The organism is Deinococcus humi (assembly GCF_014201875.1).
Taxonomy (GTDB): domain Bacteria; phylum Deinococcota; class Deinococci; order Deinococcales; family Deinococcaceae; genus Deinococcus; species Deinococcus humi.
Map to the genome: position 1 here is coordinate 111,267 of NZ_JACHFL010000008.1, position 55,151 is coordinate 166,417.

The window sequence follows — 55,151 nt, forward strand, 5'->3', positions numbered from 1 at the left end:
AGAGGGGGCTGCCCCTGAAGACGCCGCCGTGGGGAGCAGCCCCAGCCGCTCGAAATACACCCGGCGGGTCAGAGTAGGGCCATCCTCACCCAGTTGGACCCGGCCCACGTTCCAGTGCTCAAAGAGAATCCTGAGGGCCGCGCCCAGCAAGGCCGACCCGTACCATTCAGGGGGCACGGCGCTCCAGCGCAGGGTGTGACCGTCCCACGCCAGATGCGGGCAAGTCTCATCGCGGGCGGCCCAGAACATGCCGCCCCCGCTCGACTGAGGCTCACCCAGCCCCAGCCGCTGGGCACGGACAATCAGCGGCGGCTCACGGACCTGGATGTCGTACTGCGGGGCTGAGAATGCCTCGGCGTACAGGCTGTAGAGGTGCTGCTGAAGCTGGTGCGCCTGCGCCCGCAGCCGCCCTTCATCGCGCCCACTGAGGCCGCCGGGGGTGGAATCGAGCGCCCGGCGAACCTCCATCAGCTGATTCTCGATGTGGACCAGCCGTTGCCGGGCCGTGGGACGCGGCGGTGGCGGCGGGGGATCGCCCTGGAGGTGCCGCGCCGGGTCCGTGTACTGGCGGCTGCCCCAGCCGGTGACCTCGCGCAGCTGCCCGTCCTCGATAACCCACAGGCGGTTGGCGACCTCGCGGGCGAAGCGGCGGTCGTGGGTCACGATCACCACTGCGCCGCCGTAGGCGTGGACGGCAGCTTCCAGCGCGTCCAGCGCCTCAATATCCAGGTGATTGGTCGGCTCGTCGAGCAGCAGTAGATCGGCGCGCAGGGCACTGACCAGGGCAAGCCCTGCCCGCGCCCGCTCGCCGCCCGACAGTTGGCGAGGCGTCTTGGCCCAGTCGGCTTCCGTGAACCCTGCGCGGCCCAGCAGGGCAGCCGCCTGTTGGCCGAAACGGCGATCGAACTGGGCACGCAGCGGGTCGCCGGGCAGCAGGCCATGCCAGGTCTGGTCCAGGCTCGCGACAGTGACGCCATTTGCCACCCGCAGCACAGGGGCGGGCTCATCCAGGGCGGCCATCGGGTCTGGCTGCTCCTCGCCTGACAGCAGGCGCATCAGGGTGGTCTTGCCCGTGCCGTTCGCGCCCATGAATGCCACGCGGTCTCCCTGACGCAGCTTAAAAGCCACGCCAGAGAACACATTGTGTCCGTCGTAAGTCTTGGCGAGGTGTTCCCCCCAGGCCACCAGCGGGGCGCGGGCACTTCCGGCCAGCAGCCGCATTCGGAGCTGGCGTTCGGGCAGCGGGGCCTCCGTGCTGGGCAGGCGCTCGACGCGGGATTTGACCCCGCGTGAGCGGCGGCCCCAGCGGTCCAGGTTTTCCGCACTGCCCACCAGACGGCGTTGCTCTTGCTGGGAAAGTTTCGCAGCGCGTTCCTGGGTGCGCCGTTCCAGCTCACGCTGCGCCTTCGCCCGCGTGTAGCCGCCGGGATACGGGGTGGCCTCGCCCGCCTCCAGCCACAGGCTGCGCCCAACGGAGGAATCGGCCACCGCGTCCAGGAAGTCGCGGTCATGGCTGGTCAACACCACGCCGCCCTGGAAGGTCCGCAACCAGCCCTCCAGCCACTCGCGCATGCGGATATCCAGGTGGTTGGTGGGCTCGTCCAGCAGCAGCAGGTCCGGTTCGCCGGCCAAGGCCAGGGCCAGGGCCAGTCGGGTACGCTCGCCACCGGACAGCGTGGCGGCCTCGCGGTTCAGGAAGCGGGTCAGGTCCAGCACGCTCAATATGCGGGCCATCCGCGAGGGCCAGGCATGTGCCTCGCTGTCCTCCAGACGGGCGTTCAGCGCGGTCCAGGCCGCCAGCGTCGCCGGATCACCCAGATCGGCCTCCAGGGCCAGCAACTCGGCTTCCAGTTCGCGGTAGGGGTGCGCGGCGTCCACCAGGGCGCGCACCGTCTTCCCCGCCGGGTGCGTGTGGTGCTGCGCCAGCACGCCGACACGCAGGTCTGCCGCGCGCCAGATCGTCCCCTCCTCGGGCAACAGCTCAGCTGTCAGCACGCGCAACAGCGTGGTCTTGCCCGCCCCATTACGGCCCAGCAGCGCCACGCGTTCACCGCTTGAGACACTCAGCGACACATCGTGCAGCACCGCCCGTTCCGCATAGAACACGGTCAGGTTTTCGGCGACGATCAGCGTGGACACGGGGAGGAGGCTAGCGCACTCGCGGCAGAAAAGAATCGGCGAAAAAGCCCAGTCGTGCGGTCCACCATTGATCAGAAGAACGGAGCGTCACTTCTCGCATGAGCCCTATAGAACATGCTGGCCAACGTCCCAGCGATGCCAGCTCCCCGGAAACGGCACTTTTACAGGTGTCCGCAGCGAAATGTTCCCCCTCATGGATCTGGTCTACCCGACAGTAGACAGCGACGAACCCAATGAAGCCGATGGACACGCTGTGCCAGTAGACGAGCACGCTGAGCGGCGAATCCTTCCAAAAGGAAACCGCTGGAGCAACCTAAGTGCTCCAGCGGTTTCACTTTGAAGTTTTTAAAGATGAGGCGCCCTCAACGGTACCGCAATGCCTCCATCACCTCTTCCACCATTTCCAGACTGTCACCACGCCCAGCGGACGTTGCCACATGTGACTCCAGATGGCCGCGCAGCACCACGTCACCTGCGCCGCTCAACGCCCCTTGCACAGCCTTGATCTGCCGCAGCACATCCACGCAGTACACCTCTGGATCGTCCAGCATCCGCACAATGCTGTCGAGATGTCCACGTGCAATGCTCAGCCGGCGGCGGGCGCGTTTGCGGGCGTCCTCCGGCATGCACAGCTTGCCCTCTGCCGTGCAGTGCGGGGCCTCCCCATAGGTCAACCGGCCACCTGCGCGGCGTAGCCCTCCTCAGCCACGGCACTGATCATGGCCCCGGTGTCGGCGTCGCCGTGAACGGTGGCCTTGCCCGCGTCCAGATCCACCTGCACGTCATGCACGCCCGTCACCCCTTTCAGGGCCTTTTCCACCGCTTTAACACAGTGGCCGCAGGTCATTCCGTCAACTTTCAGTTCAGTGGTCATGGTATTTGTCATAAACAGATTTTAGACCCCAGGGGGGGAGGGAGATCAAGACGAGACGAGTTGTACTGTACCGAGGCCCATCAGCACAACTGCATAAGATCGTCACATCTCTTCGCATTAGGTGCCAAAAAAAGCACACGCTTGATTGTCCATCTTCCCACAGCCTAGTACACCCTCCCCAGGGGGAGGTGGGGTTATGCCATTGCAATTCCGCCTGGATGCAGAACGTGCAGAACCGCAGAGATCACGCTGCTTGATGATCTTCAACGCATCCGTTGGCCCGGGTAATTGAGCGAGCGGTAAGGGGCAAGGAGCCATAGATGGCAATCTCCCCTGTCACCGACTTTTGATGCTTCCCCAGCGGTAGAGAGGGAGGCGCGTCCCGCGCCATGCGTGAAGCGAGACCACAGCAAGGCCTAACCCTTCGCCTCCAATTCACAGGCTCTTTTTCCACGCCGCCCACGCTCCGGTGCTCCACAGCGCCCACGCCACCAGCAACGGCTGGAAGAACAGGCGGATCAACCGCTTGCGGTCCGTGTCCAGCCCGAAGGCGTCGGCATGTGTCAGGTACTGCGAGATGTTGCCGGGAAACACCACCACGAAGAACGCAGCCATCAGCCAGCCCAGTGTCACGCGATGTTGAGGCAGCGCCAGAAGGGCCGCGCCCATGCCGACCTCCACTACGCCGGAGGCCAGCACCACGAAATCCTGATTCAGCGGCAGGCTGTCGGGCACCTGGGCCTGGAAATCCTGCCGCAGGAAGGTCAGGTGGCCGATGCCCGCAAAAGCCATAGCTGCGCCCAGCAGCATCCGGGCCAGATTCTGGATGGGAGAAACGGAGGTAGCCATGGCGGACAGTTTGACAGTTACGCCTATACACCACGTCTTCGTCTGTGTGGGGGACAGCGCTGCCCCGTTCCCCGCCCCCGACATACACTCTGGAGATGCTCTTCCTTACCCGCCCAGGACTAGACGTTCGTTTTGCTTTCGCCTATACTTCGTCGGTGTTGTTATGTTGCTAGCAGAAATCATCAGCGTGGGAACGGAGCTGCTGTTCGGCGAGATCGTCGACAGCAACGCTGCCTTCCTGGCGCGCGAACTAGGCGCCCGGGGCGTGATCCTACACCGCAAGACGGTGTTGGGCGACAACTTGGGGCGCGTCAGTGAGGCCGTCAAGGTGGCCCTGTCGCGCGCCGATCTGGTGATTCTGGGCGGCGGGCTGGGACCCACCGACGATGACCTGACCCGCGAATCGATTGCCGACGCGCTGGGTGAGACGCCCGCTGAGGATCCGGCGCTGCTGGCGTGGCTCGAAGGGCTGTACGCCGCCCGTGGGCGCGAGATGCCGCAGATCAACCGCAAACAGACGTGGCTGATTCCCAGCGCCGAGGCTCTGCCCAATCCGGTGGGTACCGCGCCGGGCTGGTTCGTGCGGACGGGCGGCAAGTTTGTCGTGGCGCTGCCGGGCCCACCCCGCGAGATGCAGCGCATGTGGCGCGAGCAGGTGCTGCCGCGACTGCCACTGCCGGATCACGCGCTGGTCTCTACCACCATCCACACCCAGGGCATCGGCGAGAGCAATGTGGCCGAGCTGCTGGCCGGGCTGACCCAGAAGGCCAATCCAAGTGTCGGCACCTACGCCCGCAAGACCGGGGTGGACGTGCGCGTGGCCGCCAGCGCCGGGACTGAAGCGGAGGCACGCGCGCTGCTGGCCCCAGTGTTGGAAACGGTGCGCGCCGCCCTCTCGCGCTGGACCTGGGGTGAGGACGCGCAGACGCTGGCCGGAGCGCTGGGCACGGCGCTCTCGGGCCGCAGCCTGGGCGTGATCGAAGCCGGCAGCGCGGGTGGACTGTGCAGCTTGCTGGCCGACGAGCCGGGCTTTCTGGACGCTGCCGTGACCCAGGACCACGCCCGCCTGATCACCCTGGGCCTGACCCCCGTGACCCTGCGCGACGCCGGGCTGGTCAGCGAGGCGGCCGCGCTGGAACTGGCCGCCGGGGCCCGCGAACACCTAGGCGCGGACGTGGGACTGGCGGTGGTGGTGGGTGTGACGGGCGAGCACGCAGGACAGGCGTACGCCGCCATCGAGAACGAGAAAGGGCGCAAGGCTGTGGGCATCAACTGGCCTGGCGACGCCGCGCAGGTCCGGGAGCGGGCCGCCGTGACCGCTCTGGCGCTGGCGTACCGGGCGTTGCGGGCGGGGGGTGAACTGTCATGAAGGTCCGGAAATCGCAGTCCAAACCGAAGCCCCAGAAGACGGGAGGGTCCGATCTGGACGCCGCGCTGAAGATCAGGTTGGAGGGCGAATTGCCTACCCCTCCCGTTCAGACAGTCAAACCTACGGTTCAGCCCCGTCAGAGCAAGGACGCGAAGCCCGCCGCGCCCCACAGGGCCCAGCCGCAGAAAGCCTCGGCGGACTTCAAGAACCGCCAGGACAACCGTTCCACGCAAGGTCGCCGGGGGACACCCACCTCTGAAGAGCACACCCCCACCACCGGACGTTTCTTCTACGCCCTGAAAGTGCCTGCCAGCATCACCGGGCCGCTCGCCGAGGCGCAGCGCAAACTCAAGAGCAACTGGCGCACCACCACGCGCGAGCAGATGCATGTCACGCTGTGTTACCTGCCGTCCGTGCCGCTGGCCCGCGTGGCCGAACTCAAGGCGCTGGGCGCCCGCCTGACGGAAGATCTGGGACCGATGGACGTCAAGTTGCGCGGGACTGGCTACTTTCCCAACGAGGGCAGTCCACGGGTGTGGTTCGTCAAGGTGGAGGCCGAGGGGCTGGACGAACTGGCGGCCGCGCTGCGCGCTGGAGTCCAGGGGCTGGGCTTGGAGACCGAGGACACGAGCTTTAAGGCCCACATCACCCTGGCCCGGCGGAAAGGCCCCGCGCCGCGCGTGCCGCCGCTGACATTCGATCTGGGCTGGACGGCGGGCGGGGCAACCCTGCAGCGCTCGCACCTCCAGAAGACGGGACCGGTGTACGAGCAGGTCAGCACCTTTCGTTTTCAAGCTGGGAACCAGCCCGCCGCACCACCGGGTACAGGACCTGAAACTTCTCCTCACGGAGCCGACAACCACACAGATCATTCGCCCTCTTCCATAGAGTCGCCAGAGACACAGGAGCCCATATGAGCAAGGACAACCCCAAAGAAATCACCGCCGCCCCTACCGACAACAAGGAGCGCCTGAAAGCTATCGAAACGGCCATGAGCCAGATCGAGAAGGCCTTCGGCAAGGGCAGCATCATGAAGCTGGGTGCCGAGAGCAAGCTCGACGTTCAGGTGGTGTCCACCGGCAGCCTGTCGCTGGACCTCGCGCTGGGCGTGGGGGGGATTCCACGCGGGCGCGTAACCGAGATCTACGGCCCGGAATCCGGCGGGAAGACCACGCTGGCTCTGAGCATCGTCGCGCAGGCGCAGAAGGCGGGCGGGACGTGCGCGTTCATTGACGCTGAACACGCCCTGGACCCGGTGTACGCCCGCGCCCTGGGCGTCAGCACCGATGAATTGCTGGTGTCGCAGCCCGACAACGGCGAACAGGCGCTGGAAATCATGGAACTGCTGGTCCGCAGCGGCGCCATTGACGTGGTGGTGGTGGACAGCGTGGCTGCCCTGACCCCCCGCGCCGAGATTGAGGGCGAGATGGGCGACAGCCTGCCTGGCCTGCAGGCCAGATTGATGAGCCAGGCGCTGCGCAAGCTGACCGCCATCCTGTCCAAGACCGGTACCGCTGCCATCTTCATCAACCAGGTGCGCGAGAAGATCGGCGTGATGTACGGCAATCCCGAGACCACCACCGGGGGCCGCGCGCTCAAGTTCTATTCCAGCGTGCGTCTGGACGTCCGCAAGATCGGTCAGCCCATCAAGGTGGGCAACGACGCCGTGGCAAACACGGTCAAGGTCAAAACCGTCAAGAACAAGGTGGCCGCGCCCTTCAAGGAAGTGGAGCTGGCACTGGTCTACGGCAAGGGCTTCGATCAGCTGTCCGATCTGGTGGGCCTGGCCGCCGACATGGACATCATCAAGAAGGCCGGCAGCTTCTACAGCTACGGTGACGAGCGCATCGGCCAGGGCAAGGAAAAGGCGATTGCCTACATCGCCGAGCGCCCCGCCATGGAGCAGGAGATCCGTGACCGCGTGATGGCGAGCATCAAGAGCGGCGGCGCCTCCGAGAAGATGGCGCCCCCCGTTGAGGACAGAATTACCGCACTGGCAGAATAAGCTAGAGAACGACAAGGATGCCCCGGCCTGATTAAAGCTGGGGCGTCCTTGTTGTGCCCCCTGTCAGCTCTCTGTGGTGAAGGTGACATGAGCCAGGGTTGTTATTAGGCCACCAAGTTCGGTGGGCCTGTCACTGCTGCGCAGAGGCGAGTAACTCCCGTTACCGTTGTGCGCCGCAAGGGCAATCAAGAACCTCTGCCGGATGGAGATGGGCAGAGGTTGAAGTCGTTGAACTGGGCTCAGGCTTTATTCGTACCCAAGCTCCCGGAGTGCTTCGGGGTCCTCACGCCAGCCGTTGATCACGATGACCTCCAGGCCCAGGAAGACTTTGCGGTTGAGGAAAATTTCCAGCTGCTTGCGGGCCGCCTGGCCGATCTCGCGCAGCTGCTTGCCGCCGGCACCTATCACCATGCCTTTATGGGCATTCTTCTCCACGACGATCTCGCCCTCGATGCGTTGCAGGCCATCCTCGCGCTCGGTCCAGCGGTTGACGCGCGTGGCCACCGCATAGGGCAGTTCGTCGCGCAGCTTCTTCATGGCTTCCTCGCGGATGATCTCGGCAGCCCACATCTCGCGGGTCTGGTCGCTGGCGGCGCCGCGTGGGTAGAAGAAGGGGTTTTCGGGCAGCGCGTCCAAAATCTGCTCGCGCAGGGTCGCCACAGCCTCGGGCTGGTTCTGGGCGCTAAGCATGGATTCCTGAGTCTGGGCCGTGCGGCCCTCCAGCAGGGCGCGGTACAGCTTCATGGCCTCTTCCGGGTACTTGGACACGTCCAGCTTGTTGCCGATCAGGAACAGCGGCTTGGGCAGATCGCGCACCTGCCGGGCCACCAGCCCGTCCTCCTCGCCGGGCGGGTGACGGAGGTCCACCACCCACAGAATCGCGTCCACATCACTCAGGGCGCTGTGGACCTCGTGGTTCATGTATTTGCCCAGCGCGTCCTTGGCCTTGTGGAGGCCGGGCGTGTCCACGAAGACGATCTGGTGCGTGTCGGTGGTGAAGATGCCGCGCACGCCGCGCCGGGTGGTCTGCGGGCGTGGGCTGGTGGGGGCGACCTTGGTGTTCAGAAAGGCGTTGAGCAGCGTGCTCTTGCCCACGTTGGGCTTGCCGACAATCGCCACGAAGCCGGAGCGGGTCTGGTCACCGTCCATTTCAGTCCTGGCCCTGTCGGCGTAGGGGGAGGTGGCATCGTGCGAGGAACCCTGCGTTGCGCCGGGCGCGTCCTCGATCGGATCGGGTGGAAAGAAGGAATCAGTCATCGGCCGCATTGTCTCACGCCGAGGCAGGGGCAAAAGGAAGGAGGGCAGCCACGCTAGGCCTCACGCCGGGCCTGCACGCCCGCGATAATCCGCGCGGCGACAGCGCGGGGCAGCATCCGGAACGCCGAAACCTGCATCCTGTTAGCGACACCGGCCACAGCCACGCCCTGCCCGCGCAACATGGCGTCCACCCCAATCCGGGCCACCGTCTCCACGTCCAGCACCGCCAGTCGGGTCAGACCGGACATCAACCGGCTCTCGTTCAGGGTGGCCACGTCCTGAAAACCGGTGTCCACCGGGCCAGGGCACAGCGCCGTGACGCTCAGGCCAGTGCCGCGCAGTTCCTCGTTGACCGCCTCGCTGAAGGAGAGCACGTAGGCCTTGGTTGCGTAGTACACCGCCATCAGCGGGCCAGGAATAAAGCCTGCGGTGCTGGCGACGTTCAGCACCCGGCCCCGCCCGCGCTCCAGCATGGGCGGCAGAAAACGGCGCGTCAGATCGGTCAGGATAGTGACGTTCACGGCGATCATCTCGTTGATCTCGTTGGGGTCCTGTTGGAAAAACTCGCTGAAGCCTCCAAAGCCAGCGTTGTTGACCAGCAGGTCCACCTGAAGGCCGCGCGCCCCGACCTCGTCTTCCAGCCGCTGACCAGCCTCGGGGTGGGACAGATCGGCGGCGATGACGTCAGCACGGACTCCATGCTGACGCGAGAGTTCGTCGGCCAGTGCACGCAACTTGCCCTCACTGCGGGCCACCAGAATCAAGTTGGCGCCGTATGCCGCGAGTTGCCGGGCAATGCCCTTGCCGATGCCGCTGCTGGCTCCAGTGACCAGAGCGGTGGAAGTCCGTTGAGCCGTCATGCGGCGAGTTTAGAGTGCAGGAGTCAGGTAAACCGCGCTCTTAGACAGGGATGCATAGCAGTCACAAAACCAGGTGAAGTATTAAGGTTTGATGAAAGCAACGAACATGACAGTCCGCGCGTACTGTAGGGCATGAGAGGCCCTGTCACTTCCGGCCCTGAAGTCAATCTTCAGGATATGTTCGCACAGAGTACCGCTGTGATCACCCAGCCGAGCGTGGCGACGTTCGAGCGCTATGAGAAACGCGGCAGCATTCAGAGCGCCTTTATCTACGTGATGGTGGCCGCTGTCGTCTCCGCCCTGATCGCCGCCTTATTCTCGTTCTTCCACTCGGACGTGACCTTCTTCGGGCAGCTGTTCTCGCGCCTGATCACTATCCCCGTGCAGTTCCTGATCTTTACCGGTGCCGTCTACCTGATCGGAGGCAGCCTGTTCAAGGGCACCGGCACCTATGCGGAAGTCGCCTACACCTTCGCGCTGTTCTTCGTGCCGCTAAGCATCATCGGAACCATCATCGGGATCATTCCGATTCTGGGCTGGCTGGTGTCCTTCCTGATCAGCCTGGTCATGATCTACTTCGGCTACCTGGCCGTGCAGAGCAGCATGAACCTGCGTGAACAGGTGCCCGCGATTGCCACGCTGGTGCTGGCGGGCATTGCCAATTTCGCGGTGGGGGCGGTGCTGGGCGGCCTGTTCTTGGTGGGCCGGATCGCCTCTGGCGGCTAGCAGCGTTCAGACCAAAAACGGGGTGAGGTCGTGATGACCTCGCCCCGCCGTCTTGAATAGGGCCCTTCTACTGATCGCCGTAGACGTGTACCGCCACGTCCAACTTGCCCTGCCCGCCGCCAAAGTACGTGCCACGCACCGGAGACACGTCGCTGTATTCGCGCCCGTGGCCGATCTTGATGTGCTTCTCCAGAGCCAGGCAGTCGTTGGTGGGATCATAGCCAAGCCAGCCGTAGCCGGGAATCAGGCATTCCACCCAGGCGTGGGTGGCTTCCGCACCACGCATCTCGCCGCCGCTGTACAGGTAGCCGCTGACGTAGCGGGCTGGAATCCCCAGTTGACGGGTGATGCCCAGCATGGCGTGCGTGAAATCCTGGCACACGCCGTGACCGGTCTGCGCAAACTCGGCCAGCGGAGTGCGGACATCGGTGGCACTGGGATCGTACGTGAAGCGGCGGCGCAGGTGGCTGGTCAGGTCTAGCAGAAAGCCGGGCAGGTCGTCGCCAGGGCCAGGGCGGGCCACACCGAACAGCTCCGGCCACTGGCCGCCCGGCACGCGCGGGCTGGGCACCAGAAATTCAATGTTGCGCCCTCGCTCTGGCCGCAGTTCGCTGAAGGGAATCGGGACGGGCAGCGTGACGGCGTGGGTGTCCACGATGGCCTGCGCCTCGATGATCAGGTGGCGGTGATGTTCGTGGACGTGAACGTGGTGGACGATGGCCCCGAAGTAATCCTTGTGCGAGGTGATCTCGGCGTCGGGCGTCACGTTCAGGTGGAACAGCCGCACGCTCTGGCGCGTCTCGTTAGAGGGGTGCAGGCGGACCTGGTTGAAGGAGTCCCAGGCGGGTCTGGGATAGTGGTACTCGGTGGTGTGCCGGATTTCGCAACGCATAAGTGGGGGAACCCTCTAGCGGTTCTGCCGGGCAGTCTGACATGCCCTGGCAGGGCGCGTACAGCGCGGAGCAGACGAATTCGCGGCCAGGATCACCCTCATTCCTGCTCGAAGTAGGCCAAGGTGATCGCCGCGCCCACCCTGTTGAAGTCTTCGAGCAGCGTCTCGATCCCAGGGTTTTCCCGCTCGATGATGTCGGTGACATGGGCGTACTGCAACCGGGCCACCAGCCAGCGCGACAGGCGCAGGATTTCTGGGTAGGCGCCGGGGTGAAAGCGGTCGATCTGCTCTAGCGCGTCGTTCAGGTTCACGGCGCTGTAGCGCACGCTGCGCGGGAAGTAGTCGTCGAGCAACAGGAATTCGGTGACGCGCATGGGCGTGATGCCGGTCTGCACGCGCTTGCGGTAGGCCTCGTTGGCGCTGGCCCCCTTCAGGGTACTGACCCAGCGCTGGTCTTGCAGGGCGCGTCCCGCCGGATCGTTACGGGCGGCCAGGGCGTCTGCGTCCTTGAAGCGGCTTTGCAGCACGCGCAGGGTATTGTCGCCGCGCTCCAGCGTCTGCCCCGCGCGCAGGAAGGACCAACCCTCGTCGCGCGGCAGGGTGGCAAACGCGATGCCGAAGAAGAACTGCGAGGCGTCCCTCGCCGCAGTGCAGTACTCGAACAGGCCGTCACGGTCCAGCACGTCGCCGTTCTCAAAACACAGCGTCAGATACGAGCGGTTGAGCGTCTCCCACATCTCGCTGGGGATGCGGTCACGCAGGCCACGGGCGTTCTCGCGGGCGCGGGCCAGACTGCTGGCAATGCTCGACGGGTTGTCGCGGTCAAAGGCCATCCACGAGCTGACGCTGCGGGCATCCAGGCGACCATACTTGGCACGCAGTTGCGCCTCGCCGCCGGTCAGTTCCAGCAGCGGCGTCCAATATTCACGGGCGCGGCCCGAGACCTCCAGACCCGCGTAATAGTTGACGTTCAGCAATCGGGCAGTATTTTCCGCGCGTTCCATGTAGCGTCCGATCCAGAACAGGTTCTCGGCCAGGCGGGATAAAAGCAGCATCAGTTCTCCCCTTCCAGCTCATTTTTCTCCAGCTCCTGCTGGTACGACTTCTGAGCCTGCGACTGCGAACTGCCGCCAGTTTGCCCCTGCGACTGGCGCTGGGTGTTCTCGTCGGCCTGCGTCTCCTGAGTCTCTCCGGCGGGCGTGACCTCGGGTTCCGGCATGACCTCCAGCACCACGTCGTCGGGCACAGGCAGGTCGATAGGCACCGTACCGAATCCTCCCTGGAACTGCGTCTGGGACTGGCCCTGCAGGTCACCGTGCATGATCTGGCTCAGGCCCTGCGGAGCCACCGGGCCGTCGTGGTCCAGCACCCAGGTGTCCTTGCTGCCGCCCCCCTGCGAGGAATTGACCACCAGGCTACCGCGGCGCAACGCGACACGCGTCAGGCCCCCCGGCACGATGGTGACCTCGTCCTTGCCGCACAGGATGTACGGGCGCAGGTCGATATGCGCGCCCTCGAAGTTGCCGCTGTCCGGGTAGAACGTCGGGTGGCGCGACAGGCCCACCACCGGCTGCCCGATAAAGTCGCGCGGGTTGGCCCTGACCTTGGCCACGAATTCGGCCACTTCCTCCTCGGTCGCCGAGGGGCCGATCAGCATGCCGTAGCCCCCGGCCTCCCCCACCGCCTTGATCACCATACTGGCGGCGTTGGCGACGATGTGTTCCAGATGGTCGGGATCGGTGCCCAGGAAGGTGGGAACGTTGTTCAGGATCGGATCCTCGTTCAGGTAGTACCGGATCATGTCGGGGACGTAGGCATACACGGCCTTGTCGTCGGCAACCCCGGTGCCCACCGCGTTGGCGATGGCGACGCGGCCCTGACGGTAGACCTCGATCAGCCCGGACACGCCCAGCGCGCTGTCGCGGCGGAAGGCCAGTGGATCGATAAAGTCGTCGTCGATGCGGCGGTAGATCACGTCCACCTGCTGGCGTCCCCCGGTGGTCCGCATCCAGACCCGGCCCCCGTCCACGAACAGGTCACGGCCCTCGACGAGTTCCACCCCCATCTGCTGCGCGAGGTAAGCGTGCTCGAAGTAGGCGCTGTTGTACATGCCGGGGGTGAGCACCACCACCGTGCCGTTGTCGCGTGGGCTGACCGACTGCAGGAGCGAGAGCAGCGAGGTGGCGTAATGCTGCACCGAACGCACGCCCTGGCCCTCGAACATCCTGGGGTAGATCCGGCGCATGGCGTCTCGGTTGGACAGCAGGTAGGACACGCCGCTGGGCGAGCGCAGGTTGTCCTCCAGCACCAGATACTCGCCTTTCTCGTCGCGGATCAGGTCTGTGCCGACGATGTGGGTATACAGCTTGCCCGGCGGCATGACCCCGTGGACCTCGCGCCGGAAGTGAGCGGAGGTGTAGACCAGTTCGCTGGGAATGACGCCGTCGTTCAGAATCTGCGCGTCGCCGTAGATGTCGTTCAGAAAGTGGTTCAGTGCCCCCACGCGTTGGGTCAGGCCCGCCTCGACGTGTGCCCACTCGGAGGCCGGGATAATGCGCGGCACCGGATCAAAGGGAAAGGTCCGCTCGGTGCCCTTGGAGTCGCCGTAGACGGTAAAGGTGATGCCCTGGTTGCGGAAGGCCAGATCCAGCATGCCGTGTCGCCGTTGGAATTCGGGAACGCCCAGCAGGTCGATGTACTGCTCCAGACCCTGATAGTGCGGCCGAACCCGCCCGTCCGCCGTGTACATCTCGTCAAAAAAGCTGTCGCCTGGCTCATATTTCACGCGCCCTGCCCCCCTTGTGAATACCCGCAGCATAGCGGGTGGGCACCGAAGAGCAAGGCAGTGTGGCTAGGTAAACCCCTTAGAAACAGGGGGAATATACCGACGCAGACGTGAAATGGGTGCTCCCGGAGATGAGCCAGCGCGCGTCGCCGTCTTACCTGGCCACGGGGGCTGAGATCCCCTGCTCCCCGAAAGCCGCTTCCAGGCGCGGCAGCAGCCTGCCCTCATAGGCGCGGGCGGCGCGCAGCAGGGCATTCTTGACGGCGGTGGCATCGGCGCTGCCGTGACCGATAAAGGCCAGTCCCTTCACGCCGATCAGGATGCTGGCCCCGTAGGTGCTGGGGTCCATGCGCTCGGCCAGGCCGCGGAGCGAACCGCGCGCCAGCAGGCCGCCCAGCCTGCTCTTCAGGCCGCTGTTGAGGGCGTCCTTGATCCAGCCGAACATCACCTTGGCCTCGCCCTCAGCCAGCTTGAGCACCACGTTGCCGGTAAAGCCATCGGTGACGACGATATCGGTGGTGCCCAGGAAGATGTCGCGGCCCTCCACATTGCCGTGGAAATTGATCCCCTGGCCGTGCAGCCCGCGCAGCAGAGCGTGCGCCTCGAGCACCAGCGCGCTGCCCTTGTGATCCTCCTCGCCGATGGATAGCAGGCCCACTGTGGGGTTTTCCTGGTCTTCCAGCACCTTCAGGTATACGGTGGCCAGCCTGGCCCACTGGGCAAAGTAGCTGGCCTTGACGTCCGCGTTGGCTCCCGCGTCCAGCAGCGTGGTCATGCCGCCGCGAGCAGGCAGGTGGGTCAGGATGGCCGGACGCTCGACCCCCCTGATCCGCCCGAAGGTCAGCAGCGCCGAGGCCATCGTCGCGCCGCTGTGGCCCATGCTGACGGCGGCGGCCGCCTGACCCTCCTTGACCAGCCGAGTGCACACGTTGATGCTGGCGCCGGTGCGGCTCCTCACGTCACTGGCATGCTCGTCCATGCCAATCACGTCACTGGCGTCCACAATCTCAATCGGCAGGGCCGCGCTGCCCTGAAACTTGCCCAGCTCGGCGTGCAAGGCGACGCGTTCGCCCACCAGCAGGACGCTGACCCCGGCCCGCGCCGCCCGAACCGCGCCTTCCACGTTTGGCGCCGCGCCGCTGTCCCCGCCCGCCGCATCCAGCGCGATGGGCAGGCTGGCAATGGGGGAACGAGTCTCAGCGCTCATCGTGGTCGGCCAGCGCGGCGGTCAGATAGAAGGGACGGGTTTCGGCCGCCCTGGTTTCCGGTCCGCGCTGCTCGCTGGGCAGGCGGTAGCCGGGGCGCTCGATCTGGGAGCGCAGGTCACCCAGGTCCACGTACAGGTCGGCGGCGTTGCGGAGCTCGTAACTGGTCATCTCGGGAATACTGGCGACGATCACCCGCTTGCCGCGCGCGCGCAGCACCTCCACCGGGCGCTCGAAATCCCCGTCGCCGGTCAGCAGCACGGCGGTGTCGTAAAGCTCTGTGGTGGTCAGCAAGTCGGTGACGATCTCGATGTCCAGGCTGGCGCGGCGGGAGGAATCACCGTGCTCGTCGGTGCTCTCGCGCAGCGGACGGGTGCGGACGGTGTAGCCCATGTAGGTCAGCGCATCGGTGAAGCGGCGCTGCTTATCGTCGGTGGGCATGGGCACCGCGGTGTAATAAAAAGCGTTGTAGAGGGTGCCATGCGCGGCGAAATGGTCCAGAATCTTGCGGTGGTCGAAATTCCAGCCCAGCCGCTTGGCCGCCGCGTAAACATTGGCTCCATCAATAAAAAGTGCAATTCGTGGTGTCTGTTCCATCATCATTTCTCCCGATCCATGGTGTGCTGCCGCCCGGCGCTGTTGCCACCGGATCGTGGCAGGATAGCGGACCTGGAGCGCCGCTCTCAATGAACAACATCCAACCAGCAGGGTTTTCAAGGGACGCGTGGAAGCTGGGGCAGGACGTCCGGGGTATGCAGGGCGTCCCAGACCTCGGCGCGCAGCCGGTCCAGCTGAACGCCGCCGTATTCATCGGGCAGGGTATCGAGATACTTCACGGCCTTGTGAAAGTTGCGGTGGGTCAGGCTGCCGTAGTGCCAGCGCCGGTGCAGGGCCGCCGCCAGCAGAATCAGGGCCTGTAGGAAGGCGCGATCCTGGCCCGCTGCCGTCAGCCACGGCCCCTCCCAGGCCTCGTGGGCGTGCCACCACCGGCCCTGGTTGAACAGGGCCGCACCTTCCTCGAACGCCTGCTGATCGGCGGCTGAGAACATGCCCTACCCTAGCGTGCCTGAACGTGGGCCGCGCCACCACGAATGAATAACGCCTTAGCACCTGCCCATGCCCGACAAATCCATCTTGACGTCAGGAGGCGTATAGTTTTCCTCATGAAGCCTTTGGAACTGACCGACTCTAACTTTAATAACGAAATCGCCAGCGGACTGACCCTGGTGGATTTCTGGGCCCCCTGGTGTGGCCCCTGCCGTATCATCGCCCCCGTGATCGAGGAACTGGCCGGACAGTACGAGGGCCGCGTCAAGATCGGCAAGGTCAACGTGGACGAGAACCCCGTGACCCAGGGCCAGTACCGTGTGATGAGCATTCCCACGCTGATCCTGTTCAAGGACGGCCAGCCGGTGGAGGGCGTGGTGGGCGCGCAGCCCAAGCGGGCCTTTGAAACCCTGCTGGACAAGCACATCGGCACCGCTGGGCAGGCGGCCAGCGGCAACGTCGTCAGCGCCAACTGAAGTCCACATTCAAGCGAAAGCCACCCCAGTTGCGGGTGGCTTTTTCTGGTCCTGGGAATCAGATCAGAACCGGACGACAGCGGGCGGGGTCCAGGCGTGCAGGGCCTCGCTGAGCAGAATCTCGCCGTCCGGCCAGTCGCCGTGTCCGCTGTCCACGTTGAGGTGCCCCGACTCACCCGCAGAGACGGCGGCAGCGCCCCAGGCCTCGGCCAGGAGCTCAGCGCGTTCCGGGGTGCAGTACGGATCGTTCTCGCTATAGACGAGCAGCGCAGGGAAGGGCAGCTCTTCCAGGGGGAGCGGGGCCAGCGCCAGAAGTTCGGGATGCAGCTCGGCCATGCCCGCTTGCTCCGGATCGGCGGGGGCCACCAGCAACGCCCCACGCACCCGGTCCCGGTCCTCCCCGCCGGACAGGCGCGCCCAGTGGGCCACCGTCGCCACCCCTGCCGAGTGCGCCACCAGCACGAGTTCCCCCGGTGTGGCCCCAATGACCTCGTGCAAGCGGGCAGCCCAGACTTCGGGCACCGGGTTTTCTGGATCATCCTGCCGCACGCGCTCGGCACCGAACTTATGCTGCCACAGCGTCTGCCAGTGCTGCGGGCCGCTGTCGCCCAGGCCAGGCACGATGATCAGGGTGGGGGTCATGCGGAAAAGAGTAGCAGGCGCGCAGGAACCTGTGAGCGCCATTTCACAGCCGAAAGCCCAGCGGGTGACCGGGGCTTGCAGAACTGGCGGAGTCGATCATAGGCGCACGGTCAGGCCAGCCCCAGCAACTTCCTAACTGCGAAACGCACGCGGCCCAGATTGGACACGTCGTCGAAGGCGGTCAGCAGCACCTGATCGCCGTGGGGGGTCAGCAGCACCGGGCCGCTGTCCACGTCCAGGACCATCTCCTGCCATGAGTCGCTGTTCATCTGACTCTGCAGGCTGCCGATCACCGCACGGCCAGCAGCCACCAAGCCCACGTCGCCGTTGAGCTGCCCGTCCTCAATGCCCACCTGGGCAATGACCTCTCCCGTGTGGCCAACCAGCAGGGCATGCCGGACCCCGCGCACATCCATCAGCGCGGCGATCACGAGCGGTCCACGCGTGGCAGGCTGTCGACTTCCAGCGCCAGCTTCGCCAGGGCCTGCTGGGCACTGCGGGTGTCGCTGCTGCGGACCAGCGCCGCGCCCATCATCCAGTCGCCCACCGCCAGCGCCACCACCTCAATCCGGTCACTGGTGAAGCCCAGGCGGGTGACCTCGCCGGAGCCCAGGCGGCGGCCCATGCGGTCCAGACTGGTCCGCAGCGAGGCCAGTTCGGCGGCCAGCACCTCGCCGCCGTCGCCATTGGACTCGATGGACAGGCCATCAGGACCGACCAGGGCACTGGCGATCACCCCAGGAATGTTGGTCAGGGCATCAAGTTTCACAGCGTCCCCTCCAGCTTGCGGGCAGCCTCACGACCATACAGGCGGGCCTGACCCAGATTGCTGCGGGCGTCCAGGGCAAGCAGCAGAAAGTAGTCGGTGCGGATGGGCTGCAGGTACACGCTCAGGCGTTCGCCGCGCAGGTACATCTCGCGGGGTTGTCCGGCATTCAGGGTCTGCATGTAGGCGTTTGCGGACGCCTGAAGCAGTCCGGCGTGTTCGGCGATCAGGAGGTTGAGGTCCGTGTCGGTGATGGCGTGGCCCTCGATCAGCAGGCCGTCAAGCCCACCGATGGCCGCGGCCCACGCGCCGTCCACGTCTTTGACCAGTTGGGTGAGGTGAGCAAGCATTCTGCGCCCATGATAGAAATTTTCCCTTTCAAATCATGCACAAGATCCGCCTCAAAAGTGAGAAACGTCAGGTCTGAAGAAGTGGGTCCGTGAGGTATGCCTTCGGTGGGTTCACACGAGTAAGCACATTCGCAACCCCCCAGCCCTGAAAGGACGGGCCGCGGAAAAGTTCAGGTTGCTTGCCAGACAGAGATGCACCGGCGAAGGTCAGTGGCATTCCGGAAACGGGGACGTGAGCAGGGAATGTCTGGGTGCCCGATACGTCTGCAGCAAGGCGAATCACCGTCTTTGCCGACATTTTCGGGTACAATAAGGGCATTGAGGGAAGCCCTTCGGTGGAGCGATTTTCATTACGCATATGACATAATGTGCTAGAATCGTTTCACTCCTGGCAGCCGCGCCAGGCCTCCATCACCCCCTACATTGCCGGGCGGTTTGAACCCGCCCCGACTGGAGCCACATGACTGGAATTCATCCTGTTGACATCACCAGCGAAGTCAAGACCAATTTTATCAATTACGCCATGAACGTGATCGTGGACCGTGCGTTGCCCGACGTGCGCGACGGCCTCAAGCCGGTGCAGCGACGGATCATGTACGCCATGATGCTCGAGGGCCTGTACTCCAACCAGAAGCACGCCAAGTCCGCTTCTGTGGTGGGCGAGGTCATGAAGAAGTACCACCCACACGGCGACTCCAGCATCTATGATGCGATGGTGCGCCTCGGTCAGTGGTGGAACATCCGCTACCCTCTGGTCCATCCACAGGGCAACTTCGGCAGCATTGACGGTGACCCGCCTGCCGCCATGCGCTACACCGAGGCCCGCATGACCAAGGTGGCCGAGGAAGTCTTGGCGGACCTCGAAAAAGAGACGGTGGACAACAAGCCCAACTACGACGAAACCACCGTCGAACCCAGCGTGCTGCCCTCGGCAGTGCCCAATCTGCTGATTAACGGCGCCACCGGCATTGCCGTAGGCATGGCCACCAACATCCCGCCCCACAACCTGACCGAGATCAGCAACGGCCTGCTGGCGATGATCGACAAGCCGGAGATCACCCTGGACGAGATGATGGAACACGTTCAGGGTCCTGACTTCCCCACCGGGGGCCGCATCAGCAAGACGGGCATCCGTGAGGCCTACGCCACTGGACACGCCGGGCTGAAGGTGCGCGGCAAGGCCCGTATCGAGGAAAAGAACGGGCGCAACCAGATCATCATTTCCGAGATTCCGTATCAGGTGAACAAGACCAACCTGATCCAGACCATCTCGGCAATGTACAAGGCGGGCAAGATTCCCGATATTTCCGCCCTGCGCGACGAATCGGACCGCAAGGACCCGGTGCGGATCGTGGTGGAACTCAAGCGCGGCGCGATTCCCACCCTGGTGCTCAATCAGCTTTACAAATACACCCAACTCCAGGGCACGTTCACGGTCATCAACCTGAGCATCGTGAATGGCGAGCCGCGCGTGCTGCCGCTGGTGGACACCATGCGCTACTTCCTGACCCACCGTCAGGACGTGGTGACGCGCCGCACCGCCTACGACCTGAAGAAGGCCGAGGAACGCGCTCACATCCTGGAAGGGCTGCTCAAGGCGCTGGACGACATTGATGAAGTGATTGCCCGCATCCGCGCCAGCAACACCAGCGCCGAGGCGCGTGACGCCCTGATGCAACGCTTCACGCTGTCTGAGATCCAGGCGCAGGCGATTCTGGATATGCGCCTGCAGCGCCTAGTGGGGCTGGAACGCGAGAAGATCCAGGCCGAGTATGACGAGCTGAGCGTGACCATCGCGCGCCTGCGCTCCATCCTGGGTGACGAGAAACTGCTGTGGCGTGAAATCAAGAAGGAAATTCGCGACGTCCGTGACCGTTACGGCGACGAGCGGCGCAGCACCATCTCCATCCTGGAAGACGACATCTCCAAGGAAGACCTGATCGCCGTCGAGGACATGGTGATCACCATGACCAAGGCCGGCTACCTGAAGCGCACCAATCTGACCTCATACCGTGAGCAGAAGCGCGGCGGGCGTGGGTCCTCCGGCGGCAAGCTCCGCGAGGAGGACATCAACACCCGGGTCTTTGTGGGCAGCACGCACGACTTCCTGCTGTTCTTCACCGACCAGGGCCGCGTTTTCCACGAGAAGATCTACGACCTGCCGGAAGCGGGGCGCGACGCCAAGGGCACGCACATCCGCAACCTGCTGCCCGGCCTGCGCGACGACGAGAACATCGCCAGCGTGCTGAGCGTGAAGAGCTTTGAGGAGAGAGGCTGCTTTATCTTCGCCACCCGCAAGGGCGTGGTCAAGAAGACCATGATCACCGACTACGGCAATATTACCTCTGCGGGACTAATCGCCATCAACCTCCAGAGCGACGACGAGTTGATTGGCGTGGGTATTGTGCAGGACGACGATCACGTGGTGCTGGCGACGCGCAACGGCAAGGCCATGCGCTTCCAGAGCGCTGAAGTCCGTGACACCGGACGCGCCACTCAGGGCGTGATTGGCATCCGCCTGCGCGAGGGCGAGGACGACGCGGTGGTCAGCATGGCCCTCGTTCCGGGCGGTGACGACACCAGCGAACTGCTCTCCGTCAGCGAGTGCGGTCTGGGCAAGCGGACCCCGGTGGGCGACTACCCGGCCAAGGGACGCGGCGGCATGGGCGTGATCACGCTGGACGTGACCGATAAGACTGGCCGGCTGGTCACGCTGGCGCGCGTTGCGGGCGACGAGGAGCTGATGGTCCTGACCGAGAAGGGCACAGTCATCCGCACCCGTGTGGAAGAAGTGCGCGTCACCGGACGCAACGCCCAGGGTGTCAAGGTCATCAACATCGGCGACAAGGACAGCGTGATTAGCGCCTTCCCGATCCGCCGCGAGGACGAGGTCTGATTCGACAACCGTTTGACCTTGAGAGTTAACTCCCAATTTACAGAGAAGGAATAGAACAGGCGTCCGGAGCACAGGCTTCGGGCGCTGTCTTCACTACCAGCTCCTGATTATGGTGAGTAAAGATTCGTTCAGGTCACGTAAGTACGCCACCTAGCGGACTTCTTTAATTTCCAAAGAAAAACCGCAGATGAACTGGGAGTGAGAGTTCATAGAGGACTGCGATCGGTGGTTTTGGCGTTCAGAGCGAGTCTTCCAGAGATCAGGTCCACGGCAGTGTTTGTCAGCTAAATGCTGTTTAAAGAAACAAAAGTGTTTACAAAATTGTAGAGATAGGTTACACTGTAAGCACGTCGGGAATGGCCCCGACCTCCCTATCTCCCCAGACCGCCTCAGGAGGCGACCACAATGACCCAGACCCAACTGAACTCCGCTGCCCGCACCTTCGTCGACACTGTGACCTACCGCCCCGGCGCTGTGATCCTGTATCCCGGCAAGAGCGACATGCTGTACCGCGTTGCTAGTGGGCTGGTGCGCGTCCATACCATGGACGATGACGGCAACGGCCTGACCCTGCGCTACGTCAAACCTGGTGAGTACTTCGGCGAGGAAGCTCTGGCCGGCGTGAACCGGGCATACTTCGCAGAGGCGGTGACTGACAGCAGCATTGACGTGATCAACCCCGCCTTGATGAGCGCCGAGGATAACCTGGTCGTGACCACCCATCTGGTCAAGACGCTGGAACGCGCTTACGAGAGCATCTACCGCCTGGTGGGCAAGCGCTTGCGCGCCCGGATCGCTGGCGAGCTGCTGGAGCTGAAGGACACCGCCCTGGCCACCCAGACGGAGAACGGCGAGACCATGATCTACGCCACCCATGACGAACTGGCCGCCGCTGTCGGCAGCGTGCGCGAGACCGTCACCAAGGTGGTGGGCGAGCTGAGCCGCGAGGGCGTGATCAGCGCGGGTTACGGCAAGATCACCCTGAAGAACGAGAAGGCTCTAGCGACTATCGCCGCTGCATAAGCTTTCTAACAGTAGCGCCGCTCCGGAGATCTCCGGAGCGGCGTTTTCTTATTCCTCAGCCGTTGACCCGATGGTCCAGGCGACATAGCACGCGACACCTCGGAGGTGCGCTGGCCCTTCCGATTCTCGAAATAGAAAAGCTCTCTCCGTAGGGAAAGGGCCAGATGTGAGGTCACTGTCAGGCCATCGGCAATTCGATCATCCCCGTTCCGCCCTCTTCGCTCTTCCCCTCCATTCTTGCTGTCACGGCCAGCCCGGTGGGTGTCTGTGCCAGCCCCCCTTCTGCCGTTTCGCGCAGTTCGGCGGGCATCATGCGGCCTACAGAGGCCATGGCCCCCAGGACCTCGTCAGGGGGAATAAACGATTCCAGTTGCGCCAACGCCAGCTGCGCCGCGCTGACGGCATGGACGGCGTAGAAGGCATTTCGGCTGACGCAGGGCACCTCCACGTAGCCGCCCACCGGATCACAGACCAGACCAATGGTGTTCATCAGGGCCATGCTGGCCGCCTGAACGGCGGCGCGGGGCGTGCCTCCCAGCAATTCGACAACAGCGGCAGCAGCCATGGCGGCACTGGAGCCGATCTCGGCCTGACAGCCGCCCGCCGCGCCGGAAATGAACATCCGCTTGCTGATAGCCTTGCCCACGCCAGCGGCCAGAATCATGGGATCGACCAGTCTGTCGTCGGAGATGCCCAGGTGGTCGGCCACGCCCAGGAGCGCGCCGGGAATGGTCCCCGCACTGCCCGCCGTGGGCGCGGCGACAATGCGGCCCATGCGCGCATTCTCCTCGTTGACGGCCATAGCGTAAGCCTGCACGCGACGGATCAGGGGAGCATTCAGGGCGTCCGGCGCTTCCCATAGGCCCTTAGCGTTCCAGCCCACCATGCCGGTGATGCTTTTGGCACTGCTGTTCAGCCCGCGCTCAATGCTGTCGCGCATTTCGCGGATGCGCCGTGCCATCTCATCGCGGATATCCTGCGGCTCCAGCCCGGTCTCCTGACAGTCGCGCTCCAGCACCCAGGCTGAGGCAGGAGCAGGTGCATTCATCAGGGCTTCAAGGGTCGTCATGGCGTCCACCTCCAAGGCGGCAAAAGGCGAGGCGGCGTTGAGAAAAGCGTTCAGGACAGTCTAACGCGCGGGGCGAAGTCCTCTAGGCATCTGCACCACTTTCGTCCGGCCTCCAGAGACAGGTGTGAACAACCGATCCCCACCCGTGAAGCTAGCCCAGACGGGGCCCCCTGATCCGCCAAGAGCGTCTGCGGGCGCCACTAACGATGTCGGCCTCTACCTCTACCCCCAGCGCCGCTCCATCAGGTCCCACTTGGCCTCCCAGATCTGTGCCGGAATGGTGTCCGGATTCAGCAGCCCATGCAGGTCACGTTCGTTCAGCTCAGCGTATTCGCCCACATCCAGATTGCCGAGCCAGTACCCACCCACGCGGTAGCGCATCAGGCGGCCCACCGGGTGGCCGATAGCCTCCAGCATGCGGCGCACCTGACGCTTGCGCCCCTCGCCCAGCGTGATAAATGCGCCGTCAGTCGCAGGCGTGGCGCTAATCGCAGTGGCCAGACCGTCTTCCAGCATCACACCTTTCAGCAGTTGATCCAACTCAGCCTGCGTCGGCGGCGCGTCGCCATGCGTCCATGCGCGGTAGGCCTTTTCGTGGCCGTAGCGCGGGTGGGTTAGGGTCAGCGTGAGGCCGCCGTCGGTGGTCAGCAGCAGCAGCCCCTCGGAATCCCGGTCCAGCCGCCCGATGGGATGCAGGCCGGGAACGTTCGGCATGGCGTCGAGCACGTTCTTCCGCCCGTACTCGTCGCTGGCAGTGGTCACGTAGCCGCGCGGCTTGTACAGGGCGTAGGTGATTTTTTGCACCGCCCCCGTATCCAGCAACTGCCCATCGAGCCGAATGTCGTCGGCATCCGTGACCGTCTGGCCCAGGGAAGCCACCACACCGTTGACCTGAACCCGCCCCGCCCTGATCAGCTCCTCTGCGGCGCGGCGCGAGGCCACCCCGGCGCGGGCCAGCCGCTTTTGCAGTCTCTCGGCGCTCATTGCTCCACCTTAACGGGCGCGCGGAGTCGGGAGGGGGCCGAGAGAATGGCAGCCACCGCCAGCAGCAACAAGATGCCCGACAACACCAGCATCAACGTCTTGACAGCTGGGGGCAGAGCGTCGCTGCGGAGGGCAGCGGGGAGCAGCGCCGCCACGGTCAGCAGGTTGCCCCCCACCAGCCCACCGACTTTGACCCGGTCCGGCCCAAAGCCTGCGGCCACCTGAAAGGCGCCCCAGGCCAGCACCAACCCGCCCGACACACGCGGCAGCCACAACGGTGAAACGCCCAGTGTCCCCGCCAGCGAGGACGGCAGAAAGTACAACAGCAGCCCCAGCGGAATGAACAGCAGGGCGGTCAACCAGAACGAGGCACGCAGCACGCCCGGTAGTGTAAGGGGTCAGGGACGGTGAAGCCGGGGCGCCAGGACTCAAATTTCTCTGTACCAGCATGACGTGTGACAAGCAGGAACTCTTTGCCCAGTCCGATTTCGCGCCATAGACGCATGAGGCGCTCCTGGGCCAGATGAACCGCGAGTGCGACAGAGATTCAACTGGAACGCTGCGACAAGCCCGGGAGCGGCCCATACACCCATCCCTCCGCCGGAACCTGGGAGGGTGTGGAGGGCAAGCCGGACTCCGGCACGGTACCAACCGATGGTCAGCCGATGGCGGCGCAAGAAATGGGCAGCGTAGTCCCACTCATTCCCACGCTCTACCATCTGCCGCATGCCCGTGATTGCCGTCGACAAACCGCTGCATCTGACCTCGCACGACGTGGTGAACCGCGCCCGCCGTGCCCGCAAGACCAAACGGGTGGGCCACACCGGCACCCTGGACCCGCTGGCGACGGGAGTGCTGGTGCTGGCCGTGGACGACAGCACCAAGGTGGTGCAGTTCATGGAGGCTGACAGCAAGGACTACCTGGCCTGGATCAGTCTGGGCGCGGGCACGCCGACGCTGGACGCCGAGGGCCCATTGAACGAAACGGTGGAGGTTACAGCACTGGACGCCAACGAAATCCGGGGCGTGCTGAGCCAATTCACTGGCCCCCAGAAACAGGTTCCCCCCCAGTACAGCGCCATCCAGGTGGGCGGGCAGCGGGCCTACGCGGTGGCACGGGCCGGGGGTGAGCTGGCGTTGCCCGCACGCGACGTGACGATTCACTCGCTGGAGTTGCTAGGTGTTTACCCCTGCGTCCAGGCTGCGCCACGGACCTTTGATCCGCAGGGCTGGAATCCCGCCGAGACGGGGCTGATCTTCACCCTGCCGGAGGCGCTCGGAGAGTTTCCCACCCTGCTCCTGCGCGCCAGTGTAGGCAGCGGCACCTATCTGCGCTCGCTGGCGCGGGATGTGGGCGCAGCCCTGGGTTTGCCTGCCCACCTGTCGGGGCTGGTGCGGACGCGCGTGGGCCGTTACAGCCTCGCCGACGCGGTCCGGCTGGAGGACCTGGAAACGGCTTTCGGCCTGAGTGACCTGGACGCGCTGGACTTTCCACACATTGAGGCCGACGGGCAGCTCGCCCGGGAACTGCGCCAGGGCAAGCGCCCCCAGCGTCCCGAAGTGGGACGGCATGTGGTGACCCTGGGCGGCGAGCTGGTGGCCGTGGTGGACGGTGACGGCGAGCGGTTGAAGGTGGTGCGGGCCTGGGCGTGACAGGGCAGCTTGCCCTCAGCCCTAATGGGCCGGTGCCAGTTCCGCCCGCACCGCTCCGATACCTTCCAATCCGCCCGCAATCCTGACCAGCAACTCGTCTTGCAATGCGGGGGCAATCAATTGAATGCCCACGGGCAAACGCTTGCCGTCCACCTCCTCAAACCCGGCGGGGACGCTCAGGGCAGGCAGGCCCGCAAGATTGACGGCCACAGTGTCCACGTCGGCGGCGTACATGGTCAACGGATCGTCCATCTTCTCGCCCAGGCGGAAGGCTGGAAAAGGGCTGGTGGGTGTGACTAGGACATCGAATTGTCCGAAGGCGGCGCTGAACTCATTGGCAATCAACCTTCGCACGCGAGTGGCCTTGCTGTAATAGGCATCGTAGTAGCCGCTGCTCAGAGCGTAGGTGCCGATCATGATCCGGCGCTGGACTTCGCGCCCAAAGCCGCGCTCACGGGTTCGGGTCATGCTGCCCAGCACGTCGCCGCCCGGTTCCCGGGTGCCATAGACCATGCCGTCGTAGCGGGCCAGGTTGCTGCTGGCCTCGGGCATGGAGATCAGGTAATAGGTGGCGATGGCGTGCTTCAGGGCGGGCAGGCTGACCTCACCCACGCTGGCGCCCGCACCGCGCAGGGCGTCCAGTGTGGTGTTCAGGACGGCGCTGACCCCTGCCGTGTTGCCACCCAGACTTTCCGTGATCACGCCCACACGCAGACCGCGTAGGGCTTCAGGGGTCCCAGCAGCGAAGGCGGGCGGCGCGTCCACGCTGGTGGCGTCGCGCGAGTCATGTCCGGCGATGACGTTCATGATCAGCGCCAGATCGGCGGCGCGGCGGGTCAGGGGGCCAATCTGATCCAGGCTGCTGGCATGGGCCACCAGACCGTAGCGGCTGACCCGCCCGTAGGTGGGTTTCAGGCCGTACACGCCGCACAGCGCAGCCGGCTGACGTACCGAGCCACCCGTATCGCTGCCCAGACTGACGGAGGTCAGGCCCGCCGCCACCACCGCCGCGCTGCCGCTGCTGGTGCCCCCTGTGACCCGCGCCCTGTCCCAGGGATTCAGAGTTGGACCATAAGCGCTGCTCTCGCCAGAGCTGCCCATGGCAAATTCATCCATGTTGGCCTTGCCCACCACCACCGCGCCCGCCGAGAGGAGGCGTTGCACCGCGGTGGCGGTGTACGGACTGACATAGTGTTCCAACATCCGGCTTCCGCAGGTGGTGCGCGTGCCCGTCAGGTTGAGGTTGTCCTTGATGATGACCGGCAACCCGGCCAGAGGAAGAACCTCACCCCCATCCAGACGAGCCTGCACCGCTGCCGCCTGCTCCCCGGCCTGATCGTTCAGGCTGATCAGCGCGTTCAGATCGTTCACCGCCCCGGCGCGGGCACGGGCTGCATCCAGCAGAGTGGCGGGCGTGGTTTCACGGGCCTGTACCGCACGGACGAGTTCGGCGGCAGACGGCGGGTCAGTGGACGGGAGCGACATACCGCGTCAGTGTAGCGGGGGCACGCACGGAAACGGCATCTCCAGCAATGTTGAAATAGTTGGCGCTGGGTTATCAACTGTCTCTGGGCTCCATACTGTGGTCGCTTTGGATCGGTGCAGCGAGACGATGGATCGTCGTCCTCTCGCCTGCTGCAATCCTCACCCACCGATACTCCGCCCCTATGCTGGCGCGTCTGTCCTTTACCTTTACCCACTGTCATAGGTTCCAGAGCAGCATTTGGACCTTTTCTACGTGTCAGTCGATAAATTTGAGGCCACCATCCTGTACACCTGTAGCCTGGCGTCCCCGATCAAAGATGAGATGTTTTATAGAGTTGCGTAAGTGCGGCTGACATATAGTGTGAGCATGCAGGCTGCGGGAGCGCCGAATTGGTCATTTGGCCTGCTGACGGACGTGGGTCGTCAGCGCCAGGGCGGCGTGAATCAGGACGCCGCCCTGGCGCTCAACCTGCCGCATGGCGGCCTGTTCGCGGTGGCCGACGGGATGGGGGGACACGCAGCAGGAGAGCTGGCTGCCAACCTGGCACTGGACGCCCTGAGCCAGCACTATCTGACCCGGCGGTCCCCGCCGCCCATGCGGCTGGCCGAGGCTGTGCAGGACGCCAATGTCGCGGTTTTGCGGCATGCCGTGGGCGAATACGTGGGCATGGGCACCACCCTGATTGCCGCGCTGATCGACCGCGGCGCGCTGCTGATCGCCCATGTGGGCGATTCCCGCGCCTATCTGCTGCGCGACGGCGAACTGTTCCGCCTGACCGAGGACCACTCCTGGGTCAGCGAGCAGGTCCGGCTGGGCCACCTGACCGAGGAAGAGGCCAGGGAGCATCAGTGGCGCAGCGTGGTCAGCAACGCGCTGGGCGGCGAGGAGCGCGTGCGGCTGGAACTGTTCGGCCTGCGGCTCCGGGCCGGAGACCGGGTGCTGCTATGCAGCGACGGGCTGAGCAGCGTGATCAAGGACATAGAGCTGCTGAAACTGCTGGCCCGCCCCCTGGACCCGGATGCCACGGCCCGCTGCCTGGTCGACGCCGCCAACGACGCGGGCGGTCCGGACAACATTACGGTCCTGGTGATCGATGTCCATCAGGACCTGAAGCTACCCGCCTACGATCTGCCCTCCGCCCAACACGGAGGGCCAGATTACGTGGACGTGCTGCTCGGCACGCAGCGGGGCAGCAGCTTGATCACCTACCTGCTGCTGCTGATCGCCTACCTCACGCTGCTGGGCGTCATGCTGATGCCCGCCCATCGTCCGGCACTGGGTGTCCTCGGCACCGCCCTGCTGGTGGGCATTCTGCTGTTCCAGCGACTGGGTCTGGTGCGCCGCGCCAACAGACCGCTGACTGCGCCGAGCGCCATTCTGGCGATGGCTGGGCCGCGCCTGACGTCAACTGCCACCGCCCCGCAGCTCACTCCTGCTCCGAATGCGGATGAGGCAGGCCGGACCGGGCGAGTGCTGAAAGCCGGCACCAGACAGGACCGTGGAAGAACCTGATGATGTGCGGCTCCCTGATCTGTGGGCAGGTATGCTCTGGGCATGAAAGACAAGGTACAGACCGCCGACGCCCCCGCCGCCATCGGCCCCTATAGCCAGGCTATTGTTTTCGGCAATCTGGTGGTCACCAGCGGCCAGATTCCACTGACGCCGGACGGTCAGCTGGTAGAGGGCGGAATCACCGAGCAGACCGAACAGGTCATGCAGAACCTGCGCGCCGTCCTGGGCGCAGCGGGCACCGATCTGGACCGCGTGGTCAAGACGACCGTGTTTCTGGCCGACATGAATGAGTTCGCCGACATGAACGCCGTTTACGAACGTCACTTTCCCGCCCCGGCCCCGGCCCGCAGCACCGTGCAGGTGGCCCGCCTTCCACGCGACGTGCGGGTGGAGATTGAGGTGCTGGCCGAGTTGCACTGAAGCCTCAACCGCCCGGAAAAGCGGCGCCCTGACTTTGGCCTTCTGTCTCCTGGCACTCAGGGCGTCGCTTTTCCGAGCCTGATCGACGGAGCACCAAAGGTCCCCCTCGTTTGTGCCTCAACTCCCGACGCAGAGGTCCCCGGCGTGCCATGCTGCGCCCAATGGTCGTCCTTCCCGTCCGGTTCGAGCGCAGTCCACGCCTCCATCCCATGCTCAGCGAGGAAACCTTTCCCGTGGGCACGCGGGTGGTCGTGCAGGGCAAGCGTGGGCCGGAAGTCGCCACCGTGCGCGGCGAACCCGGGCAGGCGAAGAACAATGAGCGGTACGGAGCGGTGCTGCGCGCGGCTACGCCGGAGGATCTGGATCGCTGGGAAGAGTTGCACCGCACCGGTGAGGATCTGAAGTGGCTGCTGCGCGCGCGCGCGCGTGAGCGTGGACTGGCCGTCAAGCTGGTTGCAGTGGAATTCACGCTGGACGAGAGCCTGGTCACCGTCAGCTACAGCGCCGACGAACGCATCGAATTGACCGGCCTGATCGGCGAGGTGCGCGAACACACCACGGCCCGCGTGAACTTCGCGGCCATCGGCCCGCGCGAGCAGGCGCAGATGATCGGCGCCCTGGGCGCGTGCGGGCGGGGAAACTGCTCCAGCACCCACCTGCAGGACTTCGCCCCAGTCAGCATCCGCATGGCACGTGACCAGCAGCTCCCGCTGAACCCGGAAAAACTGTCTGGGCCGTGCGGCCGGCTACTGTGTTGCCTGCAGTTCGAACATACTCAGTACCAGGAACTGCTGCGCGACCTGCCACGCAAGAACGCCAAGGTCTGCCACACGGGCACCGGCGCGTGCGGCAAGGTGACCAAACTGCACCCGCTGGCCGGAACCGTGGATGTCTACAGTGATCAGGGCATGTTGATGAATGTGCCCGTGGGTGAACTGCGGCGTGCTTCCGAGAACGACGGCAAGGGACCGGCAGGCAAACGCAGCACTGACTCTCCGGAGTGAGGGCAAGGTCCATGGGCCTGCGCCGCCCCGCCTAGGCGGACAGTGGCGCGCTGCCTGACAGGTATTAGACTCCCCGGCATGACCGCATCATCGGACCGGGTTGAGAGCAAATTGCAGGTTCCCGAAAGCGCCGCGAGTTGGGAAGCGTACCGCCCACGCTACGAGGCCCTGCTGGACACTGGATTGACGGCGGCGGACGTCCCGGCATGGTTGTCTCGCTGGAGCGCTCTGAACGCTGAGCTGGGCGAGACCGGGGCCAAGCTGTCCACCCACGCGGATCTCCACACCGACGACGAGGCGGCGCAGGGGCGCTCCCAGGCCTTCGTTGCCGGGGTGATCCCCCCGGCTGCCCGGATGGGTCAGGCGCTGACCGAGAAGTTGCTGGCCGTGCCGGACTACACACCTGCGCCAGACTTCGCCCTGAACTACCGCCGTTTCCGCGACGCCGCCGCGCTGTTCCGCGAGGCCAACGTGGATCTGGAAGTCACGCACGAGCAGCAGAAAAACCGCCATTCGGTGATCACCGGCAATCAGAAGGTCACGCTCAATGGGCTGACCCTGACCATCCCCCAGGCCAGGCAGCAGCTGGATAGCCCGGACCGGGCGGCGCGCAAGGACGCGTGGTGGGCACTGACGGTCAGCAACATGGAGGCCGCGCCCCAGCTCGACGCCGTGATGCTGGACCTGATCCGCACCCGCCAGCAGCTGGCCCGCAACGCCGACGAGGCCAATTACCGCGACTTCCGCTGGAAGCAGCTCGACCGCCTGGACTACACCCCCGCCGACTGCCAGGCCTTCCACGACGCCGTGCGGGAGGAGGCCGTGCCGCTGGCCGGCGAACTCGTGCGGGGGATCGCGCTGGAACTGGGGTTGGACCGCGTGCGTCCCTGGGACTACAACCGCAACAATCTGCTGGACCCCTCGGGTCGGGAGTCGCTGAAGCCGTTCACGACGGGCGACCAATTGCAGACGCTGGCACAGACGGCCTTCGCAGGCCTGGACGCCGATCTGGCCGCCCGTTTTGGGCAGATGCGGGCCAGCGGGCTGCTGGACCTGGAATCGCGCCCCGGCAAGATGACGCATGCCTACTGCCAGTATTTCCCGGTAAACAATGAGCCCTTCGTGCTGATGAATGTGGTGGGTAGTGCCGAGGACCTGCGGGTGCTGTTTCACGAGGTGGGGCACGCCTTCCACGGCTTTTACAGCGGTGATGCCCAGCCGCTGCTGTGGAACCGCTGGAGTCCCATCGAGTTCGTGGAGATTCCCAGCATGGCGATGGAATTCCTGACCCTGGACCATCTGGATCATGTGTTTAACGGTGAGGAACTGGCCCGTTACCGCCGCAACCAGCTTCAGGGAGTGGTGACCTTTCTGCCGTGGGCGGCGCAGATGGACGCTTTCCAGCACTGGCTGTACGCCGAGGCCCCCGAGGATGTAGACATCGCCGCGCTGGATGCCAAATGGCTGGAACTGGACAGGACGTTTCACCCATTCGTCGACTGGGAGGGCATCGACGAGGGCATTCGGGCCAAGAGCTGGCAGTACTACCATATTTTCCAGGTGCCCTTCTACTACATCGAGTACGCGATGTGTTACCTGGCGGCGGTGGGCATCTGGCGTGAAGCCAGAACCGACCCGGCGGCGGCGCTGGAACGTTACAAGGCGGCGCTGCGCCTGGGCAACGCGGCGGGCGTGCCGGAGCTGTACCGCGCGGCGGGGGTGGAGTTCCGCTTCGACCGCGATTACATCAAAGGCCTGATGGAATTCCTGAAAGCGCAACTGGCATAGGACGAGTGCGGGGAACACTCGGCCACAGGCCCCAGCCCTCCCCGCTGTCGGCCAGGAATCTGCCCGCTGCGCCACCGCCGTCTTAGATCAGGCTCCAAAGCGCAATCTCAGGGCACAATGGGCGGAGATGCAGTCCGCCATCCTCCGCACCCTCACGCTGAGCCTCAGTCTGGCCGTTCTCGACACGGCGGCTGGGGCGACACCGCCGAAGCCGTCGCCTGCCCAAGCTCCGGCCACCTGCGTCCTGCCAGCTGGCCCACTCCCCACACGCACACGGGCGGTGTTCGTGCTGGACACCAGTGGCAGCATGCGAGGCATCGGCGACGGACAGGCCAATATCTTCGATGGGGTCCGGACCGAGCTGAACCGCTACGTGCGCACCACGCGGCCTGACCGGGTGGAACTGTTGACCTTCGACGCCGGGCTGCGAACCCGCAAAGGGTTTGACCGGCCGGCTGGAACAGTGCAATGGAACTCTGCGCTTCAGGCCCTCAGCGCGGACGGCAACAACACCTACCTGTACCGCAGCCTGCGCGCCGCCCTTGAGCCCCTGACCGGGAGCGCGCAGTACGTGACCACCGTTTTCGTGCTGACCGATGGCATCGACAACGACGATGTGCGTCCCTTCACGGCGGCCCAGGCGCTGGCGGCTTTTGGCACGCGGGGCCCCTTCGACCGCCTGCATTACGTGGCGCTGGGGACCCGTATTCCTGCCGACGCCCGGCAGGCGCTGATCGACAGCGACTATGCCGACGGCCTGACCGTGCCGCTGGGCCAGGTGCCGCAGTTGGACGGTCCCGGCCTAGGCACCGGCCTGCTGCGGGTGAACAGCGAGGGGGCGTTGCTTGTTCCCCTGGCCGATGGCACACGGGTGGCGCTGGCGACTCCGGACGCCCGAACCCTGCAACTGGCCGAGAACGTGGTCACGAACGGTCAGGTGCAGTTGAGACAGAGTGGTGACGTTCCGTACGGCTCGGCGGCGGCGCTGTGTGCGCCGGCCACAGCGGCGGCGCCCGGCAGCGTGGCCCCCCGGCCCCAGCGCCTGCTGCTGCGCCTGAAGCTGCAGTCCCCCGTGACCCTGTTGAATCCCGGCGCGGACCGGGCGCTGGCCTGGGGCGAGCAAACCGTGCTGCGCTACCGCGCCATCCCTGGCCTGAAGCTGGACGATCTCAAGGTGGACGGTCTTCCGCCGGGACTGGGAGCCGTGGTGTCGCACCTGCCCGGCGCGCGGGAATTCTCCATCCACTTCACCAACCGCTCCCTGGACCCTGGGCAGACCGTCACGCCGCTGCTGGCGCTATCCGGTGGGGCGGAGGAGGTGATGCTTCCTGCCGTTCAGGGGCGCGCGGGAGGCCGGACCCCGTATGCCGCCGTTCCTGTCAGACTCCTGCCAGCGGAAACGGAAGCTGCGAAGGCGCAACCGACGCGAGCAGCGCCGGCTGGGCGGGGGGCCACGTCGGGAGGGGTGTCGGCGTGGCCGTGGGCGCTGGGGCTGGCCCTCGCGGCGGGGGCAGTCATCCTCGCCTGGCTGGTGGTACGGCGGAAACGCACTGGGAAGGTGCCAGGGGCCGGCAGGCAGAGGCCACGCCGTGGGGCGGCCGGAGGTGCCCGCCTGAGGCCGCCGCCCCCCCACGACGAGCCGCCAGCCGTGGAGGGCATCGAGTACGGGGTGGGCCGTGTCCTGTCACTGGTGGCCGCTGGTGGCGAGGTGACCCCCGTGCCCATCCCGCTGGGCGGTCCCTTCGATCTGGGGCAGCTGGCCCGCGTGCCGCACCTGAGCGGTCTACGGGCCGAGCAGCACCGCGACGGCCTCAAGATTCTGCGGGTGCCCGTCGACCTGGAGGTCAGCCAGGGCGCGCGGCTGGTGGAGGCGGGGGATGTGGTGCGCCCCGGCGCGCTGCTGGGCGTCGCCGTGGCGCGGGCAGGCCGCGCGCCCCATCTCCCGTTGGGCGCCCTGGCCGGCCTGGGGCTGCCCCTGACCCTGCGCCACGACGCCGCCAACGTGCGGGCAGCTGGCCCCTACGGCCAGCACACAGTCACCCTGCCCGCAGGGCAGAGCGATCTGGGGGCCGCCTTCGGCGCCCCTGTGCTGGGCGGCCTCAAGGTGACCCTCAGCGGCCCCAACGTCCTGCTGGTGGAGGTGCCCATCGGCCTGCGCCTGCGCCGCAGCGGCGAGACCGCCCCGTTACAGCCCGGCAGCTACCTTCCGGATCTGACGTTGGTTGACCTGCCCGAAGGGGCCTGAGGACCGGCCCACACCGGTCCCAGCCAGAGCTGGTGTCCCCTTGCAGTCCTGCGCGCCGCCGCCGCGCTACGCTGCTGCCTATATGGAACTGCTCCGCGCCATTCACGGCTACCAGTTCGGCTCGTCGCTGGCCCTGCTGTTTCCCACACCCTACGCCCTGTCCACGCTGATCCTGCTGGTCTGGAGCATCGCCCCGGCGCTCAAGGGCATGGTCAGCCGCTCGTTTCTGGTGTGGTTGCGTGTGGTCTGGGTGCTGACGCTCATTCCGGTGGCGACGGGTGTGATCCTGGCCCTGGGCGGCGCGAAGGTGCCCAGCGCAGTCAACGTGGGCGGCGGCCTGACCAAATACGGCCTGCCTTACGACTCCAGCCGTGACCTGGAACACTGGATGTACTCGGCCTTCGCGCTGCTCAGCCTGTACGTGATTGAGGTTCTGGTGCGGGGGCGAATGATCGAGCACCGCACGGGCCTGAAGTTCCTGCCTGTCGTCACCCTGTTCTTGTATGGCGTCGCCTACATGATCGGAAGGGTGGCTGTATTGCCGGGGAGCACTCCAGGCTCTTAAGACACTGGGGCTGTGTAGACGGCGAAGTGCGAGCGCCACAGCGGCCGTTCAATCAGCGCACAACGGTCCAGGTGCCCAATAGGAAAGCCCCTAGTAGCCTGTTCGCGCAATTCAGGCGCGACGGCATGGGCGTCGAAGCCGTTTCGTTTTAAAGCCGAACCAGCCCTCACACTTAGCTGTGCTCATCCGCTGACCACGCCAGTGTGTTCATCTGGAACGTCCATGCCGCTCCGTCATCTCTTCTTCATTTTTCTGCTACTGACTGGGTCAGCCTTCTCGGCCACCAACATTTCGCCGTCCCGTACCGTCACCGTGCGTTCCGGCGACACCCTGTACAAGCTGGCCACGCGCGCCGGGCTCAGCGTGGCTCAGCTCAAGGCGGCCAACGGCCTGAAGAGCAACACCATCCGGGTGGGGCAGGTGCTGAAACTGAGCAGGGCGGCGGTCATTCCCATGCCTCCTATCCGCGTGCCGGTCACCAGACCGACCGCCGTGACCTACACCGTCCAGCGCGGCGACTTCCTGAGCAAGATTGCCGCGAAATATGGGGTCAGCGTCGGCGCGCTCCAGGCCGCCAACCACATCAGTGGCACGCTGATCACGCCGGGGCAGCGTCTAAAGATTCCGGCGCGCGGCGCGGCCCCTCCCCCCCGCCCCACCACCGAAGTGCGGACGCTATACACCTATGTCCATGTCCATGCCGGAGAGACGGCAGCCAAAATCGCCCACAAGTACCGCATCAGCGTGGATCAACTGCGCCGGTTGAACGGGCTGTCCAGCTACAGATACATTATGCCGGGCATGAAAGTCCTGGTTCCGTCGCACGTTCCGGTGCCGATTCCTCCCCAGCCGCAGGGGAGGGCGGCCAGCCACAAGCAGCTGCGGCCACTGAATATTCCGGTGCAGATCATCAACGTGGATCTGCGCTACCGCAACGTGCTGATCGCGCCTGTGCTGCCCGGCGGCAGCCTGAGGTTTGGTTCCGGCGCGCGAGTCAGCCAACTGGCCCGCTCCAGCGGCGCGCAGGCGATCATCAACGGCTCTTACTTCCACCCTCACAGCTACGCTCCCGCCGGGGACATCGTGATGCAGGGGCGTATGCTGACCTGGGGCCGCATCCCGCAGGCGCTGGCCATCACCCCCGACAACCGCGCCGCCATTCGCCCCAGCACCACGGGTCTGCTGCGCGTGCCGCTGGATAGCGCATGGCACGGCATGGAGACCGTGATCGCCACCGGGCCACGGATTCTGAAGAACGGGCGGGTGCAGCGCCAGTACAACAGCGCGTTCCGCGATCCGGCCCTGTTTGGCCGCGCCGCCCGCAGCGCCATAGGGCTGATCAGCAACCGCGATCTGGTGATGGTCAGCACCAGGGCGCGCCTGACCACCACTGAGATGGCCAAGGTCATGGCCCGACTGGGGGTCAAAGAGGCCCTGCTGCTGGACGGCGGCAGTTCCACCGGACTGGCCTGGAACGGCAAACCCGTGCTGGACAGCGTCCGCAAGGTCAGCTACGGCATAGGGGTGTTTACCGAATACACCGGGCGGCGTTACATCCGCTGAGAAGAAGACTGGGATGAGAGCCGAGGCCCGAACCTTCTGCGTCCCGCCCCGCTCTACGCCGCCTGCTCCAGGGCACTGAACAAGCAGTCAGTCACAAGTCACACGGCCCAAAGGGGCGAAGAAACGCCCTCAAGAACATCTCTGGACAACAAAAATGTGTCCTGGCCAGGGCGGAGAATTCCTACGAGCGGTCATTTGGACAAATGCTCTAGCATGACGGGATGATCCTTTGCCGTCTTGCTCTCCCCAGGTTCCAGGCATGAAGCCCGAACAGGTCCAGTCCCAGATCACCCGTGTCCTCAGCGAGGCGATCAGCGGTCTGCGTGATCCGCGCGTGCCGCTGATCGTGACCGTCGAGCGCGTGACCCTGACCTCAGACTTCAGTCTGGCGCGTGTGTACGTCAGTGCTCTGGGGGCCGACATGCCCGACTTGCTCGAGGCCCTGGATCACGCGCGCGGCCACCTGCAACGGCAGGTTGCTCAGCAGGTGCGCATGCGCCGCACGCCCACGCTGGAATTCCGCGCGGCCGAGGACAACCTGCTGTGAGCGTCTCCATCCAGACCACCATCCGGGTGCGCTACGCCGAAACCGACATGATGGGCGTCGTCCATCACGCCACCTACCCGGTGTGGTTCGAGGTGGGACGCACGGACCTGATGCGCGAGCTGGGGCTGCCGTACACCGAGATCGAGGCGCGCGGCTATTACCTGATGCTCTCGGGCCTAAACGTGGAGTATCGCCGCGCCGCACGCTACGACGACGAACTGACCGTAACCACGCAGATCTCGGCCATTCGCAGCCGCACCGTCACATTCATCTATCAGGTTCTGCGCGGCGAGGAACTTGTGGCGACCGGAGAAACCCGCCACATCACCACCGACAAACAGTATCGCCCGGCCCGCATGCCGGAGGACGTGCTCAAGGCGCTGGGCGGCTAGCCCCGGTGAGCACCCATCAGTCCAAGTAGTCCCGCGCCCGGAGGTGGCTGGCGCGGAGGTTGAAACGTTCGGCATACTTGACCCCGGCCAGCCGTCCGGCCCCCGCGCGGCCCTCGCGGAACAGTTCGTCCGTCCACTGCCACTTGTAGAAATCCCGGTAGTACGAGGCGATGGCCGCCGCCGTCTCCAGCGTGTCCCCGATGTTCACGAAGACTTCGGGATAGGGGCTGGCCGGGGCGAAGTACTGATAGAAGCGGATCGGATCGCGCCACGCTTCCAGGCGGCGCACGTCCTCACCGCTCTCCACGGCGTCGTCGCCGCTCAGATCGGGGGCCGGGGGCATGGCCTGACCGTCACCCTGCTCGTTGACGATCTTGGGAATGCGGGCCAGCGTGATCGCGTCGAAGGCGATTTTGGCCGTCATGCGGTGATCGGGGTGCGGATGATCGTCGCTCCAGGTGATGACGGCGTTGGGCCGGAAAGTGGCGTACAACCGGGCCAGTTGCAGCGCCTCGTTGCGGCCCCCAGTCATGCGGCTGTCCCCCATGTCGAAGAAGTGGTATTTCGCGCCGATCCTGTCGGCCACCCATGCTCCATGCTCGCGCCGGATACGGGTCACCTCCTCGTGTGAGGTATCGCCGAACTGGCTGGCAAGTTCGCCCAGCGTCGTCCAGACCAGCATGATCTCGTCGCCGCGCGCCGCGTGCTTCGCCAGCGTGCCAGCGCAACCGATCTCGTCGTCAGGGTGGGCAAACACAGCCATGATTCGCATGGGGCACAGAATAGAGCCATCCCAGGGGCCGGGGCGCTCAGCGCACGAAGCGGATGCTCAGGGGGTAGTGGTAGGGCTGGCCGGAGCTGACCCGCACCACCGCCACGATCATAAAGATGAAGGGGATAATGCTTAGGAGCAGCAGCAGCGGCACGAAGAACACAAAGAAGGCCGCAAAGGTGCCCAGAAAGGCAAAAATGCCAAGATCTTCCGAGCCTGCTGCCGTGCCCAGCGCCCCGCCGATGACCCCCAGACTGAACAGGGCGAAGGCCAGCACGCCGATGACGACGCCGTAGACCCACATGCTCAACTGAAAATTGAGCGCCTCCTTACCCTGCTGGTTCAGCGCGGGGCTGCGGTCCCGCAAGGCCAGCCACGCCACCAGCGGTCCCAGCACGTTGCCCAGGGTGGGCAACAGGAAGCCCGCCAGCGGCGACAGGTGGACCAGCACCGCCGGGGTGCGGTCCGCCTCGGGGATGGCGAGGACAGTGGGGCTCATGCTTGACCCTTCATGCTTGACACTACGCAGCCTGGCTGCCTACAGTTCCGGGCGTGACGCGCCCCCGAACCTCATTCCCCAAGACTGCCGCCCGCAAGGCGCAGGACAAGGCGCGCGATCTGCTGCCGCTGAAAGCGGGCATCCAGCCCACCGTTCCGGTTGCCGGAAATGTGGTGGACCTGTTCAGTGACGGCGCGTGTGACACGGCCGCGGGACACGGCGGCTGGGCCTGCATCCTGCGCGCTGGGGAGCATGAACTGGTCCTGAGCGGCAACGAGGAGGGCACCACCAACAACCGCATGGAACTGCGCGGCCTCCTCGAAGGCCTCCAGAGCCTCAAGCGGCCCTGCCAGGTGCGCGTGATCACCGACAGCCAGTACCTGCGCAAGGCCTTCACCGACGGCTGGATTCTGAACTGGCAGCGCAACGGCTGGAAAACGGCGGGCAAGGAACCGGTCAAGAATCAGGATCTGTGGGAAGCGTTGATCGAGCAGGCCAGGACACACGCCCTGACCTTCGTGTGGGTCAAGGGCCACGCCGGGCACGGCGAGAACGAGCGGGTAGACGAACTGGCCGTGCAGGAACGCAAGAAACTTCGGGCGAGGTGAGGGCTGTGGACGGCGCGGAGTGGCTGACCACCCTGCAACGCACCTGTGCGCCGTCCGGGGAGCTGGCGGCAGACGTGGACGCCCTGTTCGCCGCGCATAGCCGGGGGATCACCCGCGAACACGTTCCGCGTGTGGCCCGGGAAGCAGGCAGGCTGGCCCAGCGTTTCGATGTCGATCCTCACCACGCAGAGATTGCGGCGCTCCTCCACGATGTAGGCGGCATCGTCTCCGGCGCGAAGATGCCAGCCCTGTGCGAGAGTCTGGGACTGCCTATCGTGCCAGAAGAACGTCAGGTGCCCATGCTCCTGCACGCCAAGCTCAGCGTGATGCTGGCCCGCGAACTGTATGGGGTGACCGACGCGGGCATCTTGCAGGCCATCCGGTTTCACACGACCCTGCACGCCCAGCCCACGCCGCTGGACATGGTGGTCTTTCTGGCCGACAAGCTGGAGTGGGACCAGGGCGGCGTTCCCCCGTACCACGCCCAACTGTGGAGCGCACTGGAGCAGGGCCTGGAGGCAGGGACACACTGGTTCCTGGGCTGGATGGCCTCGCCGCAGGCCAGATTGCTGATCCCCCACCCTGATCTGCGGGCGGCCTGGAGAGCTTTCGGGATCAGCGCTCCAGACTGAGAGTGCAGAAGAACCTGCGCCGCTCTCCCCTGTTTGGGGCATTCCGCACCTCAAACCCGCCCCGCCTGTAAAAACCCACCGCATCCTCGTCCGTCTCCGCCGTCAGCTGGGAGAGTCCGAGGGACGCGGCAATGCCACGCAGAAGTTCGTGCCCGAAGCCGCGCCCAACCTGATCCAGCCGGGTGCCGATGTGGAGGACTTCCGCCTCAGGGCCGGCCACCCGCAAGCCTGCCGCACACACCGGTTCGCCGCCGACCATCCAGACGAACACTTTGCGATCTGCTTCCGTGCGGTATGCCTCCAGCGCACGGACCATTCGCTCCGGATCAGGAAACATGGCCCGGCCCAGCAGGGCGGCGATCTCAGGGGTCAGGATGGGGGCGGAGCACAGCACGGGCCCATTGTGCATGGCGTCCCGCAAGTTGTCGCTCAGTCGCGCAGCCCTGCGTCGCCTTGTGGACTCCGTGGCAGGCAGCGGACGCCCTACGCGCAGGAATGCCTGACATGACGTGTGGGGCGGTGATTCCCCTTCTCTGTGACCATCCGTTCGCTTCCACTTGACTTCTCATCCCCAGCGGCTTACCTTAAGATCGTCCTTAATGTAACGTTTTCAACCCCGGCACCTGGCTGTGGCCGCCCCCGCATTCCATGAGTTTCTGTCCGTTGTTGTGCAGCTGTCCCCCTCCTTGAATCCCTGAGAGGCGTGATGCGCGAAACCACCACTTCCCTATCCTCAATTGGCCCACGCGGCGCGGGAATCCGCGAGGTGGCGCGGCTGTCGGGGGTGTCGATTGCCACGGTGTCGAGGGTCTTCAACGACGCCGCCTCGGTCAGTCCGGAAACGCGGCAACGGGTGCTGGAGCGCGCGGAGGCGCTGGGCTACGCGCCGAGTTCACTGGGCCGCAACCTGGTGCGCGGGCGCAGCGAACTGCTGGGGCTGATCGTGCCGAACGTGTCCTTTCCCCTGTACGGCGAGATGATCGGCGGCATCGAGGCCGTGCTGGGCGAGCAGGGCATGAGCATTCTGCTAGCGTCCAGCCACGACGACGCAGGCAGCGAACTCACGGCGACGCAGCACCTGCTACGGCACGCGGTGGACGGCGGCATCGTCATCAATTCGCTTCTAGAAAGCTCTCCACCTGCCCTGCGCGCGGTGAAGTGGGTTCAGATCTCTCCCGAACACGCTGGGCTGCCGTTCCGGGTGGAGCTGGACAATGCCGAGGGGGGACGGCTGGCCGCCCTTGAACTGTTGCGTGTGGGCCGACGGCAACTGGCCTACCTGGGTGCCCCAGGCCGTGAGAGTCAGGAGCGGGAGCGGGGCTTTGCGGAGACACTGGGCCAGGCAGGGCTGACGTACCGCCGCGCGGAAGGCGATTACTCCGAACGTTCAGGGACGTGGGCCGCCGACACGCTGCTGGAGGGCGGCGGTACACCAGACGCCATCTTCGTGGCCGGTGACCTGATGGCGGCGGGCGTCCTGCGCGCCCTGCACCGACGCGGCCTGCAGGTGCCCGGCGACGTGGCCGTGGTGGGCTTCGACGACGCCGTGATCGCCTCGCTGCTGTACCCACGTCTGACCAGCGTCCGGCAGCCCGCCCGCACGATGGGCGCGGCGGCGGCAGAATTGTCGCTGCGCCTGATCGCCGGTCTGAACGCTGAATCGGTGACCTTTGCGCCGGAACTGGTGCGGCGTGAGTCCACCGGCCCACCATGACGCGCCCACACGTTCCAAGTCGGTTCAGCGGCCCCTCGCCCCTTTTCGTACCGGAGGAATCCCATGAAAAGCAACGTCAAGACCATCATCTCGCTTGCCCTGATCGTGACCGCCGCCCTTGGCAGCGCCGCCCATGCGCAGAACCCCAAGTCCACGTTCACCATCGTGCGCTCGACCCAGTGGGGGGCGGAGAACTACAACCCTTTCGTGCCCGGCGATCAGCACCTGCTGCCCACCAACTCGGCCATTTACGAGAGTCTGTTCTTCGTCAACTCGATCAACGGCAGGGTCACCCCTGTGCTGGGCACCAAATACGCCTGGAGCAAGGACAACAAGACCCTGACGGTGACCACCCGGCCCAATGTCAAGTGGACGGACGGCCAGGCGTTCAGCGCAAATGACGCCGCCTTCAGCTTCAATTACCTCAAGGCCAATCCGGCCCTGGACACCAACGGGCTGTGGAAGGGCGGCCTGAGCGCGGTCAAGGCCACCAATCCCAGTACCCTGGTCTTCACTTTCTCTGCGGCCAACACGCCGATGTTCCAGTTCATCGCCAACACCCCCATCGTGCCCCAGCATCTGTGGAAGGATGTCAAGGATCCCAGCACCTTCGCCAACACCAAGCCGGTGGGCACCGGGCCGTTCGTGGCCGACAGCTACAGCCAGCAGGCGCTACGGGTGCTGAAGAACCCCAACTACTGGATGCCCAACCAGCCCTACGTGGACGCGCTGGTGTGGGTGGCCACCAGCAGCAACGACGCGGCCCAGCTCAAGCTGCTGAGCGGCGAGGCCGACTTTGGTTACGTGGGCATCTCCGATCCCAAGGCCTACGCCGCCAAGAGTAAGGACGCCAGCTACTGGTGGCCCACCAACAACATCAATTTCCTGTACTTCAATACGGTCAAAGCGCCGTTCAACGACGTGAACTTCCGCAAGGCCGTGGCCGCCGCCATCGACACCAAGGAGGTCGCGCAAAAAGCCTATGCGGGCGCAGTTCCAGCGGCCAACCCCGCCGCCATCTTCCCCGGTCAGCAAAAGCAGTGGCTGACCGCCGCCGCCAAGCCCACCTTCGACGTGGCCGCTGCCGACAAGGCTCTGACGGCCGCCGGGTACAAGAAGGACAGCAGCGGCAACCGCCTGGGCAAGGACGGCAAGGCGCTGCCCAGCTTCAAGATCCTGGTGGGCGCGGGCTGGACGGACTTTATTACCATGGCACAGGTGATCGGCAACAACCTCAAGAAGGTGGGGATCAACACCAGCATCGACCAGCAGGCGTGGGGCAGCTACTCTGGTGGCCTCCAGACCGGCAGCTACGACATGGGCATCAGCTGGGGCTGGGGCAATGGCTCGACGCCCTTCTATACCTTCAACGCCGCCTTCAATCCGGACTTCTCGGCTGCGGTGGGCAAGACGGCCCCCAGCAACCTGTCGCGCTACACCAATCCGGCCATCACCAGCGCCCTGAAAACCTTCCGCACCACCAGCGACCAGGCCACGCAGCAAAAGGCCATCTCCACCATCGTCAGCACGGTCATGAAGGATCAGCCCTGGGTGCCGCTGACGGACCGGGTGAACTTCGGCCTGTTCAACACCAGCAAATTCACCGGCTTCCCCAGCGCCGAGAACCCCTACAACGATTCCTCGCCCGACGACACCAACGGCGCGCGGCTGCTGTACCTGAACGTCAAGCCTAAGTAAGGCTGCGGGAGGAGGAGGGAGAGCGGCGCGATGCTTTTCCCGCTCTCCCCTTCCGTTCTGGCAATAGGCGGTTTAACGTGGCGGTTTTTCGTTCCTGCGTTCCCGGAATGACCGCCCCTCGCCGCCGATCCGAGGAGGTCAGCATGCTCTATCTGCTCAGAAAACTGGGCATTTTCGTCTTTACCCTGTGGGTGGCGGCCACCCTCAACTTCATACTGCCGCGCCTGGTGCCGGGCGATCCAGTCAGCGTGATGCTCGCCAAGTACCAGGGCCGCCTTGACCCCTCGGCGGTCGACGCGCTGAAGATCGCCTACGGTCTGAACGATCTGGGCAGTCCGATGTCGCAGTATTTGAGCTACCTGGGGGGCCTGCTGCGCGGCGATTTCGGGCGCTCGATCAGCCTGTTTCCCACGCCCGTGATCGACGTGATCCGTATGGCGCTGCCGTACACGCTGGGGCTGATCGGGGTGACCACCATCATCTCTTTCGTGCTGGGCAGCGCTCTGGGCCTGTACAGCGGCTGGCGGCGTGGGCGGGCCGTGGCGGACAGTCTGACCCCCGCAGCACTGTTTCTGAACGCCATGCCGTACTTCTGGTTCGGGCTGATCCTGCTGTACATCTTTGCCTTTCAGCTCCGGTGGTTTCCGCTGAGCGGCGCGCTCGATCCGTTTCCCGGCAACACCTTCAGCGCGGGGTGGTGGGGTTCGCTGCTGCGGCACGCGGCGCTGCCGGTGTTTACCATTCTGGTCACCTCGGTGGGCGGCTGGCTGATCACCATGCGCAACAACGTGATCAACGTGGCCGGGGAGGACTATCTGGCGTTTGCGCGCGCCAAGGGCCTGACCGAACGCCGCATCATCACCCGCTACGTCCTGCGGAACGCGCTGTTGCCCAGCTTCACCGCCTTCGGGATGGCGCTTGGCTTCGTGGTGGGCGGCTCGATCCTGACCGAGATCGTGTTCTCGTATCCGGGGTTGGGCTTCTACCTGTACCAGTCGGTGACGAATCTGGATTATCCGCTGATGCAGGCAATCTTTTTCTTTATCGCGCTGGCGGTACTGCTGGCCAACCTGCTGGTGGACTTCGTGAACGTCATTCTCGATCCGCGCATCCGCGAGGGCCGGGCGTGAGCGGCCTGCGCCGCTTTCTGGGCCAGCCGCGCAGCGTCTTCGGGGCGGGCTTCCTGTTGCTGCTGCTGCTGGCGAGCCTGTGCGCGCCGCTACTTACACCCTACGATCCGAATTCGCTGGAATTCGCTCCCTTCCTGCCGCTCTCGGCGCAGCACTGGTTGGGCACCACGGCGCTGGGGCAGGACATCTTCGCGCAGTTCATCTACGGCGCGCGTCTGACCCTGCTGGTGGGCTTCGTGGCCGGGCTGATCGCCACGCTGCTGAGTGTCACCTTCGGGCTGGCCGCCGCCTACCTGGGCGGCTGGGTGGACGAGGCCATCAACACCCTGATCAACGTCTTTCTGGTGCTGCCGGGGCTGCCGCTGGTGATCGTGGCCAGCGCCTTCCTGCGCGGCGGGGGCGTGTGGCCCGTCATTTTGGTGATCAGCTTCACCGGCTGGGCCTTCGGGGCGCGGGTGCTGCGGTCCCAGGCGCTGGCCCTGCGCGAGCGCGACTTCGTGCAGGCGGCGGTGGTCGCGGGCGAGGGGCCGGGCCGCATCATCTTCCGCGAGATGCTGCCGAACATGGCCGGCCTCATCGCCGCCAACTTCTTCGGCGCGGCGCTGTACGCCGTGCTGTCCGAGGCCAGCCTGTCGTTTATCGGCGTGGGCGACGTGTCTCTGGTGACCTGGGGGACCATGCTGTACTGGGCGCAGGCCAAGGGCGCGCTGCTGCAGGGTGCGTGGTGGTGGGTGGCGATGCCTGGACTAGGGATCGCCCTGCTGGGCACGTCCTTTGCGCTGCTGAACTTCGCCATTGACGAGATCAGCAATCCCAGACTGGGAGGCAGCAAATTCAGAAAGCCGGCCCGCCACCGGCCCGCCCAGGCAGCGGCCGCGGGCAACCCCGACACCCTCCTGAGCATTCGTGAGCTGAACGTAGGCTACCTGAACCCCGGTCCCACGGTGCGTGCGGTGCGGGACGTGTCCCTGGACGTGCGGGAAGGCGAGCTGCTGGGCCTGGCCGGAGAATCGGGCTGCGGCAAGAGCACGCTGGCCTTCGCCGTGACGCGGCTGCTCGATCCTCCCGGCGCGGTACTGGGCGGCTCGGTGCGCCTGGCCGAACACGATCTGCTGGGGCTGTCCCCTGAAGAATTGAGGCGGGTGCGCTGGAAGGAGTTCAGTCTGGTGTTCCAGGCGTCCATGAACGTGCTGAATCCGGTGCTGAAGGTCCGCGAGCAGGTCTATGACGCCATGCAGGCGCACGGCGTCACGAACAGGCAGCAACTTGACGCCCGTGCCCGTGAACTGTTCGATCTGGTGGGCATTCAGGCCTCCTACCTGGACGCCTACCCACACCAGCTCTCCGGCGGCATGAAACAGCGCGTGGTGATTGCCATCGCACTGGCCCTGGAGCCCAAACTGATCGTGATGGACGAGCCGACCACGGCCCTGGACGTGGTGGTGCAGCGGCAGATCCTGCAGGAGATCAACGACGTGCGCCGCCGCCTGGGCATCAGCATCATCTTCATCACCCATGACCTGTCGCTGCTGGTGGAGATGAGTGACCGGGTAGCGATTATGTACGCGGGCGAGGTGGTGGAGCTGGCCCCCGCGCATCAGCTCTACGCGCACCCGGCCCATCCGTATACGCAGCAACTGATGAACTCGTTTCCACCGATGACCGGGCCGAGAACGCGCCGCAGCGGCATACCCGGCAAGCCGCCATCCCTGAGCGCAGAGATCGTCGGCTGTCCCTTCTTCGAGCGCTGCGCCAGACGCATGCCTGGCGTGTGCGACGTCAAACCCCTTCAGACCTTCACCGTCGCCCAGGAGCAGACGGCGGCCTGCTTTCTGTACGATCCCACGGTCTCGGCCGCGCTCAAGGAACAGACCATCCACGACAGCCCGAACGCCGCCGTAGACCTCAAGCTGGAGGTGAGCCGTGAGCCAGCCCGTAGCGTCAACCTCAACTAACGTTCTGCCTCCCCACGGGACTCCGAACACGCTGGAGATCGTGAATCTCCGCAAAGTCTTCGGGGCACGCGGCCGGTCGGGCGGCGTGGTGGCCGTCAACGACGTGAGCTTCTCCATCGCACGCGGCGAGGTGCTGGGGCTGGTGGGCGAGTCGGGCAGCGGCAAGAGCACTATCGCCCGCCTGATCGCCCGCCTGCATACCCCCACTTCAGGTGAAATCCGCCTGAATGGCCAGCCGGTGCCGCGCCGGCTGGGAGGACGCGCCCTGAAGAAGGTGCGCAAGAACGTCCAGATGATCTTTCAGGACCCGTATGCCAGTCTCAACCCGGTGCATCCGGTGGCCTACACGCTGAAACGGCCCCTCCAGATTCACGGTCTGGCGCGCGGCCATACGGAGGCGGAGGTCAACGCATTGCTGGAACGGGTAGGCCTGTCGCCCGCCAGCACCTACGCTTCCAAACGTTCCTTCGAACTGTCTGGGGGCCAGCGTCAGCGCGTCGGCATAGCCCGCGCCCTGGCTGCCCGCCCCGAACTGATCCTGGCCGACGAGCCGACGTCGGCGCTGGACGTCTCGATCCGTCTGGACGTGATGAACCTGATGCTGGATCTGAAGGATCAGGAGGGGCTGAGCATGCTGTTCATCACGCACGATCTGGCCGGGGCGCGGTACATGTCTGACCGCATTGCCGTGCTGTACGCCGGAACGCTGGTGGAACTCGGCCCCGCCGTGGAAGTGATTGACCGCCCCCAGCACCCCTACACCCAGTTGCTCAAGAGTGCCGCCCCCAAACCCGACGCGGGACTGGTGCCGGAACAGATTGAGGCGCGCGGCGAGGTGCCGGATCTGAAGACCCTGCCGCCCGGCTGTCCATTCGAGCCGCGCTGCCCTCACGCCCTGCCCGAATGCCGGGATGGTTTGCCGAAGATCTACGACGTGGGTCAGGGCCATACGGCGCGCTGCATCCTGCACGATCCGGCCATTCAGGCGCGGCGCGGGGGCGTGGTGGGCGCGGGGGATTAAGCGGCCTCCAGCACCCCCCGACACGCCGTCACCCCATTTCACAAGGACATGCACATGGCCCAGGTCAAACTCGCCTACATCGGCGGCGGCAGCACACGTGGCCCCGGCACCGTCGCCTCGTTCATTCGCCAGGCCGCGAACTTCGCCGGTTCGGAAATCGTCTTGCACGACCTGAATGAGGAAAAACTCGATCTGGTCTGCCGCCTGGCCCGCAAGATGGCCGCCGCACAGGGCGCCGACCTCAAGATCAGCGCCACCACCGACAGAAAGGCGGCGCTGGACGGCTGCGACGGGGTGCTGTCCAGTTACCGCCCCGGCGGTTTCGAGGCGCGGCATCAGGATGAACGCATTCCGCTGTCTCACGGGGCCATCGGTCAGGAAACGCAGGGGGCGGGCGGTTTCTTCATGGCGCTGCGGGCAGTTCATGTGGCCCGCGGGCTGGTGCAGGACATGGAGGCCATTTGCCCGGACGCCCTGCTGTTCAACTACACCAATCCCGTGAATATCGTGGCGCAGGCGGTGGCCGATCACTCGCCGGTTCGCGTGGTGTCGCTGTGCGAGGGACCGCTGGTCTTTCCCGCCGAGCTGGCCGAGCTCGTCGGGCTTGACCCCGACAGGGTGCGTGCCGTGATGCTGGGTCTCAACCACGCCTGCTGGAGCGCGGAGGCGGAATACGACGGTCAGCCCATGCTTCCGGTCCTGGCACAGAAGCTGGAGGGGGGCATCCAGGACGACTGGACGCGCCGCTGGGTGGAACTGGCGGTCACCATGGACAGCCTGCCTGCCTCGTACATGAAGTACTACTACTTCGAGCAGGAAATGCTGGCCGAACTGAGCGCCAGATCCACCACCCGCGCACAGGACATACTGGCGGACGTGCCGAGCTACTGGCAGCATTACGCGGAGCAACTGGACGCCCCGAATCCGACGCTGGAACCGCAACTGTCACGCGGCGGCATCTTCGAACTGGAAGTGGCGGTGGACGTGATGGACGCCGTGTTCAACGACCGCCATGAGGTCTGGCCGACGAATGTGGTGAACGGCGGCGCCATCGCCGACTTTCCCGATTCGCAGGTGGTGGAGGTGCCGTGTCTGGTGAACCGCCAGGGCGTGAGGCCCGTCGCCGGCTACCGGGTGCCCCCGCCCGTCCGCGGGCTGCTCTCGGCGCTAGGTGAATACCAGCAGCTCGCCGCCGACGCTGCCTGGGACGGCACGCGGCGACAGGCTATCCAGGCGCTGACCAGCAACCCGCTGGTCCGGACGCTGCCGCTGGCGCAGACGCTGTACGAGGCCCTGGCGCACGCCCACGCTCAGCATCTACCGGAGCGGCTGTGGTGACTGGCGTGAGCCTCCAGCTTCAACCGAACCCGGAGGGGCTGGCCCAGGCTGCTTCCGACTTCATCTCGGAACAGGTCAGGACGAAACCCGATCTGAGCATTCTGGTGGCGACGGGCCACACGCCGATGCCCACCTACGCGGAACTGGCGCGGCGGGTGGAGGCAGGTGAGGTGGATTTCAGCCGCGTCACCGCCGTCCAGCTCGACGAGTACCTGGGCATTGATGACGACGATCCGCGCAGCCTGTGGGGCTGGATGCGGCGCTCATTCGTGCAGCCGCTGGGCATCACGCGCACGGTTCGGCTGAAGAATCCCCATCAGTTCGAGGCAGCGATCCGAAATCTCGGCGGGCTCGATCTGGCCATTCTGGGGCTGGGGCCGAACGGACATCTGGGATTCAACGAGCCGCCGAGCGCCATGGACGCGCCGACACGCACGCTGGAGCTGACGCCCGCAAGCCTGGAGAGCAACCGCGCCTACTGGGGTGAGCTGACGGTGCCGGCGGGAGCCATCACAGCGGGGATGAATCTCATTCTGGCAGCGCGCCAGACCCTGCTACTGGTGAGCGGGGTGCGCAAGCGGGGCATCCTGCACGCCACGCTGGAGGGACCGGAAACACCGGAGGTGCCCGCCTCCTTCCTGAGACGCACGGCGCTGACCGTGATTGCGGACGGGGCCGCCTGGACGTGAGCGAACTGGTGTTGGGCATCGACGCAGGGAACACCAAGACCATTGCGCTGATCGCCGACACCTCGGGCACGGTGCTGGGCTGGGGCCGCGCGGGGCGCAGCAACATCTACGTTCAACGTGCCCGCGCCCTGGCCGCGTTGCAGCGTGCCGTCGCGGTGGCCAGGACTAGCGCGGGGCTGGCCGACCGGCCTCTCGCCGCCCTGACCCTCAGTGCCGCCGGGGCCGACTGGCCCGAGGATTTCGATGTTCTGGCGGGCGAACTGAAACGCTGGCGCTGCGCCGAACGGTCATCCGTGGTCAACGACGCTGTGGGAGCGCTGCGGGCCGGTTCTCTGCGCGGCGCGGGGGTCACGGTGGTGTGCGGCACCAGCGCTGGCATTGCCGCCCGCTCGCCCGGCGGCGCGGTGTGGCACACCAGCTACTGGCAGGAGCCGGAAGGGGCCGATGAGCTGGCGGCCAGGGCCCTGCGCGCCGTCTACCGCGCTGAACTGGGCATCGACCCGCCCACAGCGCTGACGGCGCCCTTGCTGTCCTACTTCGGCTGCCCGGATGTGGAGGCGCTGCTGCACTCGTTGACCCGCCGCGATCGTCGTCCGGTCCAGCATCTGGGCCGTCTTGCACGGATTCTGCTCGATCAGGCCGATGCAGGGGACGCCACCAGCCTGGGGATCGTGCGTGAACACGGCGCGTCGCTGGGCGATTATGCGTTGGCCGCCGCCCGCAAGGTGGGATTGGGCGGCGACTATCTGCTGACCACCTCCGGGGGGGTGATGCGCCACCGGTCCCCCATTTTGCGAGAAGCCCTGATGGAGCGGGTGCGTGGCGAGCATCCGCACGTGCGGTGGCAGGCCAGCCACCATGAACCCGTCTTCGGTGCCGTGCTGCTGGCCCTGGAGACGGCAGGCGTGACCGTAAACGAGGCCGTGTTCCGGCGGCTGGAGGCGACCTGCCCGGACGCAGCGCTATTCGTGACCTGACCTTCCCTCAAATCGACAAGTTCAGCTCGACAAGGAGCCCATGCCCACCCTGACCGTCAGTGCCCTGTACATCTATCCCATCAAATCGGCCGGCGGCATCTCGCTTCTGCATTCTGGAATCGGGCCGCGTGGCCTGACCCATGACCGCCGCTGGATGGTGATCGACGCGGCGGGACGCCCGGTCACCCAGCGTGAGTTCTCCAGCATGCGGCTGATCGAGGTGGCGCTGTCAGACGCGGGCCTGCACGTCACCGCGCCCGGCAAACCCGTGCTGACGGTGCCGTGGCAGCCCCAGGGCGGGCGGCAGACGGTGGACATGTGGGGCGATCCCCTGAGCGGCGTGACCGTCTCGGCAGAGGCGACCGCCTGGATGGGCGACGTCCTGGGCGGCGACTTCGATCTGGTCTTCCTGCCCGACGATGTCCAGCGCTGGCAGCCCGCTGACCGACCCTACGGCTCCCTGTTGAGCTTCGTGGACGGCAATCCCGTTCACCTGATCAGCGAGGCGTCAGTGGCCGACTTCAACCAGCATCTGTCACGCCCGGTAGGGCACGCCGAGTTCCGTCCCAATCTGGTGATCCAGGGCAGCGAGGCGTACGCGGAGGATTTCTGGCGGCGCATCCGCATCGGCCCAGATGACGCGGACGCCGTGGCCTTTGAAGTGGTGGAAAGCTGCGCCCGTTGCGTCATCGTGAATGTGCAGCCCGACGGCACGCGCGGGGCCGAGGCCCTGCGGACGCTGGCGCGGGTGCGCCGTCAGGGCAAGGCCGCCGTGTTCGGGCAACACCTTGTTCAGGACGCTCCGTATGATCGGCGCACAGGCCAGCTCCGCGTGGGTGACGTGGTGGAGGTCATCGCCGTGGATGCCACGGTCAACCCGGTCTACGGGTGAGGGCGGGCGATCTCATATGCCCAAGCCCTTAAGCTGCCCGCCGTACCACAGTCAAACGATGCAACATCAGGAGGTCCGATGAGCACCATGTCATTTCTCGGCGTGATCGAGGGCTTCTATGGCCGTCCCTGGACCCCGGCGCAGCGCGAACGCCTGTTTGAACGCATGGCCGCCTGGGGGATGGACACCTACCTGTACGCCCCGAAAGACGACCGCTGGCACCGTCAACAGTGGCGTGAACCCTACCCTGAAGCTGAGGCGACAGCATTACACCAACTGGCTGCCGACGCCCGCCAGCACGGCATCCGTTTCGTGTACGCGCTGGCCCCGGGTCTGGACTTGAACTGGGCCGACGCGGAGGACCGCCGCGCCCTGGCCGAAAAGTTCGTCAGCGTCCAGCGGCTGGGCGTGGAGCATTTTTCCCTGCTGTTCGACGACATCCCCTACGCCACAGATCGCGCCGCGCAGGCGCGCGAGCAGATTGCCGCCACCCACCACGTCATAGACACGCTCTGGCCAGACGGTCAGACGGGGCAGTTGCTGTTCTGTCCCACCGAATACTGCGGTGATCGTGCGCAGCCCAGCGTGGCCGGATCACTGTATCTGCGCGTCCTCGGCGAGGGCCTGCGTCTCGGCGTGGAGATCCTGTGGACCGGACCGCAGGTGGTCTCCACCGAGATCAGCGTCCAGAGCATTCTGGAGGTGAACCGGACGCTGCGCCGCCGGGTCCTGATCTGGGACAACCTGCACGCCAATGACTACACCCTGCACCGCCTGCACCTGGGACCCTATGTGGGCCGGCCACCCGAGTTGCGTGACCATGTGGCGGGCCTCCTGAGCAATCCCAACAACCCGCTGGAAGTGAATACGCCGGGGCTGTTCAGCCTGGCAGACTATGCCCGTGGTGCGTCCGGCTGGACGCCACAAGCGTCACTGGACCGCGCTCTGGAAGTGTGGTTGCCGGAGTTCACCACGTCTGCAGCCCAGCCTGTGACTCTGGAGGATCTGCGGCTGGTCGCTCATACCCTGTACCTGCCGGGTGGGCTGGGACCACAGGCGTTCCGCCTGCTGGACATGGCGCGGCGGCTGGTGGACCCGCTCTCAGACGCGCAGACCCGGGAAGCACTGGTGAACGATCTCCGGGCCGCCCGGCACCGGGTCGCGACAGTGCTGCATGCGTTAGAGGCTGGCCCCAACCGCGAACTGCTGTTTGACCTGCACCCCTATCTGGTGGACGTGATGGAGGAATTGCAACGCCTGATCGTGGGGGCCACCCAGCGGGGCGACGACGATCCGCAGGCGTTCGGATACCGCGGCAGCCTCGCTGACCACTTGATGACCTTGGGCTGGAAAGAGGAGTGGGAATCAGGACACCGCCGTCGCGGGACGTCGCCCTTCTGAATACGAAAAGCCCCTGCTCAGGGCAGGGGCTTTCAACTCGGGCTGGACTGAGAACAGCTAGATCCTCAGACCAGTTCGATCAGGGCCATCGTGACGCCGTCACCGCGACGGGTGCCGACACGTAGGATGCGGGTGTAGCCACCGGGACGCCCGGCGTACTTGGGAGCCACTTCATCCATCATCTTGCGGACAACGTCGTTGTCGTGGATGTCGCGGGCCACCAGACGGCGGGCGTGCAGGTCGCCGCCCTTGGCGGTGGTGATCAGTTTCTCGACGTAAGGGCGCAGCTCTTTGGCCTTCGTGAGGGTCGTCTGGATGCGGCCCTCGCGCAGCAGCGCCGTCGCCTGGGCACGGGCCAGGGCGGTGCGGGCACTGCTGTTGCGGTTGAGCTTGCGTCCGGCTTTACCGTGGCGCATGGGTGTTCTCCTTCAGAACGCGGCCCCCGCTGTGCAGAGGCCGGAAAATGGCTTAGTCGCGCAGCGCCAGCCCGAACTGGGCCAGTTGCTGCTTGATCTCGTCCAGGCTGCGCTCACCGATGCCGGGCACCTTTTTCAGGTCACGGTCCGAGAGCGCGCACAGCGCATCCACGCTATCAATTCCCTCTTCCTTGAGGGAATGCAGCACGCGGGTGGTCAGGCCCAGGCCTTCCAGCGTCACGCGCGGCGAATCCATCTCGGCGGGGTAGTCGCCGGGATTCAGATTCAACGTGGCCGGGCTGGTGGGCGGCAGATCGTACACGCCGGGCTGCGGCATGACCGGGGCGCTGGGCGTGTAGACCGGCTGCTGGCTGAACTCCGGGGTCAGGGCAGGCAGGGTTTCCACGTTGCCGAACACGTTAAGCTCGTCGCGCAGAATCTCCACGGCCTTGTCCAGGGTGTCCTGCGGGCCAGTCGAACCGTCGGTCCAGACGCGCAGGATCAGACGGTCCAGGTCGGTCTGCTGACCCACGCGGGTGTTCTCGACGTGGTAAGCCACGCGGCGAACAGGGGAAAACACCGCGTCTACCGGGATCGAGTTGATGCGGTCCTTGGTGGCGTGCTTGTCAGCGGGAACGTAGCCCTCGCCTTCTTCCACGCGCACTTCCATGACCAGCTTGCCGTCCTCGGCCAGGGTGGCGATCACCAGATCGGGGTTGACGATCTCGGCGTCGCTGGGCACCTCGAAGGCGCTGGCCTTGACCACACCCTCGCCTTGGGCACGCAGGGTCAGGGTCTTGGGACCGGGAGCGTGAAACTTCACCACCAGTTCCTTGAGGTTGAGGATCATCTGAATGACGTCCTCCTTGACTCCAGGAATGGTAGAGAACTCGTGCAGCACGTCTTCGATGTACACGCTGGTGACAGCCGTGCCGGGGATCGAGGACATCAGGATGCGCCGGATGGGGTTCCCGATGGTGACGCCGTAACCGCGCGTGAGCGGTTCCAGGACGAACTCGCCGTAATCGCCGTCCACGCGGGCTTTAAGTTGAGGGCGCTTTTGATCCACTGGGGCCTCCGTTAACGCGAGTAGTACTCGATGATGAAGTTCTCGTTGATCGGCAGCGCCAGGTCTTCACGCGCCGGGAGGCGGGCGAAGGTACCGGTGAAGGTTTCGGGGTTCAGTTCGACCCAGGGGGCGACGCGGCGACGCTTCTGCGCTTCCATGTTCTCCTGGATAAAGCCCATCGAGCGGCTGCCCTCGGCCACGACGATCTCGTCGCCGACTTTGACGCGGTAGCTCGGGACGTCGACCTTCTTGCCGTTCACGAGAATGTGACCGTGGCCCACGAACTGCCGGGCCTGACGGCGGGTGCTGGCAAAGCCCATGCGGAACACGACGTTGTCCAGGCGGCGTTCGAGCAACTGCAGGAACACGGTGCCGGTCACGCCGGGAACGTTGGAGGCTTCGGTAAAGAGGTTGCGGAACTGCTTCTCGCCCATGCCGTACAGGCGGGAGAGCTTCTGCTTTTCACGCAGGCGCACGCTGTAGTCGCTGGGGCGTCCGCGACCACGGCGCTGGCCGTGCTGACCGGGCGCATAGGGGCGCTTGTCCAGGTACTTCTGGACTTTCTCTGTTTCCGCGAGGTTAATGCCCTCACGGCGACTCTGTTTGGTAATCGATCCACGGAAACGACCCATTTATTGATCTCCTTGGTACGGCCAACCCTGCTGGTCAACCGGGTCTGCGGCCCTCTGTTGCCCGCCGCCATCGCTGGTGGTTGCAGCTTCAGCCCTGTGTCTGAATACACGAGGACAGCGGCGGCGGGACAGGTGGGCGCGCGCGAAAACGCTAGGCCCGCACTTAAGCGCGGAACTTTTTCTTGGGACGGCAGCCGTTATGAGGCACAGGAGTGTCGTCCATGATGGACTTCACTTCGATGCCGCTGGCCTGAATGGCGCGGATGGCCTGTTCACGGCCCGAGCCGCTGCCCCGCACCACCACGTCGACGATGTTCAT

General features: G+C 65.4%; 56 protein-coding genes (2 of these 56 cut by a window edge). 29 read left to right on the top strand and 27 right to left on the bottom strand.

Translation table 11 applies throughout. From position 1 onward, the window contains the following. From HNQ08_RS15360 to HNQ08_RS15375, 4 genes are all read right to left on the bottom strand, one after another. Positions 1 to 2,139: the 5' portion of an ABC-F family ATP-binding cassette domain-containing protein gene (locus tag HNQ08_RS15360; protein ID WP_184133896.1), read on the bottom strand. The gene continues 6 nt to the left of window position 1, outside the view; the window shows 2,139 of its 2,145 coding nt (coding positions 1-2,139); its start codon is at positions 2,137 to 2,139; its stop codon lies beyond the left edge, outside the window. A gap of 362 nt (positions 2,140 to 2,501) precedes the next feature. Next, positions 2,502 to 2,765, bottom strand: coding sequence for a metal-sensitive transcriptional regulator (locus HNQ08_RS15365; protein ID WP_184134134.1), 264 nt, complete (start codon positions 2,763 to 2,765; stop codon positions 2,502 to 2,504). Between the two features lie 44 nt (positions 2,766 to 2,809). Next, positions 2,810 to 3,013, bottom strand: coding sequence for a CopZ family metallochaperone (locus HNQ08_RS15370; protein WP_184134137.1), 204 nt, complete (start codon positions 3,011 to 3,013; stop codon positions 2,810 to 2,812). A gap of 435 nt (positions 3,014 to 3,448) precedes the next feature. Beyond that, complete coding sequence (locus HNQ08_RS15375) at positions 3,449 to 3,862, bottom strand: DoxX family protein (RefSeq protein WP_184133898.1); 414 nt, start codon at positions 3,860 to 3,862, stop codon at positions 3,449 to 3,451. Between the two features lie 163 nt (positions 3,863 to 4,025). Here HNQ08_RS15375 and HNQ08_RS15380 point away from each other — a divergent pair, with 163 nt between their 5' ends. Genes HNQ08_RS15380 through recA form a run of 3 tightly spaced genes read left to right on the top strand, consistent with a single transcriptional unit; the run spans position 4,026 to position 7,236 of the window. Beyond that, positions 4,026 to 5,231 carry a CinA family nicotinamide mononucleotide deamidase-related protein gene (locus HNQ08_RS15380; protein WP_184133900.1) on the top strand — a complete coding sequence of 402 codons (1,206 nt, stop codon included), beginning with the start codon at positions 4,026 to 4,028 and terminating at the stop codon, positions 5,229 to 5,231. Further along, positions 5,228 to 6,148 (top strand): RNA 2',3'-cyclic phosphodiesterase, encoded by a 921-nt coding sequence (gene thpR / locus HNQ08_RS15385; protein ID WP_184133902.1) that lies wholly within the window; start codon positions 5,228 to 5,230, stop codon positions 6,146 to 6,148. Before HNQ08_RS15380 ends, thpR begins: the two co-directional genes overlap by 4 nt. Then, entirely contained in the window at positions 6,145 to 7,236 is a 1,092-nt protein-coding gene (recA, locus tag HNQ08_RS15390; RefSeq protein ID WP_184133904.1) for a recombinase RecA, read from the top strand. The genes thpR and recA overlap by 4 nt, the downstream gene beginning before the upstream one ends. A gap of 246 nt (positions 7,237 to 7,482) precedes the next feature. Here recA and era read toward each other — a convergent pair whose 3' ends face one another. After that, positions 7,483 to 8,385 (bottom strand): GTPase Era, encoded by a 903-nt coding sequence (gene era, locus HNQ08_RS15395; protein WP_184134139.1) that lies wholly within the window; start codon positions 8,383 to 8,385, stop codon positions 7,483 to 7,485. Between the two features lie 161 nt (positions 8,386 to 8,546). Continuing rightward, positions 8,547 to 9,353 carry an SDR family NAD(P)-dependent oxidoreductase gene (locus HNQ08_RS15400; RefSeq protein ID WP_184133906.1) on the bottom strand — a complete coding sequence of 269 codons (807 nt, stop codon included), beginning with the start codon at positions 9,351 to 9,353 and terminating at the stop codon, positions 8,547 to 8,549. A gap of 132 nt (positions 9,354 to 9,485) precedes the next feature. Between HNQ08_RS15400 and HNQ08_RS15405 the strand changes: the two genes are divergently transcribed. Continuing rightward, complete coding sequence (locus tag HNQ08_RS15405; RefSeq protein WP_184133909.1) at positions 9,486 to 10,079, top strand: YIP1 family protein; 594 nt, start codon at positions 9,486 to 9,488, stop codon at positions 10,077 to 10,079. A gap of 67 nt (positions 10,080 to 10,146) precedes the next feature. Here the strand turns inward: HNQ08_RS15405 and HNQ08_RS15410 are convergent, their stop codons facing one another. From HNQ08_RS15410 to HNQ08_RS15435, 6 genes are all read right to left on the bottom strand, one after another. Further along, entirely contained in the window at positions 10,147 to 10,971 is an 825-nt protein-coding gene (locus HNQ08_RS15410; protein ID WP_184133912.1) for a transglutaminase family protein, read from the bottom strand. 98 nt (positions 10,972 to 11,069) lie between these two features. Beyond that, on the bottom strand, positions 11,070 to 12,026 hold the full coding sequence (locus HNQ08_RS15415) for an alpha-E domain-containing protein (protein ID WP_184133914.1): 957 nt from the start codon (positions 12,024 to 12,026) through the stop codon (positions 11,070 to 11,072). Continuing rightward, complete coding sequence (locus HNQ08_RS15420) at positions 12,026 to 13,756, bottom strand: circularly permuted type 2 ATP-grasp protein (RefSeq protein WP_184133916.1); 1,731 nt, start codon at positions 13,754 to 13,756, stop codon at positions 12,026 to 12,028. Before HNQ08_RS15420 ends, HNQ08_RS15415 begins: the two co-directional genes overlap by 1 nt. Before the next feature lie 154 nt (positions 13,757 to 13,910). Continuing rightward, positions 13,911 to 14,963 carry a phosphate acyltransferase PlsX gene (gene plsX / locus HNQ08_RS15425; RefSeq protein ID WP_184133919.1) on the bottom strand — a complete coding sequence of 351 codons (1,053 nt, stop codon included), beginning with the start codon at positions 14,961 to 14,963 and terminating at the stop codon, positions 13,911 to 13,913. Then, a complete protein-coding gene (locus tag HNQ08_RS15430) occupies positions 14,953 to 15,561 on the bottom strand; it encodes a LabA-like NYN domain-containing protein (RefSeq protein ID WP_184133921.1) in 609 nt (202 codons plus the stop codon). Before HNQ08_RS15430 ends, plsX begins: the two co-directional genes overlap by 11 nt. A gap of 113 nt (positions 15,562 to 15,674) precedes the next feature. After that, positions 15,675 to 16,010: a DUF309 domain-containing protein gene (locus HNQ08_RS15435; protein ID WP_184133923.1), complete on the bottom strand. Its 336-nt coding sequence runs from the start codon at positions 16,008 to 16,010 to the stop codon at positions 15,675 to 15,677. 114 nt (positions 16,011 to 16,124) lie between these two features. On the opposite strand from HNQ08_RS15435, the gene trxA reads away from it, so the two are divergent. After that, entirely contained in the window at positions 16,125 to 16,484 is a 360-nt protein-coding gene (gene trxA, locus HNQ08_RS15440; protein WP_184133925.1) for a thioredoxin, read from the top strand. Positions 16,485 to 16,547: 63 nt separating this feature from the next. On the opposite strand, the gene HNQ08_RS15445 is transcribed toward trxA, so the two are convergent. The 4 genes from HNQ08_RS15445 to HNQ08_RS15460 form a co-directional block, all read right to left on the bottom strand. Next, positions 16,548 to 17,126 (bottom strand): RBBP9/YdeN family alpha/beta hydrolase, encoded by a 579-nt coding sequence (locus HNQ08_RS15445; protein WP_184133927.1) that lies wholly within the window; start codon positions 17,124 to 17,126, stop codon positions 16,548 to 16,550. A 110-nt stretch (positions 17,127 to 17,236) separates the two neighbouring features. After that, a complete protein-coding gene (locus HNQ08_RS15450) occupies positions 17,237 to 17,557 on the bottom strand; it encodes a roadblock/LC7 domain-containing protein (protein WP_184133929.1) in 321 nt (106 codons plus the stop codon). Next, positions 17,554 to 17,895, bottom strand: coding sequence for a roadblock/LC7 domain-containing protein (locus HNQ08_RS15455; RefSeq protein WP_184133931.1), 342 nt, complete (start codon positions 17,893 to 17,895; stop codon positions 17,554 to 17,556). Before HNQ08_RS15455 ends, HNQ08_RS15450 begins: the two co-directional genes overlap by 4 nt. Then, positions 17,892 to 18,242, bottom strand: a complete 351-nt coding sequence (locus HNQ08_RS15460; protein ID WP_184133933.1) for a roadblock/LC7 domain-containing protein — start codon at positions 18,240 to 18,242, stop codon at positions 17,892 to 17,894. Before HNQ08_RS15460 ends, HNQ08_RS15455 begins: the two co-directional genes overlap by 4 nt. A 460-nt stretch (positions 18,243 to 18,702) precedes the next feature. On the opposite strand from HNQ08_RS15460, the gene gyrA reads away from it, so the two are divergent. Together gyrA and HNQ08_RS15470 are read left to right on the top strand one after the other, a co-directional pair. Continuing rightward, a complete protein-coding gene (gene gyrA / locus HNQ08_RS15465) occupies positions 18,703 to 21,138 on the top strand; it encodes a DNA gyrase subunit A (protein ID WP_184133935.1) in 2,436 nt (811 codons plus the stop codon). 405 nt (positions 21,139 to 21,543) lie between these two features. Continuing rightward, positions 21,544 to 22,161 (top strand): helix-turn-helix domain-containing protein, encoded by a 618-nt coding sequence (locus tag HNQ08_RS15470; protein WP_184133938.1) that lies wholly within the window; start codon positions 21,544 to 21,546, stop codon positions 22,159 to 22,161. Positions 22,162 to 22,339: 178 nt separating this feature from the next. On the opposite strand, the gene sdaAA is transcribed toward HNQ08_RS15470, so the two are convergent. The 3 genes from sdaAA to HNQ08_RS15485 form a co-directional block, all read right to left on the bottom strand. Then, positions 22,340 to 23,230: an L-serine ammonia-lyase, iron-sulfur-dependent, subunit alpha gene (sdaAA, locus tag HNQ08_RS15475; RefSeq protein ID WP_184133940.1), complete on the bottom strand. Its 891-nt coding sequence runs from the start codon at positions 23,228 to 23,230 to the stop codon at positions 22,340 to 22,342. 222 nt (positions 23,231 to 23,452) lie between these two features. Further along, a complete protein-coding gene (locus tag HNQ08_RS15480; protein ID WP_184133943.1) occupies positions 23,453 to 24,214 on the bottom strand; it encodes a pseudouridine synthase in 762 nt (253 codons plus the stop codon). Further along, positions 24,211 to 24,594, bottom strand: a complete 384-nt coding sequence (locus HNQ08_RS15485; RefSeq protein WP_184133946.1) for a hypothetical protein — start codon at positions 24,592 to 24,594, stop codon at positions 24,211 to 24,213. Before HNQ08_RS15485 ends, HNQ08_RS15480 begins: the two co-directional genes overlap by 4 nt. Before the next feature lie 346 nt (positions 24,595 to 24,940). Between HNQ08_RS15485 and truB the strand changes: the two genes are divergently transcribed. Continuing rightward, positions 24,941 to 25,867: a tRNA pseudouridine(55) synthase TruB gene (truB, locus tag HNQ08_RS15490; RefSeq protein ID WP_184133956.1), complete on the top strand. Its 927-nt coding sequence runs from the start codon at positions 24,941 to 24,943 to the stop codon at positions 25,865 to 25,867. Between the two features lie 21 nt (positions 25,868 to 25,888). Here truB and gatA read toward each other — a convergent pair whose 3' ends face one another. Then, the gene (gene gatA, locus HNQ08_RS15495; RefSeq protein ID WP_184133965.1) at positions 25,889 to 27,352 is read right to left on the bottom strand and encodes an Asp-tRNA(Asn)/Glu-tRNA(Gln) amidotransferase subunit GatA; all 1,464 of its coding nucleotides are present in this window, start codon (positions 27,350 to 27,352) and stop codon (positions 25,889 to 25,891) included. Between the two features lie 367 nt (positions 27,353 to 27,719). On the opposite strand from gatA, the gene HNQ08_RS15500 reads away from it, so the two are divergent. The 9 genes from HNQ08_RS15500 (at position 27,720) to HNQ08_RS15540 (ending at position 37,389) form a co-directional block, all read left to right on the top strand. After that, positions 27,720 to 28,865, top strand: a complete 1,146-nt coding sequence (locus tag HNQ08_RS15500; RefSeq protein ID WP_184133968.1) for a PP2C family protein-serine/threonine phosphatase — start codon at positions 27,720 to 27,722, stop codon at positions 28,863 to 28,865. Between the two features lie 42 nt (positions 28,866 to 28,907). Then, complete coding sequence (locus tag HNQ08_RS15505; protein ID WP_184133970.1) at positions 28,908 to 29,285, top strand: RidA family protein; 378 nt, start codon at positions 28,908 to 28,910, stop codon at positions 29,283 to 29,285. Between the two features lie 161 nt (positions 29,286 to 29,446). Next, positions 29,447 to 30,289 (top strand): PSP1 domain-containing protein, encoded by an 843-nt coding sequence (locus HNQ08_RS15510; RefSeq protein WP_184133972.1) that lies wholly within the window; start codon positions 29,447 to 29,449, stop codon positions 30,287 to 30,289. Positions 30,290 to 30,367: 78 nt separating this feature from the next. Then, complete coding sequence (locus HNQ08_RS15515) at positions 30,368 to 32,077, top strand: M3 family oligoendopeptidase (protein WP_184133975.1); 1,710 nt, start codon at positions 30,368 to 30,370, stop codon at positions 32,075 to 32,077. A gap of 127 nt (positions 32,078 to 32,204) precedes the next feature. Next, the gene (locus HNQ08_RS15520) at positions 32,205 to 34,322 is read left to right on the top strand and encodes a vWA domain-containing protein (protein WP_184133977.1); all 2,118 of its coding nucleotides are present in this window, start codon (positions 32,205 to 32,207) and stop codon (positions 34,320 to 34,322) included. An 82-nt stretch (positions 34,323 to 34,404) separates the two neighbouring features. Beyond that, positions 34,405 to 34,887 carry a hypothetical protein gene (locus HNQ08_RS15525; protein WP_184133979.1) on the top strand — a complete coding sequence of 161 codons (483 nt, stop codon included), beginning with the start codon at positions 34,405 to 34,407 and terminating at the stop codon, positions 34,885 to 34,887. A gap of 222 nt (positions 34,888 to 35,109) precedes the next feature. Beyond that, the gene (locus tag HNQ08_RS15530) at positions 35,110 to 36,450 is read left to right on the top strand and encodes a LysM peptidoglycan-binding domain-containing protein (RefSeq protein WP_184133982.1); all 1,341 of its coding nucleotides are present in this window, start codon (positions 35,110 to 35,112) and stop codon (positions 36,448 to 36,450) included. Positions 36,451 to 36,709: 259 nt separating this feature from the next. After that, positions 36,710 to 36,997, top strand: coding sequence for a 30S ribosome-binding factor RbfA (gene rbfA / locus HNQ08_RS15535; protein WP_184133984.1), 288 nt, complete (start codon positions 36,710 to 36,712; stop codon positions 36,995 to 36,997). Further along, entirely contained in the window at positions 36,994 to 37,389 is a 396-nt protein-coding gene (locus HNQ08_RS15540) for an acyl-CoA thioesterase (protein WP_268240016.1), read from the top strand. Before rbfA ends, HNQ08_RS15540 begins: the two co-directional genes overlap by 4 nt. A gap of 16 nt (positions 37,390 to 37,405) precedes the next feature. Here HNQ08_RS15540 and HNQ08_RS15545 read toward each other — a convergent pair whose 3' ends face one another. After that, positions 37,406 to 38,161, bottom strand: coding sequence for a PIG-L deacetylase family protein (locus tag HNQ08_RS15545; protein WP_184133987.1), 756 nt, complete (start codon positions 38,159 to 38,161; stop codon positions 37,406 to 37,408). A 37-nt stretch (positions 38,162 to 38,198) separates the two neighbouring features. Beyond that, complete coding sequence (locus HNQ08_RS15550) at positions 38,199 to 38,660, bottom strand: DUF4870 domain-containing protein (RefSeq protein ID WP_184133989.1); 462 nt, start codon at positions 38,658 to 38,660, stop codon at positions 38,199 to 38,201. Positions 38,661 to 38,713: 53 nt separating this feature from the next. On the opposite strand from HNQ08_RS15550, the gene rnhA reads away from it, so the two are divergent. Beyond that, a complete protein-coding gene (gene rnhA / locus HNQ08_RS15555; RefSeq protein ID WP_184133992.1) occupies positions 38,714 to 39,268 on the top strand; it encodes a ribonuclease HI in 555 nt (184 codons plus the stop codon). Beyond that, a complete protein-coding gene (yqeK, locus tag HNQ08_RS15560) occupies positions 39,265 to 39,900 on the top strand; it encodes a bis(5'-nucleosyl)-tetraphosphatase (symmetrical) YqeK (RefSeq protein WP_189366225.1) in 636 nt (211 codons plus the stop codon). Before rnhA ends, yqeK begins: the two co-directional genes overlap by 4 nt. Here the strand turns inward: yqeK and HNQ08_RS15565 are convergent. Continuing rightward, positions 39,884 to 40,294, bottom strand: coding sequence for a GNAT family N-acetyltransferase (locus HNQ08_RS15565; RefSeq protein ID WP_184133996.1), 411 nt, complete (start codon positions 40,292 to 40,294; stop codon positions 39,884 to 39,886). The two genes, yqeK and HNQ08_RS15565, sit on opposite strands and share 17 nt — an antisense overlap. Positions 40,295 to 40,606: 312 nt before the next feature. Between HNQ08_RS15565 and HNQ08_RS15570 the strand changes: the two genes are divergently transcribed. From HNQ08_RS15570 to HNQ08_RS15615, 10 genes are all read left to right on the top strand, one after another. Further along, positions 40,607 to 41,614: a LacI family DNA-binding transcriptional regulator gene (locus HNQ08_RS15570; RefSeq protein ID WP_184133999.1), complete on the top strand. Its 1,008-nt coding sequence runs from the start codon at positions 40,607 to 40,609 to the stop codon at positions 41,612 to 41,614. A gap of 63 nt (positions 41,615 to 41,677) precedes the next feature. Then, entirely contained in the window at positions 41,678 to 43,312 is a 1,635-nt protein-coding gene (locus HNQ08_RS15575) for an ABC transporter substrate-binding protein (RefSeq protein WP_184134001.1), read from the top strand. A gap of 143 nt (positions 43,313 to 43,455) precedes the next feature. Beyond that, positions 43,456 to 44,442 (top strand): ABC transporter permease, encoded by a 987-nt coding sequence (locus tag HNQ08_RS15580; RefSeq protein WP_184134004.1) that lies wholly within the window; start codon positions 43,456 to 43,458, stop codon positions 44,440 to 44,442. Continuing rightward, positions 44,439 to 46,397: a dipeptide/oligopeptide/nickel ABC transporter permease/ATP-binding protein gene (locus HNQ08_RS15585; RefSeq protein WP_184134006.1), complete on the top strand. Its 1,959-nt coding sequence runs from the start codon at positions 44,439 to 44,441 to the stop codon at positions 46,395 to 46,397. The genes HNQ08_RS15580 and HNQ08_RS15585 overlap by 4 nt, the downstream gene beginning before the upstream one ends. Positions 46,398 to 46,437: 40 nt before the next feature. After that, on the top strand, positions 46,438 to 47,418 hold the full coding sequence (locus HNQ08_RS15590) for an oligopeptide/dipeptide ABC transporter ATP-binding protein (RefSeq protein WP_184134009.1): 981 nt from the start codon (positions 46,438 to 46,440) through the stop codon (positions 47,416 to 47,418). A 54-nt stretch (positions 47,419 to 47,472) separates the two neighbouring features. Beyond that, positions 47,473 to 48,756, top strand: coding sequence for a family 4 glycosyl hydrolase (locus tag HNQ08_RS15595; protein ID WP_184134011.1), 1,284 nt, complete (start codon positions 47,473 to 47,475; stop codon positions 48,754 to 48,756). Beyond that, positions 48,753 to 49,445, top strand: coding sequence for a 6-phosphogluconolactonase (locus HNQ08_RS15600; protein ID WP_229790073.1), 693 nt, complete (start codon positions 48,753 to 48,755; stop codon positions 49,443 to 49,445). The genes HNQ08_RS15595 and HNQ08_RS15600 overlap by 4 nt, the downstream gene beginning before the upstream one ends. Continuing rightward, positions 49,442 to 50,422 (top strand): N-acetylglucosamine kinase, encoded by a 981-nt coding sequence (locus tag HNQ08_RS15605; RefSeq protein ID WP_229790072.1) that lies wholly within the window; start codon positions 49,442 to 49,444, stop codon positions 50,420 to 50,422. The genes HNQ08_RS15600 and HNQ08_RS15605 overlap by 4 nt, the downstream gene beginning before the upstream one ends. A gap of 40 nt (positions 50,423 to 50,462) precedes the next feature. Next, entirely contained in the window at positions 50,463 to 51,314 is an 852-nt protein-coding gene (locus HNQ08_RS15610; protein WP_184134014.1) for an MOSC domain-containing protein, read from the top strand. Between the two features lie 78 nt (positions 51,315 to 51,392). After that, positions 51,393 to 52,715 (top strand): beta-N-acetylglucosaminidase domain-containing protein, encoded by a 1,323-nt coding sequence (locus HNQ08_RS15615; RefSeq protein WP_184134016.1) that lies wholly within the window; start codon positions 51,393 to 51,395, stop codon positions 52,713 to 52,715. A 65-nt stretch (positions 52,716 to 52,780) separates the two neighbouring features. On the opposite strand, the gene rplQ is transcribed toward HNQ08_RS15615, so the two are convergent. The 4 genes from rplQ to rpsK all read right to left on the bottom strand — a co-directional run. Beyond that, positions 52,781 to 53,131, bottom strand: a complete 351-nt coding sequence (gene rplQ / locus HNQ08_RS15620; RefSeq protein WP_184134019.1) for a 50S ribosomal protein L17 — start codon at positions 53,129 to 53,131, stop codon at positions 52,781 to 52,783. 52 nt (positions 53,132 to 53,183) lie between these two features. Next, complete coding sequence (locus HNQ08_RS15625; protein WP_184134021.1) at positions 53,184 to 54,200, bottom strand: DNA-directed RNA polymerase subunit alpha; 1,017 nt, start codon at positions 54,198 to 54,200, stop codon at positions 53,184 to 53,186. A gap of 11 nt (positions 54,201 to 54,211) precedes the next feature. Continuing rightward, positions 54,212 to 54,832: a 30S ribosomal protein S4 gene (gene rpsD, locus HNQ08_RS15630; RefSeq protein WP_184134032.1), complete on the bottom strand. Its 621-nt coding sequence runs from the start codon at positions 54,830 to 54,832 to the stop codon at positions 54,212 to 54,214. A gap of 163 nt (positions 54,833 to 54,995) precedes the next feature. After that, positions 54,996 to 55,151: the 3' portion of a 30S ribosomal protein S11 gene (rpsK, locus tag HNQ08_RS15635; protein ID WP_184134035.1), read on the bottom strand. It continues 240 nt past the right edge of the window; 156 of the gene's 396 nt are visible here — the last part of the coding sequence; its start codon lies beyond the right edge, outside the window; it ends in the stop codon at positions 54,996 to 54,998.

What these genes read in the sequence shown, in the direction of transcription:
- HNQ08_RS15610 (WP_184134014.1), top strand. Translation starts at nt 50,463, where the DNA reads ATGCCCACCCTGACCGTCAGTGCCCTGTACATCTATCCCATCAAATCG.
- HNQ08_RS15480 (WP_184133943.1), bottom strand. Translation starts at nt 24,214, where the DNA reads ATGAGCGCCGAGAGACTGCAAAAGCGGCTGGCCCGCGCCGGGGTGGCC.
- sdaAA (WP_184133940.1), bottom strand. Translation starts at nt 23,230, where the DNA reads ATGACGACCCTTGAAGCCCTGATGAATGCACCTGCTCCTGCCTCAGCC.
- rbfA (WP_184133984.1), top strand. Translation starts at nt 36,710, where the DNA reads ATGAAGCCCGAACAGGTCCAGTCCCAGATCACCCGTGTCCTCAGCGAG.
- HNQ08_RS15520 (WP_184133977.1), top strand. Translation starts at nt 32,205, where the DNA reads ATGCAGTCCGCCATCCTCCGCACCCTCACGCTGAGCCTCAGTCTGGCC.
- HNQ08_RS15545 (WP_184133987.1), bottom strand. Translation starts at nt 38,161, where the DNA reads ATGCGAATCATGGCTGTGTTTGCCCACCCTGACGACGAGATCGGTTGC.
- rpsD (WP_184134032.1), bottom strand. Translation starts at nt 54,832, where the DNA reads ATGGGTCGTTTCCGTGGATCGATTACCAAACAGAGTCGCCGTGAGGGC.
- era (WP_184134139.1), bottom strand. Translation starts at nt 8,385, where the DNA reads ATGGACGGTGACCAGACCCGCTCCGGCTTCGTGGCGATTGTCGGCAAG.
- thpR (WP_184133902.1), top strand. Translation starts at nt 5,228, where the DNA reads ATGAAGGTCCGGAAATCGCAGTCCAAACCGAAGCCCCAGAAGACGGGA.
- HNQ08_RS15550 (WP_184133989.1), bottom strand. Translation starts at nt 38,660, where the DNA reads ATGAGCCCCACTGTCCTCGCCATCCCCGAGGCGGACCGCACCCCGGCG.
- gatA (WP_184133965.1), bottom strand. Translation starts at nt 27,352, where the DNA reads ATGTCGCTCCCGTCCACTGACCCGCCGTCTGCCGCCGAACTCGTCCGT.
- HNQ08_RS15595 (WP_184134011.1), top strand. Translation starts at nt 47,473, where the DNA reads ATGGCCCAGGTCAAACTCGCCTACATCGGCGGCGGCAGCACACGTGGC.
- recA (WP_184133904.1), top strand. Translation starts at nt 6,145, where the DNA reads ATGAGCAAGGACAACCCCAAAGAAATCACCGCCGCCCCTACCGACAAC.
- HNQ08_RS15410 (WP_184133912.1), bottom strand. Translation starts at nt 10,971, where the DNA reads ATGCGTTGCGAAATCCGGCACACCACCGAGTACCACTATCCCAGACCC.
- HNQ08_RS15505 (WP_184133970.1), top strand. Translation starts at nt 28,908, where the DNA reads ATGAAAGACAAGGTACAGACCGCCGACGCCCCCGCCGCCATCGGCCCC.
- HNQ08_RS15400 (WP_184133906.1), bottom strand. Translation starts at nt 9,353, where the DNA reads ATGACGGCTCAACGGACTTCCACCGCTCTGGTCACTGGAGCCAGCAGC.
- HNQ08_RS15580 (WP_184134004.1), top strand. Translation starts at nt 43,456, where the DNA reads ATGCTCTATCTGCTCAGAAAACTGGGCATTTTCGTCTTTACCCTGTGG.
- gyrA (WP_184133935.1), top strand. Translation starts at nt 18,703, where the DNA reads ATGACTGGAATTCATCCTGTTGACATCACCAGCGAAGTCAAGACCAAT.
- HNQ08_RS15460 (WP_184133933.1), bottom strand. Translation starts at nt 18,242, where the DNA reads ATGCTTGCTCACCTCACCCAACTGGTCAAAGACGTGGACGGCGCGTGG.
- HNQ08_RS15380 (WP_184133900.1), top strand. Translation starts at nt 4,026, where the DNA reads ATGTTGCTAGCAGAAATCATCAGCGTGGGAACGGAGCTGCTGTTCGGC.
- HNQ08_RS15375 (WP_184133898.1), bottom strand. Translation starts at nt 3,862, where the DNA reads ATGGCTACCTCCGTTTCTCCCATCCAGAATCTGGCCCGGATGCTGCTG.
- HNQ08_RS15500 (WP_184133968.1), top strand. Translation starts at nt 27,720, where the DNA reads ATGCAGGCTGCGGGAGCGCCGAATTGGTCATTTGGCCTGCTGACGGAC.
- HNQ08_RS15370 (WP_184134137.1), bottom strand. Translation starts at nt 3,013, where the DNA reads ATGACCACTGAACTGAAAGTTGACGGAATGACCTGCGGCCACTGTGTT.
- HNQ08_RS15515 (WP_184133975.1), top strand. Translation starts at nt 30,368, where the DNA reads ATGACCGCATCATCGGACCGGGTTGAGAGCAAATTGCAGGTTCCCGAA.
- HNQ08_RS15470 (WP_184133938.1), top strand. Translation starts at nt 21,544, where the DNA reads ATGACCCAGACCCAACTGAACTCCGCTGCCCGCACCTTCGTCGACACT.
- HNQ08_RS15530 (WP_184133982.1), top strand. Translation starts at nt 35,110, where the DNA reads ATGCCGCTCCGTCATCTCTTCTTCATTTTTCTGCTACTGACTGGGTCA.
- plsX (WP_184133919.1), bottom strand. Translation starts at nt 14,963, where the DNA reads ATGAGCGCTGAGACTCGTTCCCCCATTGCCAGCCTGCCCATCGCGCTG.
- HNQ08_RS15405 (WP_184133909.1), top strand. Translation starts at nt 9,486, where the DNA reads ATGAGAGGCCCTGTCACTTCCGGCCCTGAAGTCAATCTTCAGGATATG.
- rplQ (WP_184134019.1), bottom strand. Translation starts at nt 53,131, where the DNA reads ATGCGCCACGGTAAAGCCGGACGCAAGCTCAACCGCAACAGCAGTGCC.
- HNQ08_RS15415 (WP_184133914.1), bottom strand. Translation starts at nt 12,026, where the DNA reads ATGCTGCTTTTATCCCGCCTGGCCGAGAACCTGTTCTGGATCGGACGC.
- HNQ08_RS15525 (WP_184133979.1), top strand. Translation starts at nt 34,405, where the DNA reads ATGGAACTGCTCCGCGCCATTCACGGCTACCAGTTCGGCTCGTCGCTG.
- truB (WP_184133956.1), top strand. Translation starts at nt 24,941, where the DNA reads ATGCCCGTGATTGCCGTCGACAAACCGCTGCATCTGACCTCGCACGAC.
- HNQ08_RS15615 (WP_184134016.1), top strand. Translation starts at nt 51,393, where the DNA reads ATGAGCACCATGTCATTTCTCGGCGTGATCGAGGGCTTCTATGGCCGT.
- HNQ08_RS15365 (WP_184134134.1), bottom strand. Translation starts at nt 2,765, where the DNA reads ATGCCGGAGGACGCCCGCAAACGCGCCCGCCGCCGGCTGAGCATTGCA.
- HNQ08_RS15430 (WP_184133921.1), bottom strand. Translation starts at nt 15,561, where the DNA reads ATGATGGAACAGACACCACGAATTGCACTTTTTATTGATGGAGCCAAT.
- trxA (WP_184133925.1), top strand. Translation starts at nt 16,125, where the DNA reads ATGAAGCCTTTGGAACTGACCGACTCTAACTTTAATAACGAAATCGCC.
- HNQ08_RS15510 (WP_184133972.1), top strand. Translation starts at nt 29,447, where the DNA reads ATGGTCGTCCTTCCCGTCCGGTTCGAGCGCAGTCCACGCCTCCATCCC.
- HNQ08_RS15570 (WP_184133999.1), top strand. Translation starts at nt 40,607, where the DNA reads ATGCGCGAAACCACCACTTCCCTATCCTCAATTGGCCCACGCGGCGCG.
- HNQ08_RS15575 (WP_184134001.1), top strand. Translation starts at nt 41,678, where the DNA reads ATGAAAAGCAACGTCAAGACCATCATCTCGCTTGCCCTGATCGTGACC.
- HNQ08_RS15445 (WP_184133927.1), bottom strand. Translation starts at nt 17,126, where the DNA reads ATGACCCCCACCCTGATCATCGTGCCTGGCCTGGGCGACAGCGGCCCG.
- HNQ08_RS15435 (WP_184133923.1), bottom strand. Translation starts at nt 16,010, where the DNA reads ATGTTCTCAGCCGCCGATCAGCAGGCGTTCGAGGAAGGTGCGGCCCTG.